The 56038-nt window shown below is 63.6% G+C and carries 52 protein-coding genes, 1 tRNA gene and 1 pseudogene (2 of these 54 only partly in view); 29 read left to right on the forward strand and 25 right to left on the reverse strand.

From position 1 onward, the window contains the following. Positions 1-422, forward strand: the final stretch of a protein-coding gene (locus FJ938_RS15965; RefSeq protein ID WP_140695262.1) for a glycosyltransferase. It extends 1153 nt beyond the left edge of the window; the window shows 422 of its 1575 coding nt (coding positions 1154-1575); its start codon lies beyond the left edge, outside the window; the stop codon is at positions 420-422. Positions 423-464: 42 nt separating this feature from the next. On the opposite strand, the gene FJ938_RS15970 is transcribed toward FJ938_RS15965, so the two are convergent. Further along, positions 465-1040: a DUF1349 domain-containing protein gene (locus tag FJ938_RS15970; RefSeq protein ID WP_140606791.1), complete on the reverse strand. Its 576-nt coding sequence runs from the start codon at positions 1038-1040 to the stop codon at positions 465-467. A 54-nt stretch (positions 1041-1094) separates the two neighbouring features. After that, positions 1095-2534 carry an aldehyde dehydrogenase family protein gene (locus FJ938_RS15975; RefSeq protein ID WP_140695265.1) on the reverse strand — a complete coding sequence of 480 codons (1440 nt, stop codon included), beginning with the start codon at positions 2532-2534 and terminating at the stop codon, positions 1095-1097. 275 nt (positions 2535-2809) lie between these two features. Between FJ938_RS15975 and FJ938_RS15980 the strand changes: the two genes are divergently transcribed. The 6 genes and pseudogenes from FJ938_RS15980 to FJ938_RS16005 all read left to right on the forward strand — a co-directional run bounded on the left by FJ938_RS15980 (position 2810) and on the right by FJ938_RS16005 (position 8948). Next, positions 2810-3469, forward strand: a complete 660-nt coding sequence (locus FJ938_RS15980; protein ID WP_181165463.1) for a TetR/AcrR family transcriptional regulator — start codon at positions 2810-2812, stop codon at positions 3467-3469. Between the two features lie 156 nt (positions 3470-3625). Then, on the forward strand, positions 3626-3925 hold the full coding sequence (locus tag FJ938_RS15985) for a glycine cleavage T C-terminal barrel domain-containing protein (protein ID WP_246673355.1): 300 nt from the start codon (positions 3626-3628) through the stop codon (positions 3923-3925). Positions 3926-4007: 82 nt separating this feature from the next. Then, positions 4008-5261 carry a sarcosine oxidase subunit beta gene (locus tag FJ938_RS15990; protein ID WP_140695267.1) on the forward strand — a complete coding sequence of 418 codons (1254 nt, stop codon included), beginning with the start codon at positions 4008-4010 and terminating at the stop codon, positions 5259-5261. Positions 5262-5280: 19 nt separating this feature from the next. Further along, positions 5281-5546: pseudogene (locus FJ938_RS15995) on the forward strand (sarcosine oxidase subunit delta). Then, positions 5543-8422, forward strand: a complete 2880-nt coding sequence (locus tag FJ938_RS16000; RefSeq protein ID WP_140695269.1) for a sarcosine oxidase subunit alpha family protein — start codon at positions 5543-5545, stop codon at positions 8420-8422. The pseudogene FJ938_RS15995 and the gene FJ938_RS16000 overlap by 4 nt, the downstream one beginning before the upstream one ends. After that, entirely contained in the window at positions 8415-8948 is a 534-nt protein-coding gene (locus FJ938_RS16005) for a hypothetical protein (protein ID WP_140695271.1), read from the forward strand. Before FJ938_RS16000 ends, FJ938_RS16005 begins: the two co-directional genes overlap by 8 nt. Positions 8949-8964: 16 nt before the next feature. Here the strand turns inward: FJ938_RS16005 and FJ938_RS16010 are convergent, their stop codons facing one another. Beyond that, complete coding sequence (locus tag FJ938_RS16010) at positions 8965-9450, reverse strand: hypothetical protein (protein ID WP_140695273.1); 486 nt, start codon at positions 9448-9450, stop codon at positions 8965-8967. A 229-nt stretch (positions 9451-9679) separates the two neighbouring features. Here FJ938_RS16010 and FJ938_RS16015 point away from each other — a divergent pair, with 229 nt between their 5' ends. The 4 genes from FJ938_RS16015 (at position 9680) to FJ938_RS16035 (ending at position 12098) form a co-directional block, all read left to right on the forward strand. After that, positions 9680-10354 carry a GntR family transcriptional regulator gene (locus FJ938_RS16015; protein WP_140606783.1) on the forward strand — a complete coding sequence of 225 codons (675 nt, stop codon included), beginning with the start codon at positions 9680-9682 and terminating at the stop codon, positions 10352-10354. Between the two features lie 478 nt (positions 10355-10832). Further along, positions 10833-11570, forward strand: coding sequence for a Crp/Fnr family transcriptional regulator (locus tag FJ938_RS16025; protein WP_140695276.1), 738 nt, complete (start codon positions 10833-10835; stop codon positions 11568-11570). A 47-nt stretch (positions 11571-11617) separates the two neighbouring features. Then, positions 11618-11863, forward strand: a complete 246-nt coding sequence (locus FJ938_RS16030; protein ID WP_140606781.1) for a hypothetical protein — start codon at positions 11618-11620, stop codon at positions 11861-11863. Positions 11864-11900: 37 nt separating this feature from the next. Further along, complete coding sequence (locus FJ938_RS16035) at positions 11901-12098, forward strand: hypothetical protein (protein ID WP_246671402.1); 198 nt, start codon at positions 11901-11903, stop codon at positions 12096-12098. 203 nt (positions 12099-12301) lie between these two features. Here FJ938_RS16035 and FJ938_RS16040 read toward each other — a convergent pair. Both FJ938_RS16040 and FJ938_RS16045 read right to left on the reverse strand, forming a co-directional pair. Next, a tRNA-Ala gene (locus FJ938_RS16040) sits at positions 12302-12377 on the reverse strand. Positions 12378-12550: 173 nt separating this feature from the next. Next, complete coding sequence (locus FJ938_RS16045) at positions 12551-12937, reverse strand: TIGR02300 family protein (RefSeq protein ID WP_140606779.1); 387 nt, start codon at positions 12935-12937, stop codon at positions 12551-12553. 206 nt (positions 12938-13143) lie between these two features. On the opposite strand from FJ938_RS16045, the gene aroA reads away from it, so the two are divergent. From aroA to rpsA, 3 genes are all read left to right on the forward strand, one after another. Beyond that, positions 13144-14502 (forward strand): 3-phosphoshikimate 1-carboxyvinyltransferase, encoded by a 1359-nt coding sequence (gene aroA / locus FJ938_RS16050; protein WP_140695278.1) that lies wholly within the window; start codon positions 13144-13146, stop codon positions 14500-14502. Positions 14503-14773: 271 nt separating this feature from the next. Then, positions 14774-15424 carry a (d)CMP kinase gene (gene cmk, locus FJ938_RS16060; protein ID WP_140695374.1) on the forward strand — a complete coding sequence of 217 codons (651 nt, stop codon included), beginning with the start codon at positions 14774-14776 and terminating at the stop codon, positions 15422-15424. A 205-nt stretch (positions 15425-15629) separates the two neighbouring features. After that, on the forward strand, positions 15630-17327 hold the full coding sequence (gene rpsA, locus FJ938_RS16065; RefSeq protein WP_140606777.1) for a 30S ribosomal protein S1: 1698 nt from the start codon (positions 15630-15632) through the stop codon (positions 17325-17327). Positions 17328-17433: 106 nt separating this feature from the next. Here rpsA and FJ938_RS16070 read toward each other — a convergent pair whose 3' ends face one another. From FJ938_RS16070 to FJ938_RS16090, 5 genes are all read right to left on the reverse strand, one after another. Continuing rightward, complete coding sequence (locus tag FJ938_RS16070; protein ID WP_140695280.1) at positions 17434-18141, reverse strand: SDR family NAD(P)-dependent oxidoreductase; 708 nt, start codon at positions 18139-18141, stop codon at positions 17434-17436. Between the two features lie 129 nt (positions 18142-18270). Next, the gene (locus FJ938_RS16075; protein WP_181169117.1) at positions 18271-19068 is read right to left on the reverse strand and encodes a capsular polysaccharide synthesis protein; all 798 of its coding nucleotides are present in this window, start codon (positions 19066-19068) and stop codon (positions 18271-18273) included. 229 nt (positions 19069-19297) lie between these two features. Beyond that, a complete protein-coding gene (locus FJ938_RS16080; protein ID WP_140695284.1) occupies positions 19298-20878 on the reverse strand; it encodes a 5-guanidino-2-oxopentanoate decarboxylase in 1581 nt (526 codons plus the stop codon). Further along, entirely contained in the window at positions 20875-21549 is a 675-nt protein-coding gene (locus FJ938_RS16085) for a TetR family transcriptional regulator C-terminal domain-containing protein (protein ID WP_140695287.1), read from the reverse strand. The genes FJ938_RS16080 and FJ938_RS16085 overlap by 4 nt, the downstream gene beginning before the upstream one ends. Next, the gene (locus tag FJ938_RS16090) at positions 21519-22391 is read right to left on the reverse strand and encodes a dimethylarginine dimethylaminohydrolase family protein (RefSeq protein ID WP_140695289.1); all 873 of its coding nucleotides are present in this window, start codon (positions 22389-22391) and stop codon (positions 21519-21521) included. Before FJ938_RS16090 ends, FJ938_RS16085 begins: the two co-directional genes overlap by 31 nt. A 210-nt stretch (positions 22392-22601) precedes the next feature. Here FJ938_RS16090 and FJ938_RS16095 point away from each other — a divergent pair, with 210 nt between their 5' ends. From FJ938_RS16095 to FJ938_RS16120, 6 genes are all read left to right on the forward strand, one after another. Beyond that, complete coding sequence (locus FJ938_RS16095) at positions 22602-23417, forward strand: ABC transporter ATP-binding protein (protein ID WP_140695291.1); 816 nt, start codon at positions 22602-22604, stop codon at positions 23415-23417. Between the two features lie 55 nt (positions 23418-23472). Next, positions 23473-24270 (forward strand): transporter substrate-binding domain-containing protein, encoded by a 798-nt coding sequence (locus FJ938_RS16100; RefSeq protein ID WP_140695293.1) that lies wholly within the window; start codon positions 23473-23475, stop codon positions 24268-24270. 201 nt (positions 24271-24471) lie between these two features. Then, the gene (locus tag FJ938_RS16105; protein ID WP_140606851.1) at positions 24472-25137 is read left to right on the forward strand and encodes an ABC transporter permease; all 666 of its coding nucleotides are present in this window, start codon (positions 24472-24474) and stop codon (positions 25135-25137) included. Then, positions 25137-25946, forward strand: a complete 810-nt coding sequence (locus FJ938_RS16110; protein ID WP_140695295.1) for an ABC transporter permease — start codon at positions 25137-25139, stop codon at positions 25944-25946. The genes FJ938_RS16105 and FJ938_RS16110 overlap by 1 nt, the downstream gene beginning before the upstream one ends. 91 nt (positions 25947-26037) lie before the next feature. Beyond that, positions 26038-27039, forward strand: a complete 1002-nt coding sequence (locus FJ938_RS16115) for an Ldh family oxidoreductase (protein WP_140695297.1) — start codon at positions 26038-26040, stop codon at positions 27037-27039. A 351-nt stretch (positions 27040-27390) separates the two neighbouring features. Beyond that, positions 27391-28368, forward strand: a complete 978-nt coding sequence (locus FJ938_RS16120) for a complex I NDUFA9 subunit family protein (RefSeq protein WP_140695299.1) — start codon at positions 27391-27393, stop codon at positions 28366-28368. A 34-nt stretch (positions 28369-28402) separates the two neighbouring features. Here the strand turns inward: FJ938_RS16120 and FJ938_RS16125 are convergent, their stop codons facing one another. After that, entirely contained in the window at positions 28403-29776 is a 1374-nt protein-coding gene (locus FJ938_RS16125; RefSeq protein WP_140695302.1) for a cytochrome P450, read from the reverse strand. Between the two features lie 213 nt (positions 29777-29989). On the opposite strand from FJ938_RS16125, the gene FJ938_RS16130 reads away from it, so the two are divergent. The 3 genes from FJ938_RS16130 (at position 29990) to FJ938_RS16140 (ending at position 34432) form a co-directional block, all read left to right on the forward strand. Then, the gene (locus tag FJ938_RS16130) at positions 29990-30559 is read left to right on the forward strand and encodes an NADPH-dependent FMN reductase (protein ID WP_140695305.1); all 570 of its coding nucleotides are present in this window, start codon (positions 29990-29992) and stop codon (positions 30557-30559) included. 253 nt (positions 30560-30812) lie between these two features. Further along, positions 30813-33284 (forward strand): DNA topoisomerase (ATP-hydrolyzing) subunit B, encoded by a 2472-nt coding sequence (gene gyrB, locus FJ938_RS16135; protein ID WP_140695308.1) that lies wholly within the window; start codon positions 30813-30815, stop codon positions 33282-33284. A 230-nt stretch (positions 33285-33514) separates the two neighbouring features. After that, positions 33515-34432, forward strand: coding sequence for a hypothetical protein (locus FJ938_RS16140; RefSeq protein WP_140695311.1), 918 nt, complete (start codon positions 33515-33517; stop codon positions 34430-34432). 90 nt (positions 34433-34522) lie between these two features. Here the strand turns inward: FJ938_RS16140 and FJ938_RS16145 are convergent, their stop codons facing one another. The 4 genes from FJ938_RS16145 to FJ938_RS16160 form a co-directional block, all read right to left on the reverse strand. Next, on the reverse strand, positions 34523-35920 hold the full coding sequence (locus FJ938_RS16145) for an NAD(P)(+) transhydrogenase (Re/Si-specific) subunit beta (RefSeq protein ID WP_140695314.1): 1398 nt from the start codon (positions 35918-35920) through the stop codon (positions 34523-34525). 1 nt (position 35921) lies between these two features. Further along, on the reverse strand, positions 35922-36350 hold the full coding sequence (locus FJ938_RS16150) for a proton-translocating transhydrogenase family protein (RefSeq protein ID WP_171026131.1): 429 nt from the start codon (positions 36348-36350) through the stop codon (positions 35922-35924). Continuing rightward, positions 36347-37630 carry a Re/Si-specific NAD(P)(+) transhydrogenase subunit alpha gene (locus FJ938_RS16155; RefSeq protein WP_140695317.1) on the reverse strand — a complete coding sequence of 428 codons (1284 nt, stop codon included), beginning with the start codon at positions 37628-37630 and terminating at the stop codon, positions 36347-36349. Before FJ938_RS16155 ends, FJ938_RS16150 begins: the two co-directional genes overlap by 4 nt. Positions 37631-37716: 86 nt before the next feature. Further along, the gene (locus FJ938_RS16160; RefSeq protein WP_140606760.1) at positions 37717-37941 is read right to left on the reverse strand and encodes an aa3-type cytochrome c oxidase subunit IV; all 225 of its coding nucleotides are present in this window, start codon (positions 37939-37941) and stop codon (positions 37717-37719) included. A gap of 263 nt (positions 37942-38204) precedes the next feature. Between FJ938_RS16160 and FJ938_RS16165 the strand changes: the two genes are divergently transcribed. Further along, positions 38205-39020, forward strand: a complete 816-nt coding sequence (locus FJ938_RS16165; RefSeq protein ID WP_140606759.1) for an alpha/beta hydrolase — start codon at positions 38205-38207, stop codon at positions 39018-39020. Positions 39021-39029: 9 nt separating this feature from the next. On the opposite strand, the gene FJ938_RS16170 is transcribed toward FJ938_RS16165, so the two are convergent. The 6 genes from FJ938_RS16170 to FJ938_RS16195 form a co-directional block, all read right to left on the reverse strand. Beyond that, positions 39030-39179, reverse strand: a complete 150-nt coding sequence (locus tag FJ938_RS16170; protein ID WP_140606758.1) for a DUF3096 domain-containing protein — start codon at positions 39177-39179, stop codon at positions 39030-39032. Positions 39180-39336: 157 nt separating this feature from the next. Beyond that, entirely contained in the window at positions 39337-40092 is a 756-nt protein-coding gene (locus tag FJ938_RS16175; protein WP_319022895.1) for a hypothetical protein, read from the reverse strand. Positions 40093-40253: 161 nt separating this feature from the next. Beyond that, positions 40254-42569 (reverse strand): EAL domain-containing protein, encoded by a 2316-nt coding sequence (locus FJ938_RS16180; RefSeq protein ID WP_140695322.1) that lies wholly within the window; start codon positions 42567-42569, stop codon positions 40254-40256. 91 nt (positions 42570-42660) lie between these two features. After that, positions 42661-46140 (reverse strand): indolepyruvate ferredoxin oxidoreductase family protein, encoded by a 3480-nt coding sequence (locus FJ938_RS16185; protein ID WP_140695324.1) that lies wholly within the window; start codon positions 46138-46140, stop codon positions 42661-42663. A 217-nt stretch (positions 46141-46357) separates the two neighbouring features. Then, the gene (locus tag FJ938_RS16190; RefSeq protein WP_140695327.1) at positions 46358-46891 is read right to left on the reverse strand and encodes a hypothetical protein; all 534 of its coding nucleotides are present in this window, start codon (positions 46889-46891) and stop codon (positions 46358-46360) included. Next, positions 46884-47495: a CGNR zinc finger domain-containing protein gene (locus tag FJ938_RS16195; RefSeq protein ID WP_140695330.1), complete on the reverse strand. Its 612-nt coding sequence runs from the start codon at positions 47493-47495 to the stop codon at positions 46884-46886. The genes FJ938_RS16190 and FJ938_RS16195 overlap by 8 nt, the downstream gene beginning before the upstream one ends. Positions 47496-47702: 207 nt before the next feature. On the opposite strand from FJ938_RS16195, the gene FJ938_RS16200 reads away from it, so the two are divergent. The 4 genes from FJ938_RS16200 (at position 47703) to FJ938_RS16215 (ending at position 52219) form a co-directional block, all read left to right on the forward strand. After that, the gene (locus FJ938_RS16200; RefSeq protein ID WP_140695332.1) at positions 47703-48608 is read left to right on the forward strand and encodes a branched-chain amino acid ABC transporter permease; all 906 of its coding nucleotides are present in this window, start codon (positions 47703-47705) and stop codon (positions 48606-48608) included. Between the two features lie 179 nt (positions 48609-48787). Next, positions 48788-49390 carry a TRAP transporter small permease subunit gene (locus FJ938_RS16205; RefSeq protein WP_140606751.1) on the forward strand — a complete coding sequence of 201 codons (603 nt, stop codon included), beginning with the start codon at positions 48788-48790 and terminating at the stop codon, positions 49388-49390. Beyond that, on the forward strand, positions 49387-51180 hold the full coding sequence (locus FJ938_RS16210) for a TRAP transporter large permease subunit (protein ID WP_181165461.1): 1794 nt from the start codon (positions 49387-49389) through the stop codon (positions 51178-51180). The genes FJ938_RS16205 and FJ938_RS16210 overlap by 4 nt, the downstream gene beginning before the upstream one ends. 13 nt (positions 51181-51193) lie before the next feature. After that, a complete protein-coding gene (locus tag FJ938_RS16215) occupies positions 51194-52219 on the forward strand; it encodes a zinc-dependent alcohol dehydrogenase family protein (RefSeq protein ID WP_140695335.1) in 1026 nt (341 codons plus the stop codon). Positions 52220-52325: 106 nt separating this feature from the next. Here FJ938_RS16215 and FJ938_RS16220 read toward each other — a convergent pair whose 3' ends face one another. Continuing rightward, positions 52326-53435 carry a TRAP transporter substrate-binding protein gene (locus tag FJ938_RS16220; protein WP_140695338.1) on the reverse strand — a complete coding sequence of 370 codons (1110 nt, stop codon included), beginning with the start codon at positions 53433-53435 and terminating at the stop codon, positions 52326-52328. A 263-nt stretch (positions 53436-53698) separates the two neighbouring features. Here FJ938_RS16220 and FJ938_RS16225 point away from each other — a divergent pair, with 263 nt between their 5' ends. Then, positions 53699-54472, forward strand: coding sequence for a gamma-glutamyl-gamma-aminobutyrate hydrolase family protein (locus tag FJ938_RS16225; RefSeq protein ID WP_140695341.1), 774 nt, complete (start codon positions 53699-53701; stop codon positions 54470-54472). On the opposite strand, the gene FJ938_RS16230 is transcribed toward FJ938_RS16225, so the two are convergent. From FJ938_RS16230 to FJ938_RS16240, 3 genes are all read right to left on the reverse strand, one after another. Continuing rightward, positions 54473-54745: a hypothetical protein gene (locus tag FJ938_RS16230; RefSeq protein ID WP_246673358.1), complete on the reverse strand. Its 273-nt coding sequence runs from the start codon at positions 54743-54745 to the stop codon at positions 54473-54475. 245 nt (positions 54746-54990) lie between these two features. Then, positions 54991-55578, reverse strand: a complete 588-nt coding sequence (locus FJ938_RS16235) for a hypothetical protein (RefSeq protein WP_140695344.1) — start codon at positions 55576-55578, stop codon at positions 54991-54993. 16 nt (positions 55579-55594) lie between these two features. After that, positions 55595-56038, reverse strand: the end of a protein-coding gene (locus FJ938_RS16240; protein WP_140695347.1) for a 2-hydroxyacid dehydrogenase. Its footprint extends 540 nt past the window's final position; 444 of the gene's 984 nt are visible here — the last part of the coding sequence; its start codon lies off the right edge, out of view — the gene reads right to left on this strand; it ends in the stop codon at positions 55595-55597.

Raw genomic sequence — 56038 nt, forward strand, 5'->3', positions numbered from 1 at the left:
TCTGGCGCTTCCCCGGCGATGTACTGAACCGGCTGATCGCTACTGGCCATCGTATCGCGATGCCCAATTGCGTGAAGATCGCCGGCGGCGGCAGCTTCGATCTCAACAGCTTCGTCATAAGACGCCAGACCAAGGACTATCCTTACTATCGCGAGATACGCGGCGGACTGCACCAACCGCCCGCGCAAACGCCCAACCGCTATCATCTCAGCGATGTCAGGCATTTCGACATCATCGGCCTCGATGCGGTCGGCGGAACCATGCTCCTGGTCGACGCCGCCTTGCATCGCGGCGGCCTTCGCTTCCCCGAAATTCCCTACCGCGACCTGATCGAGACCGAAGCCTTCGGCATGCTCGCCAATGATCTTGGCGTCAGGCCGGTCGGCCTGCCGAAACTGGAAATCCTACACGTCCCGTGGTGATGCGTCGGCCTGCCGTGGCTTCCACCTGAGATGCTCCAGGCATCAGTCGTGCAATTCCCGCGAAATCGGCGGGCCGACCGAAAATCCGGAGAATGTCACCTCGAAACCCTCGCGCTGCGGTGAACAGCACATCATGCCGACATCGACCGTTTTCGAGACCGGGAAATAGGCAAGCCGCACCGGCTTCCAGTGGCCGTCCGAAGCGTCGAGATACTGGACGCGGATCGCTTCGCCATGGCGGGTCAGGCGGATCCTGACGCCGTTCGGGCCGGCGGGAATGGCCACCAGCGACCAATCCGATGTGTCGTTGGTGACGACAACCGAGAAATAGGCGAGACCGTCGGTGTATTCGATGCCGGCCTTGATCCAGTGCGTCTCGCTCAGCCGGATCATCAGTCCGGCCTGGTCGTAAAGCACCTTGTAATCGCCTTTGACGGTGACCTCGGCGGTGAAATCGCCCTCGACCGGCCGATACAGGAAGTGGCCGTTGTCGCGCCAGAACCCATAAAAGGTCTCACGCCAGAAGTCGGTCTCCTTGCCGGAGCGCACGCTGACGGCATCGCCGTCGATGACGTGGTGCGGCGGCGGGTTGAGCCAGATCAGGTCCTGCAATGTCATTGCCTCGTGCCGATTCCCTAGTGAACGCCCGCCAGCCCGATGGCCGGCGTCCAGTCAACCCGCAAAGGTATAGGCGGTCTTCACCATGGTGTAGAATTCCATCGCGTAGCGGCCCTGTTCGCGCGGACCATAGCTCGAGCCCTTGCGGCCGCCGAAGGGAACGTGGAAGTCTACTCCCGCCGTCGGCAGGTTGACCATCACCATGCCGGCTTCCGAATTGCGCTTGAAGTGGGTGGCGTGCTTGAGGCTCGATGTGCAGATGCCTGAGGTCAGCCCGAAGGGCGTGTCGTTGGCGACTGCCAACGCCTCGTCATAGTCCTTGACCCTGATGACGCTGGCGACAGGCCCGAAAATTTCCTCGCGCGAGCTGCGCATGGCGTTGGTGGCGTCTGTCAACAGTGCCGGCCGCAGATAGAAACCCGGCGTCTTGCGGTCGAGCCGTTCGCCGCCGAAGGCGAGCGTGGCGCCTTCCCTGACGCCGATGGCGATATAATCCTCGTCCTGCTTCAGCTGCGTGGCGTCGACGACCGGACCGATCTGGGTCTGCGCGTCGAGCGCATCGCCGACAACCAGTCCATCCATCCGCTCCTTCAGCGCATCGACGAAACGGTCATGGATGGAATCGGTCACGATCAGCCTGGACGAGGCCGTGCAGCGCTGGCCGGTCGAGAAGAAGGCGCCGTTGAGGGCACAGTCGACGGCAACCGCAAGATCGGCATCGTCCAGCACCACCAGCGGGTTCTTGCCGCCCATTTCGAGCTGGAACTTGCGCATGTGCTCGACGCTTGCCGCGGCGACGCGCTTGCCGGTGCCGACCGAACCGGTGAAGGTGATGGCGTTGACATCGGGGCTGTCGAGCATCGCCTGGCCGACCACCGAGCCCTTGCCCATGACGAGGTTGAGCACGCCCCTGGGCAGGCCGGCGCGATGCAGGATGTCGACGATCGACCAGGCGCTCTCGGGCACGAGTTCGGCCGGCTTGAAGACGATGGTGTTGCCATGGGCCAGCGCCGGAGCGATCTTCCAGGCCGGAATGGCGATGGGGAAATTCCACGGCGTGATGATGCCGACCACGCCGACCGCCTCGCGCGTGATCTCGACGCCGACACCCGGCCGCACGCTCGGCACCATCTCTCCGGAGAGACGCAATGTTTCGCCGGCAAAGAAATCGAATATCTGGGCGGCGCGGATGGTCTCGCCAATGCCTTCTGCCAGCGTCTTGCCTTCCTCGCGCGCCAGGTTGCGGCCGATTTCGTCCTTGAATGCCATGATTTCATCGGACGCCTTCTTCAGCACCGCATGGCGCGCCAGCGGGCCGGAGCGGGACCATGCGGGAAAGGCCGCCTTGGCCGCCGCGATCGCCTGGGCCGTCTGTTCCACGTCCGCCGAGGCGTATTCGCCGACGACATCGCCGGTATCCGAGGGGTTGATGTTGCGGGACCCGGCGTCGCCGACCCATTCGCCATCGATGAGGTTCTTTCGAAACTGAGCCATGTCCTCGTCTTTCCTGCTGGTTGGCCGCGTGGCGGCATCTTTCTGACTTGATATTTGCCAGACAATTGCCCTGCGGGAAAGCACGTACTGGCCGGGCCGCCGCGACAAAAGCCCCGGGCCTGCCATAGCGTCAATAGCATGGCGGCGGCAGCGCCCCATGGACAGCCAGCCCGGTTAAGATCCCCGCAGCCGTCACGTCAGCTCAATCGAAACGCCCTGTACAGCGATGTACATAGCCTTGATTTGCCTGATCCGGCATGTCATGCGTCATACCGATGGCAGCCATCGAAACGACGATTCAGCGCGCCGGCGTCACCGGCAACATCAAGGCCACTCGTGACGACTGGCTGAAGCTGGCGCTTGAAACGTTGATCTCGGATGGCGTCGAACGCGTCCGCGTGCAGACGCTCGGGCAGCAGCTTGATGTCTCGCGCTCCAGCTTCTACTGGTATTTCAAGAGCCGGCAGGACCTGCTCGACCAATTGCTGGACTATTGGCGGCAGACCAACACCCGATTCATCGTCGAACGCGCCGGGCGGCCATCCGCCACCGTCATCCGCGGGGTGATGAGCATTTTCGAATGCTGGGTGGACGAAAAGCTGTTCGATCCCCGGCTCGATTTCGCGATCAGGGCCTGGGCGCGCCGCTCCCCCGCCACAAGGCGCGCGCTCGACCAGGCCGATGAAGAACGCGTCAATGCCATACGCGACATGTTCATGCGCCATGGCTATGAAGAAGAAGACGCGTTCGTGCGTGCCCGTGTGCTCTATTTCATGCAGATCGGCTATTACTCGCTCGAACTCGACGAGCCGATGAGCAGCCGCCTGACGCATGTCGCGTCCTATCTGCGCAGCTTCACCGGCCAGGAACCGACCGCCGAGGATGTCGAGGACTTTTCGCGTTATGTCGAGAAGACACTTTCCGGCAAACGGTAGACGGGGCACCGGCTGCCTGACTCGGCAGCTTTCTCGGCAACAGGCTTGCTCCATATCCACACACCAGCCTCCTCCGGCCCGGTTCTCGCGATGCACTGGACACATGTGTACAACAAAGATAGGGTGCATCGCCACAACCGGGTGGAGCGCGACAGGATGAAATCGGAGGCTGCCCTGAAAAAGAACCAGGCCGGCGCGAGGCGAAGGCTGGTGACGCTCGAAATCGACGCCGAGGATGCGGATGCCAGCGGCTACGAGCTGGTCTGGAACAAGGGCAAGCTTGCCGGCTTCGTCACCTCCGGCGGCTACGGCCACACCGTCGGCAAGAGCCTCGCCATGGCGCTTGTCGACCGCGACGCGGCCGATGCCGATACGCAGTTGACAACCCACATCGTCGGCATCGAAAGAGATGCGCTTCGTCGCCTTACGATCCTCTCGCAAGGCGATGCGGCGTGACCGATCGAACCGGTGACGTCCATAGAGAAGACCATACAAAGATCCACGCCCCCTTCCCCAAATCAGGCCTGGCCGGCACGCCATGACCAGACGCTATTCCGCTCTGTCGCTGTTCAAGGAAGGCCTGGCCGGCCAGACCGGCTGGAAGCAGGCGTGGCGCTCGCCCGAGCCGAAGCCGTCCTACGACGCGATCGTCATCGGCGGCGGCGGCCATGGGCTGGCGACAGCCTACTATTTGGCCAAGAACCACGGCATCGCCAGGGTGGCGGTCCTTGAAAAAGGCTGGATCGGCGGCGGCAACACCGGCCGCAACACCACAGTGGTGCGCTCCAACTATTATTACCCGGAGAGCGTCGAACTCTACGGGCTGGCGCACAGGCTCTACGAAGGCCTGTCGAAGGATTTGAACTACAACGTCATGCTGTCGCAGCGCGGCATGGTCAATCTCTGCCACTCGACAGTCGAAATGGAGATGGGCGCGCGCACCGTCAATGCCATGCAGATCAACGGCATCGATGCGGAGCTGTTTTCGCCCGAGGATGTACGGCGCGTGGCGCCGATCTACAATTTCTCACCGGACGCGCGCTTTCCGGTGTTCGGCGGCATCTGGCAGCGCCGCGCCGGAACGGCGCGCCACGACGCGGTCGCCTGGGGTTATGCGCGGGCGGCGAGCCGGCTCGGCGTCGACATCATCCAGAATTGCGAAATCAGCGATTTCATCATCGAGGGTGGGCGCTGCCGTGGCGTGCAGACGACGCGTGGCACGATCCGCGCCGAGCGCATCGGCATGGCGGTGGCCGGCCATTCCTCGGTGCTGGCGGCCAAGGCCGGCTTCCGGCTGCCGATCAATTCCTACGCGCTGCAGGCCTGTGTTTCCGAGCCGGTGAAACCGATCCTCGACACGGTTGTGCTGTCGCCCGGCACCGGCGTCTATGTCAGCCAGTCGGACAAGGGCGAGATCGTCATTGGCGGCGGACTTGACCGCATCCCCTCCTATGCGCAGCGCGGCAATCTGCCGACGCTGGAAACCGTCGTTGCCGGCCTGTTGGAAATGTTCCCGATCTTCGGCCAGTTGAAGCTGATGCGGCAATGGGCGGGCATTGTCGACGTGGTGCCGGACTCCTCGCCGATCATCGGTGAATCGCCGCTGCCCAATCTATTCCTGAATTGCGGCTGGGGCACGGGCGGCTTCAAGGCCATTCCCGCTGGCGGCACTCTGCTGGCAAACTTGCTGGCAACGGGCAGGCACAACGACATCAGCCGTCCGTTCGACCTCGATCGCTTTGCCAGCGGGCGGCTGATCGATGAAGCGGCCGGCTCCGGCATCGCGCACTAAGACAGGACCAGAGGCAATCATGCAGCTCTTCCCTTGCCCGTTCTGCGGTCCGCGCGACGAGACGGAATTCCACTTTGGCGGCGATGCCGGCAATGTCCGGCCTGACGGGGCCGATCTGCCGGTCGAGCGCTGGGCAAACTATCTCTATCTCAGGAGCAACCCGAAGGTGCGGCGCGCGAAATCTGGGTGCACATGAGTTGCGGCGAGTTCTTCGTCATGGAACGTGACACGGTCACGCACGAGGTGCTGTCCTCGACCGCTCTTGGCGGGGAGCACGCGGCATGACCGCCTCGCGTCTCACCATCGGTGGCAGCGCGATCGACCGATCGCGCCCAATCCGATTCAGCTTCGACGGCACAAGCGTTGAGGGCTTTGCCGGCGACACCATCGCCTCGGCGCTGCTGGCCAATGATATCGCGGTCGTCGGCCGCAGCTTCAAATACCACCGGCCACGCGGCATCTGGGGCGCCGGCGTCGAGGAGCCGAACGCGCTGGTGGATGTCGGCGGCCCCCGGACCACGCCGAACACGCGCGCCACGACCGAGCCGGCATATGACGGGCTGGTGGCAAAAAGCGTCAACGCGACGCCCAGTGCGCTCGCCGACCGCAACGCCTTCCTCGACCGCTGCTCGCGCTTCATTCCAGCGGCGTTCTATTACAAGACCTTCATGTGGCCGGACTGGCACATGTTCGAGCCGCGCATCCGCGCCATGGCTGGGCTGGGCGAAGTGGACAAGGGCTGGACCTCGCCGGGCTCGGCCGACCAGATCAACCATCATTGCGACGTTCTGGTGGTGGGCGCGGGACCGGCTGGACTGGCGGCGGCGAAACTGGCGGCAGGCGCCGGCTTCTCGGTCATGCTGGTTGACGACCAGCAGAAGCCGGGCGGATCGCTCGGCCACCGCGCCGGCGAGATTGACGGCAAGCCGGCTGCCATCTGGATCGACGAGACGATTGCCGAGCTTGCCGCCGGCGGCCACCTGATCCTGCCTTCAACCACCGCCTTCGGCATCTACGACCACAATCTGGTCGGGCTGAACCAGCGTCATTTCGACGGCCGGCGCGACACGCTGTGGCGGGTCCGGCCGCGCCGGATCGTGCTGGCGACGGGTGCCATCGAGCGGCCGCTGCCCTTCGCCAACAACGACCTGCCGGGCATCCTGTCGGCGGATGCGGCGCTCGCCTATCTCAGGCGCCATGCCGTGCTGGCCGGCAGGCGCATCGTCGTCGCCACCAACAATGACAGCGCCTATGAAGTGGCGGAGGCGTCCGCCGAGGCCGGCGCCGAAGTCACGCTGGTCGACATCAGGCGTGACGGCATGCCAGCCACCAAGGTGCGGCTGGTCAAGGGGCGATCGCTTGCCGCCGCCAACGGCAAGCTGCGCGTCGAGGGCGTGACGCTGGACGACGGCACCAGGCTCGACGCCGATTGCGTGCTGGTGTCGAGCGGCTGGACACCGACCATCCACCTCTTCGGCCAGGCCAAGGGCAAGCTTTCCTGGAGCGAGGCGCGCGCCGCGTTCCTGCCGGGCGATCCGGTCGAGGGCATTTCCGTCGCCGGCGCCGCGGCCGGCGCGGTCTCCTTGTCGGAGGTGTTCGCAGGCTCGCAGAACGCTGTTGCATCGCTCGGCCAAACGAACGCGGAGATGCCGCGCAGCACCGGACCGGAGGCGACTGGCGGCATCGTTGCCGCCTGGCCGGTGCCCGGGTCGAAGGGGCGCATCTGGATCGACTATCAGAACGATGTGACGGTAAAGGACGTCGAACTGGCGGCGCGCGAAAATTTCGTCTCGGTCGAGCATCTGAAGCGCTACACCACGCTCGGCATGGCGACCGACCAGGGCAAGACCTCCAACCTGCCTGGCCTGGCGCTGATGGCAGGCATCACTGGCCGCACGGTGCGGGAGGTCGGCACCACCACCTATCGCCCGCCGTTCACGCCGGTGCCGCTGGCGAGCTTCGCCGGTGCGCGCGGGGGCGAGTTGATGGCGCCGGTGCGTCGGCTGCCGCTGGAAAACATCCATCGCGCCGATGGCGCCGTGTTCCAGGAATATGGCGGCTGGCTGCGGCCTGCCCACTATGGCGGTCGCGATGCCGATGCGGACCGTACGATCCAGGACGAGGCGCGGCGTGCGCGCCAGTCGGTCGCGCTTTTCGACGGTTCGACGCTCGGCAAGATCGAGGTGATCGGACCGCAGGCGGCCGAATTCGTCGATTTCCTCTACTACAACACCATGTCGACGCTGAAGCCCGGCCGTTGCCGCTACGGCTTCATGCTGTCGGAGAACGGCGTGGTGTTCGATGACGGCGTGCTGGTGCGGCTGGATGAGCATCGCTTCGTCGTGTCGTGCTCGTCCTCGCATGTCGCGGCTGTGCACGCGCGGCTGGAGGAATGGCGCCAAGACCGCTTTGGCCGCGACGCCATCTATATTCACAACGCCACAGCAGAAATGGCAACGCTGACCGTCTCCGGTCCGAACGCCCGCAAGCTGCTCGAAAAACTGGATTTTGGCCTCTCGCTCGACGATGCAGACCTGCCGCATATGGCGATGGGCCATGGCAGCTATGGCGGCGACGAGGTCCGCATCGCGCGCGTGAGCTTTACCGGCGACAGGAGCTATGAAATCTCGATCCGCGCGGACCGCGCCGAGACCCTATGGACCCGTCTGCGCGAATCCGGCCAGCCGTTCGATGCCGCTATCATCGGCCTCGAAGCGCTAATGATCCTGCGTGCGGAGAAAGGCTTCATCGTCATCGGCAAGGACACTGACGGGACCACACTGCCGCATGATCTCGGCGTGGAGGGTCCCCGCGCCAAACGCCAGACCGAATTTGTCGGCCGCCGCTCGCTGTCCACCGACGAGGCTTCACGCGACAACCGGCTGCAGCTTGTCGGCCTGACGGTGCCGCAAGGCGATGCGCCGCTGCCAACCGGCGCGCATGGCATCAAGCGGAGCGACGGCAGGCTGCGCAGCCAGGGCTTTGTCACCTCAAGCTACCAGAGCCCGACGCTTGGCCGGCCGGTCGCGCTTGGCCTGATCGAGCGTGGTGCTGCCCGCCATGGCGAGACGATCGAAATCCAGCATCTCGGCAAGGTCAGCACGGCGACCATTGCCGCCCCTTGCGCTTTCGACCCGGCAGGAGACCGGCTGCATGCGTGATCTCGCGGAAAAATGGTCCGTCGCGCCGGACTGGCAGAGCGCCACGATCGAAGTGCCGGGGCTCAAGATAAGCCCGATCACCGGACTGCACCAACGGCTGGTCAGCGGCGACCTTGCCGCATGGGCCGAGCTCTCAGGGTTCGATGGAACGGCCGCCGGTGCATTCGGCCTGACAGAGGGCATACGCTATTCGGTCCGACTGGCGCGCGACCGCCTGCTCGTCGTATCAAGCAACCCGCTCGCCATCCCCGCAGGTTGGCACGGCGAAGGTCTCGCGGTGACGACGATCAGCGCCGGCTTGCAGGTGTTCGAGGTCGAGGGCCCGGCTCTCGATGCCTTCATCGCACGCGGGACGACGCTCGATCCTCGCCAGCCAAGCGCCAGTGCGGCACTTTCCTTCGCCGGCGTCAGCGCTATCGTGTACCGCCATGAGAACAGGTTGCGCATCCATGTCGACCGTGGCCTTGCAGCCTATCTCTGGACATGGATGGAGCAGGCCGCCGGCCACATCGCGGCCGGAAATTAGCCAGCGGCGATCGCGCTCATAGCGTGAAGGACCAGAACAGGCAGGCGAGCGTCGCGGCCGCGAAGACGACGAAGAACAGGCTGCGCAACAGCACGTTGCGGCGCAGCTCGTTCATGACGAAGTGGCAGCCGACAATCGCCACGGCGAACAGGAACCGCCAGTTCAGCAATGCCAGCAGGGCGCTGCCCTGGCCGAAGGCCCATCGGGCGAGAAGGCCACCGACGATGGTGGCGAGCAGCACGATCACGGTCCAGAAGATCGCGTCGGCGGCGTGGGTGAGAACGATGCTCGCCGCCCTGATCGGCAGGATCATCATCAGCAGCGCGCTGAAGAAATAGACCGCGGCAAGCGGGATGAACGTTCCCGCATCGGCGATGCCGTCGAGCCGTTTCACGCCGGTCACCCCGTAGGGATAGCCATGCCGGGCCACGGCCAGGCTCAGCGCCATGAGCAAGGCGGTCAGCACGGCGGCGAGTGCGAAGGTCGTGAGGGCTTTGCTCATGGGGTTCCTGTCGCGGACGAATCAGACAGGAACTGATGTAGCCGACGGTCGTAAATTGCGCGTAAGCGAAGTCGTGCTGAGCGGACCAACCCTGGCGCAAAGGGCGTCGCGGCCAGGCTGCACTGCAGCGATCCTGCCCGCGGAGCGGTTGGAGCGCGCATTGAATGCATTCCTATCTCCATTCTAATATAATCCGATCATTTCCGGTGAACGAAGCTACGGATTTGCCATGGACCTGGACCCTTCGACGCTCAATCGGGCTCTGCCGCTCCGCGATCAGATCTATCAGAAGATCCGCAACCTGATCGTCGTCGGACAGATGAAGCCCGGGGAGGTGATCAATGAGGTGGCGATCGCCGAGGCCCTCGGAGTCTCACGCACGCCGGTGCGGGAAGCCGTCAAGCGCATCAGCGACGAGGGCCTCGTCAAGATCCTGGCACAGACGGGCACCTATGTCGCGCCGATCAGCCGCGCCGACCTGGAAGAGGCCTATGTCATCCGCCGGGCGCTGGAGATGGAAAGCGCCAGGCGCGCGGCGGTGAAGCTCACGCCGGCAGCCGCCGAACTGCTGGAGGACAATATGGCGGCGCACAAGCTCGCAATATCGCGCGGCCGCTACGCCACCGCGATCCAGCTCGACGACGTCTTTCACCGCACCATCGCCGAGATCTGCGGCCTGCCGATGATCTGGCGGGCCGTCGACATCTCCAAGGCGCAGATGGACCGCGGCCGCTATCTCGCCATTCCCAAACCCGGCTATGGCGAACAGACGATCGAGCAGCACGAAGCCATTCTCGATGCGCTGAAACGACATGATGCCGAGGGCGCCGCGCAGGCAATGGAACACCATCTGGAGACGTCGTTTCGCAACACGCTCGAAGTCGCCGCCGAGCTTCTCGGCTGACGCTCGTCCTCGATCGCAAGCGGACATGACCAGCATATGCGAAGAATGGTATCGGCCTGAAGGCCGAAGCGATCGCGCAAATACAAGCGTCCATGCCGAAGCCTGGCCGAAGTGCTCACCGTCGTCAGCCGCGCCAACATCCGCTGCTGTCAATCGTCCTGCGCGAGCCGGAAAGCCTTCTCTTCGCCTGTTGGGAGTATCACGGCGATGATTTCGCCCGGGATACCGCGGGGATGGGCCAATCGGCGGCCATGCGCTCAAGCCGCCGCACGGGCGTGCGTTTCCGGCGGCATGGCGAAGGAACCGAAGCTTGTGATCCAATCGCCTCCCGCGGAGAGACACCGTTGTGCGCCGGCGCACCGCCACAAGTGTTTGCCAGTGGGGCCTCCAAGGCCTATGCTGCCGCATCGGCCGCCAGTCATTCGGATGCCGCCGACAGTGAGAGGGTATTTGCTCTTGCCCGGAACGGGGAAAGAGCATGTCCCAATCCCAGATACGCAATTATGTTTTGAGAACCTTGGCGCCTGAGGATTTTGCGACGATCCTGCCGTCGATACGTCAGGTTGAACTGGGCCTCAAAAGCCCGCTGGAAACCGCTTATCAGCCGATCCAGCACGTGTATTTCCCCGAGACAGGTATCGCGTCGGTCGTCGCCACCATGTTCGGAAGGCGCCAGGGCGAGGTTGGCATTGTCGGCCACGATGGCATGACCGGGGTTACGGTCGTTCTCGGCCAGGACCGGTCTCCCAACGACACCTATATCCAGGTCGCCGGCAATGGCTGGTGCCTGCCGGTTGAAAGTCTTCGCGCGCTTCTTGCGAGCAGCCAGAGCTTTCGCGAGTCCCTGCTTCGCTATGCCAACGCATTCCTTGTCCAGGCAACCCGAACAGCGGTGGTCAACGGCCACTCGAAGATAGAGGAGCGATTGGCCCGCTGGTTGCTCATGGTGCATGACCGCTGTGAAGGAAACAAGATCTACCTGACGCACGAGTTTCTGGCGACCATGCTCGGCGCGCGGAGGCCGGGCGTTACCACGGCCCTGCAAATGCTTGAATATCGGGGACTGGTTCACGCCAAGCGCGGCGAGATTACGATTGTCGACCGCGTCGGCTTGATAAAACTTACACACGGAGCCTATGGCGAGGAGGAACAGCGCCAGTTCGCCGGTCGCCTGCCTGATTTGTCCGCAATCGGACATACACTTGCAGATAGCTGAATGTTGTCCGTAAATCGCGTTGGCTCCGGCTCAGGGAGGAACTCTGGATGACCAATACGTTCCACACCATCACGGTTGAAAAGGCGGCCGAGGCCTACGTGCTTTCAAGAGGCAGGGCGCGGTTCCTGTCCATTGCCCAGGCGATCCGAGCCATCCGAACACTGATGCCGGCGTGCAAGGCCACGGACAGAGAGTTGGAAGACCTGCTCGCGGCTGCATGCATCGTTCACGACGTGCCCGTCGCCTTCGACGCGACACCAGCCGATAGCGCAGTATCGCGGCTCCACTCATAGGCCGCAGATGCCCGCACTTGCGCAGACGACGGCTCCAGTGGACATTCGCCAAGAGGTTGTCCGCTACCTGATCGACAATGTCGACAAACCGAGCGTCTCGGTATTCGAGGTTATTCATGCCGTGAGGAAGAGGTTTCCGCTGTGTGAGCTCACGGATTGGGAACTTGGCGACCACATAGCACGAAGTGCGATCGACGCGGGGTTTGCTGTCGAGTTCGGCGCGGACGCTGCCTGATGGCGCAAACTTAGCCGCCGCAATTTGCTGAATGGGGGCCCCATCGGGAGCGCGCAACCGAAACCAACAGACGTTACCGCGAAGCCGGAGAGATCACGCCGGACGAGGCATGAAATTCTCCCCAACGTGCGCCACCACTGTAGACCACATTTCCGTGTAAGAGCTTGAGATCAGCGGGTTTTCTTGAAAACCCCGGGAGGGACTGGTGGAGCCAATCGGAATCGAACCGACGACCTCTTGAATGCCATTCAAGCGCTCTCCCAACTGAGCTATGGCCCCACATCCGGCAGTCAACCGGCACCGTTTCCGGTGAAGAGATCCGGCGCGGGTTGGAACACCGCGCCGTTAGTGCAGGCGGCTTCTAACCCCGCCTTTCGTCAATATCAAGCCTTTATAGACGGCTTTTTGTTCACAGGCTGAGAAAGCGTGCAAACACCTGCATCGCTGGCCGATCAGACCTCGTCGTCGTCGTCGCCGACGCCGATCATGTCGGCAACGTCGTCGTCCTCTTCCTCTTCGTCGGCAAGGAATGTGTCATCCTCGTCGTCGCCCAGGTCGACATCCTCGTCATCGCCGAGATCCGGCAGGTCGTCGCCCTTGACGTCATCGTCGGCCTCTTCGAGCGAGACGACTTCGACGCCTTCCTCGTCCTCGGCGTCCACTTCCTTCTCGGCCACTTCCTCTTCCTCCTCGAGGGCAGCGACCTTGCCTTCCTCGAAATAGGACCGGGGGTAGGTCTTGCCCGTATAGGGCGAGACGATCGGGTCCTTGTTCAGGTCGTAGAATTTTCGGCCCGTTTCAGGGTCGATACGTTTTGTGCCAAGTTCGGTTTTTGCCACGGCAAGCCTCGTGAATAAAAGAGTGGTCCCCTTAACCACAGTTTGCGGCGCTGTCAAAGCCAAAAGCCGGCGTCACAAAACCATGCATTGAAGGGCCTAGCGCCAAGTGATGCCCATGGGGATGACCATTCCGCCCCGCCATGATACGAGACCGCCGCAACAAATGAAAAGCGCCGGCACGCCGGCATTCCGTCCAGGGAAATTCCATGTCTCACGCCGTCGCTGCCAAGCCGGCCACCGCCCGCAAATCATCCGCCCTTTCCGGCACGGCGCGCGTGCCGGGCGACAAGTCGATCTCGCACCGTTCCTTCATGTTCGGGGGCCTCGCCTCCGGCGAAACCCGCATCACCGGCCTGCTGGAGGGCGAGGACGTCATGCGCACCGGCGCGGCCATGAAGGCGATGGGCGCGCATATAGAAAGGCGCGGCACCGAATGGGTGATCCGCGGCACGGGCAACGGCGCGCTGCTGCAGCCGGAAGGGCCGCTCGATTTCGGCAATGCCGGCACCGGCTCGCGGCTGACCATGGGCCTCGTCGGCACCTACGACATGGAAACGACCTTCATCGGCGACGCCTCGCTGTCGGGCCGGCCGATGGGCCGCGTGCTCGAGCCGTTGCGCCAGATGGGCGTGCAGGTGCTGAAGGCGACACCGGGCGACCGCATGCCGATCACGCTGCACGGGCCGAAACATGCAGCCCCCATCACCTACCGCGTGCCGATGGCCTCGGCGCAGGTGAAGTCGGCGGTGCTGCTCGCCGGCCTCAACACGCCGGGTATCACCACCGTCATCGAACCGGTGATGACGCGCGACCATACTGAAAAGATGCTGAAGGGATTTGGCGCCAACCTGTCGGTCGAGACCGACGAACGCGGCGTGCGCCACATCTTCATCGAAGGCCAGGGCAAGCTCACCGGCCAGACGATCGCCGTGCCGGGCGACCCGTCCTCGGCCGGCTTTCCACTGGTGGCCGCACTGATCGTGCCGGGCTCCGACATCGTGATCGAGAACGTGCTGATGAACCCGACCCGCACCGGATTGCTTCTAACGCTGCAGGAAATGGGCGGCCAGATCGACATCCTAAACCCGCGCAATGCCGGCGGCGAGGATGTCGCCGACCTGCGCGTGCGTTACTCGGAGCTGAGGGGCATCACCGTGCCGCCCGAGCGAGCACCGTCGATGATCGACGAATATCCGGTGCTGGCCGTTGCCGCGAGCTTCGCCGACGGCGAGACGCTGATGCAAGGGCTGGAAGAATTAAGGGTAAAGGAATCGGACCGGCTCTCGGCCGTGGCCAACGGGCTGAAGCTCAACGGCGTCGACTGCACAGAGGGCGAGGCTTCGCTCGCCGTGCGCGGCAGACCGGGCGGCAGGGGGTTGGGTGGCCATCCCAACGGCAAGGATACGACCGTGCAGACCCATCTCGATCACCGCATCGCCATGAGCTTTCTGGTGATGGGACTGGCGACGGACAAGCCTGTCACCATCGACGATGCCAATATGATTGCAACGAGCTTTCCGGAGTTCATGGGGCTGATGAAGGGGCTAGGCGCGGAGATCGGGTGACAGTGGCAATCGCAAACCTTGGAGATTGGCCGGCGACATCCCGTGCTTCGTCATCCTGGGGCGAAGCAAGGAGCGCAGCGACGCGGCGCAGACCCCAGGATCCATGCCATGACCTCAGGGCGCCGCAACGGTGCAAAATTCTGATCCGCAGCGTTCTTTGGCTGAAGTCACGGCATGGATCCCAGGGTCTTCGCTCCGCTTCGCGTTCGCTACGCCCTAGGATGACGAAGTCGCGGGGGCCTGTTTCCATGCATAAGGCGTCTGCATGCCAATGACACAAATCTTCACCATCGCCATCGACGGACCAGCCGGCGCCGGCAAGGGCACCCTCGCCCGGCGGCTGGCCGACCACTACCGGCTGAACCTGCTCGACACCGGCCTGACCTATCGCGCCGTCGCCCATGCGCTGCTGCAGGTCGGTTTGCCGCTCGACAATGTCTCGGCGGCGGAAACCGCGGCGCGCCAGGTCGACCTGGCAAAGCTCGACCGTGCGGTGCTGTCGGCGCATGCGGTCGGCGAGGCGGCCTCGAAGGTCGCGGTTTTCCCGACCGTGCGGCGCATTCTGGTCGAAAAGCAGCGCGAATTCGCCAAGACGCCGCCGGGCGCGGTGCTTGACGGCCGCGACATCGGCACCGTGGTGTGCCCCGACGCCGACATCAAACTCTATGTGACGGCGAGTGCCGAGGTGCGGGCACAGCGCCGGCTGGCCGAGATCGAAAGCATCGGCGGCACGGCCAATTTCGCCGAGATCCTCGCCGACATCGAACGCCGTGACGAGCGCGACATGGGCCGCGCCGACTCGCCATTGAAGCCGGCAGCCGACGCGCACTTGCTTGATACCAGCGAAATGGCTATAGAAGCCGCGTTTCTCGCGGCCATGGCTGTCATAGACGACGTGCTGGCCAAGAGAGACAAGGCCTGATCCGGGTTTTCTCCCCTGCGTCCGTTGCCGGAAGCAAAGAAAATACCCATATCAGGCACGAACCAGCCTGCCAGCATTCTTCATGCGCCGGAATTGCCGCTTGAAAGCGGCCCAGGGCTTTTGAGCCCGGAACGCCGGCAGGCCAACGCAACGCTAACCCACGGCGCCCGTCCCGCTCGAGATACGGGACACTCCAGGAGAAACAATGTCAGCTGCAAACCCCACTCGCGACGATTTCGCGAGCCTGCTCGAAGAATCATTCACCACCGGCCACTCCGGCGAAGGTCAGGTCGTCAAGGGCACGATCACCGCGATCGAAAAGGACATGGCCATCATCGACGTCGGCCTCAAGGTCGAAGGCCGCGTGCCGCTGAAGGAATTCGGCGTCAAGGGCAAGGACACCACCCTCAAGGTCGGTGACACCGTCGAAGTCTATGTCGAGCGCATCGAGAACGCGCTTGGCGAAGCGATGCTGTCGCGTGAGAAGGCCCGCCGCGAAGAGAGCTGGGTCCGTCTCGAAGAGAAGTTCACCAAGGGCGAGCGCGTCGAAGGCGTCATCTTCAACCAGGTCAAGGGCGGCTTCACCGTCGACCTCGACGGCGCCGTGGCCTTCCTGCCGCGCAGCCAGGTCGATATCCGCCCGATCCGCGACGTCTCCCCGCTGATGCACAACCCGCAGCCCTTCGAGATCCTCAAGATGGATCGCCGTCGCGGCAACATCGTGGTGTCGCGCCGTACCGTGCTCGAGGAAAGCCGCGCCGAACAGCGTTCGGAAATCGTGCAGAACCTCGAAGAAGGCCAGGTTGTCGAAGGCGTCGTCAAGAACATCACCGATTACGGTGCGTTCGTCGACCTCGGCGGCATCGACGGCCTGTTGCATGTCACCGACATGGCATGGCGCCGCGTCAACCATCCGACCGAAATCCTCAACATCGGTCAGACGGTCAAGGTGCAGATCATCCGCATCAACCAGGAAACCCACCGCATCTCGCTCGGCATGAAGCAGCTCGAGAGCGATCCGTGGTCCGAGATCGGCACCAAGTTCCCGATCGGCAAGAAGATCAAGGGCACCGTCACCAACATCACCGACTACGGCGCGTTCGTCGAGCTGGAGCCGGGCATCGAGGGCCTTATCCACGTTTCGGAAATGTCGTGGACCAAGAAGAACGTGCATCCCGGCAAGATCCTGTCGACGACCCAGGAAGTCGACGTGGTGGTGCTCGAGGTCGATCCGGCCAAGCGCCGCATCTCGCTCGGCCTCAAGCAGACGCTCGAGAACCCGTGGGAAGCCTTCGCACGCAACCATCCGGTTGGCAGCCAGGTCGAGGGCGAGGTCAAGAACAAGACCGAGTTCGGGCTGTTCATCGGCCTGGAAGGCGACGTGGACGGCATGGTGCATCTCTCCGATCTCGACTGGACCCGTCCGGGCGAGCAGGTCATCGAAGAGTACAATCGCGGCGACATGGTCAAGGCGCAGGTGCTCGACGTCGATATCGACAAGGAGCGCATCTCGCTCGGCATCAAGCAGCTGGCCCGCGACACGGTCGGCGAAGCGGCGACTTCGGGCGAACTGCGCAAGAACGCCGTTGTCACCTGCGAAGTCATCGGCGTCAAGGATGGCGGCCTGGAAGTGCGGCTGGTCGACAGCGGCATCGAGACCTTCATCAAGCGCTCGGACCTCAGCCGCGACCGCGACGAGCAGCGCCCCGAGCGCTTCACCGTCGGCCAGAAGGTCGATGCCCGCGTCATCGCCTTCGACAAGAAGACCCGCAAGCTGCAGGTCTCGATCAAGGCGCTGGAAATCGCCGAGGAGAAGGAAGCGGTCGCCCAGTACGGCTCGACCGACTCCGGCGCTTCGCTGGGTGATATCCTGGGTGCCGCGCTGAAGAAGCAGGGCAACTAAGGCCTTCGCGAAGCGAAGTCCTTCGCTTAGTCCAGAATGACAAAACCCCGCCGGAGCGATCCGGCGGGGTTTTTCTTTGGCAAAAACCGGTTCGGCCGACGCGGAGCTACGCCCGGCGGTAGAGCGGCACCAACGTTCCGCTCATCGCCTGGTTGGCCGGAGAGGCGAGGTAGGCGATAGCTTCAGCGGCCGCTTCGAGGCTGACCCATTTGGTGAAATCGGCATCCGGCATGTCGGCACGGTTTGCCGGTGTGTCGAGCGTCGAGGGCGCCACGGCATTGACCAGTATGCCCTTGTGCTTCAATTCCTCGGCCATCGCCACGGTCATCGCGGCAACCGCCGCCTTGCTGGCGGTGTAGGCGACCATGCCCGCGCCCCGGCGAGGCTCCAATGCCGCCCGCGCGGCGACATTGACGATGCGGCCGGCCATGCCTGACGCCAGCATCGAACGCACCGCCGCCCGGCTGCACAGGAAGGTGGTGCGAGCATTGGTGTCCATCATCTCGGCGAAGGAGGCGGATTCGATCTTTTCCACCGGCGCCATCGCGAAGCCGCCCGCCAGATGGACAGATGCCCACAGGGCCGGCACCTGGCTGTAGAACGCCTCGACCTTGGCGGAATCCGAGAGGTCGACATTGTGCGCCAGCTTGACGTTATGATGCGTGGTGAAGGGGAAGTGCGAAGGCGCCGCTGCATGCGCGTTCGGCACGTGGCAGATCGCGCCCTGTTCCAGCAGCCTGCCAACCACCGCACCTCCAAGCGCGCCGGTCCCGCCGGTCACGACGATATGCCTGCCTTCAAGTGTTTCCGTCATCCTGGACCGCTCCTGTCATTTTCTTGTAATTATGTCGCTTGTTTTGCCGCGCCGACGCGAAGCGTCGCGCCTTTCGGGCGATCACTCAATTGATATCTCGACATGGCAGCCGTCGCGTCTTTGCATGCGTCAGGACGCCGGCCAGCCCGAAACGATCGCGTCCCACAGCAGATGCTCACCGACGGCTGGGCGCTGCTCGTGATGCGTGAGCTTGTGCAGCCAGAAACCATCGAAAAGCCCGCGATGCCTGGCCTCCTCGAACGGCTCGAAGAGCCGCCATTGCAATTCGTGCCGCCGGTCCGCGCCGACCTGCGGCATGCGCAGGAAGTCGCGCCGCAACGGGCGGTGCAGCAGGAGCGAGGCCTCGAAGTGGTACGGGAACATGAAGTAGTCGTGCAGGGCGTCGTACTTCCGCCAGTAGTCGGCGAGGCCGTGCAGCACCGTCTCGACCAGCGGGTGCCCCTTGCGGGCATGAATGAACCAGGTTTCCACAAGCCGCGGATGGCGATTGGTCTCGCGCAGAATGTAGAAATCCTCGCGCTCGATTTCGGGCGGCACCGGCTGCCGAAGCAGGACGGTGGCATCGAGCCATGTTCCTCCGTGCCGGGAGAGCAGGCTCAGGCGAATGAAATTGGAGAAATGCTGGCTGTTCATCAGCCCGTGCCGCCGCTTGTCCCAGACATGGCCGGGCAAATCGATATGGGCTTCCACGGTCTTGTCGTCGAGCACGACAAGGTCGCGCGAACCCTTGGGGCGCGCGACCGAGCGCAGGCATGCCCTGACCAGTGGCGGGGCATGGTCGGCGCCTTGCGCCCAGTATTGCCAGATCGGACCGAGGCCGCCCGTCGGCGTGCTGGCGGAGGACCAATGCGAATGGTCGACCGCCACACGCCGGGCGCGCCGCTTCTTCTTTCGCGCGAGCGTCATGCAAAGCTTCGCCGCGGTCTTCCTCACGGGCCAAGGCAGCTCAGGCGAGGATGCCGCCCCACGCAATGGTGCGAGATGAGGAAATGTCAGCGGATCGCGAAAGGACGCCTGTTCCTTGAAAAATGACATGGCCGGCCGATGGTTGAGACACGCCTTTAGAGCGGTTCAGCGTTTGTTAGAATCGCTGACCCGCTCCAGCTCTCTGTTTCTACGCTGACGCAGCCAATACTCAGTCGACCGAGATTTCGATGACGCGCGGCAGTCCCGTTGCCCGGGCGTGCTTCAGCGCCTGCGGCAAGGCGTCGATATTTCCCAGCCGTTCGGCACCGATGCCATAGGCCTCGGCCAGCTTGCAGAAATCCGGCGGCGCCGGCGACACGCCGACGGGTTCCACGCCGACATCGAGCATCGAGGTCTCGATCTCACGATAGCCTCTGTTGTTCCAGACCACGAAGATGACCGGCGCCTGGGCGTCGAGCGCCGCACCAAGTTCGGGCAGCGTGAACTGGAACCCGCCGTCGCCAGTCAGGCAGACAATTGGCGCATCGGGCATGGCAAGGGCTGCGCCGATCGCGGCCGGTGGGCCATAACCAAGCGCGCCGAAGCCGGTGGCGGCGTTGAACCAGCCGCCCGGGCGATCGTGATCGTAGTAGAGGTTGGCGGCATAGATCGGCTGCGTCGAGTCGCCGACGACGATCGCGCCCGGCAAGGCGTCACGGATCATTTCCACGGCATGCACCTGCGCCACATAGGCGGGGCTCAGCTCGGCAAAAGCCGCCTTCCGTGCCTCGGCTGCGCGCCCCTCGCCGTCCGGCGCGGCAGTATGAGCGGCGCCGATCGCGGTGAGCAGGGCCTCGATCGCCTCGGCACAATCAGCCTGGATGGCGACCGTCACCAGACGGCGCGCAAGCTGGTCGGCGCCGATGTCGATGCGGATCAGATTGGAAGGCAGCACAAAGCCGCCATCGCCATAGCCGTCATAATCGGTCGGGCCGAACTCCGTGCCGGCGGCAATCACCAGATCGGCCTCGGCCATCAGTGCACGAACCGCCTTCAGGCTGGGACTTGCCGGCACGCAGAGCGGATGGCGGTGCAGCAGGCCACGCGCATTCGTGGTCTCCACCACCGGCGCGCCCAGTCTTTCGGCCAGGCGTTGCAGCGCCGCCTCGGCCCGCTTGGCGCCGCCGCCGGCCAGGATCAGCGGGCGGCGCGCGGCGGCGATGAGTTTGGCCGCGCTGGCAATTGCCTCGCCGTCCGGAGCAGGCGGCGCCGCATTGCTCAGCAGTGCAGCGATGTCGTCCGCCGGCTTGACCATGACATCGGTCGGGATCTCGATATGCACCGGGCCTGGTCGCGACGATGAAAACAGGGCGAAGGCCTGGGCCAACGCGCCCGGCAATTCGCTGGCCTCGGTGACGCGCTGCGACAAAAGCGCCACCTTCTCCATCATGCCGCGCTGATCTGGCAGTTCGTGCAGGAAGCCAAGCCCCTTGCCCAGCGTCGGCATGGCATTGACACCCGAGATGACCAGCATCGGCACCGAATCGGCGCGCGCCTGGCCCATGGCGGTAAGGGTGTTGGTCAAGCCCGGGCCGGTGATGACGAAGGCGACACCCGGCCTGCCGCTGGCGCGGGCATAGCCGTCGGCCATGAAGCCGGCGCCCTGTTCGTGGCGCGGCGTGACATGGCGGATTTTCGAGCGCGCCAGCCCACGGTAGAGCTCGACCGTGTGGACGCCTGGAATGCCGAAGACCGTGTCGACGCCATGGGCTTCAAGCAGCGTGATGAGGGCTTCGCCGAGTGTGGTCATTGGTTTTCTTCCCTTTCCGGCGCGAGGCCGAGCTCGGCCTCGATAGATTTGATGCCGATCGTCGCCAATTCGCCAGGCGAGAACATTTCGCCAGCCAGGCAGCCTTCCACCCAGAGCCCGTCGATGATCGCGTTAATCGCAATGGCGTGATGGCGCAGTTGGCTTGCGTCCGGCTCGCGCTGTTCGGCGGCGAGCACCTCGGCCACGACGGCTTCCACCTCGTTGCGAAAGCCAAGGTAACCTTCGCGGTGGGCGCGAGCCAGGCTCGGGTCCGAGCCGGCGCGGCCGATGAAGGTTGCCCAGAGCGAAAACACCCGCGCATCGATGATTGGCGCATTGAGGTTGGCTGTGACGAAAGCCGCAAGGCGTTTACGCGGCGAGGCATCTTCCATGACCAACGCCGCTTTCGCCTGCTCGGTCATGCGGCCCATCAGCGCTGCATAGGCTTCCTGCAGCAATTCTTCCTTACCGGGGAAATAGTGCCGGATCAGCCCGGCGGTGACGCCGGCGCGCAATGCGATGGTGCGCAAGGTGGCGCCCTCCAAGCCGTGTTCCGCCACGCTATTCAGGGTCGCTTCGATCAAATCCTGCCGCCGTCGCTCCTCACCCTCGCGACGGAACTTGCGGCGGGACGGCGCATTCATTGGCGCAGGATCGGCCGCGTCAGGCATGTCGGCCCGCCTTCGCAGGCGATGCAGAGTGCATCCGCCTCGAAGATTTCTACGGTGCAGCCGGCTGCCTCCATGGCGGCTTTGGTCTTGGGAAAGCCTGCAACGGCAATGACCTTGTGCGGGCTGGTCGGCAGCACGTTCAGGCTGAGGCCGTTGGAGGCGGCAAACTCTCCGGCATCACCCTCGACCAGCCGGATGCCGCGCGCCTTCAGCATTTGATAGAAGGCGGCCGGCAAAAGCGGTGAATAGACCAGTGCGAGATCGTCGGCCAGCGGGCTGATCACCGACATCAGATGCAGGCACACCTCTTCCCCTTGCCACAGCGGCAGGTCAAAGCCGTAGACTGAAATGCCCAGCGGCGTCAGCAGGTTGGAAACCTGCTGGATGCCTTCCTGGTTGGAGCGAGCACCGCGCCCGATCGCCAGCGTGCGGGCATCCACCCATACACAATCACCGCCTTCGACCTGGCCGGGAGCCTCGACGCGGCCGAGGATCGGAATGCCCAGTCTTCCGTAGGTTTCCTCATGCAGCGAGGGCTCGCTGGCGCGCAAGGGCTTGCCCATGGACAGAATAAGCGCGCCGCGGTCGGTCATCAGCGATGGGTCGTGCGTGAACACCGAATCCGAAAGGCCATCGGCCTTGTCCTCGATCCATTCGATTTCAGCGCCGGAAGCCGCCACCAGTTCAGCAAGGACGACGTGCTGCAATGCCGCTTTTGCCGGATTGAATCCCGGGCCATAGTGCCAGGCAGCCCCGTCGGCGTTGCGCATGGCGTTGGCTGCCGACCGCATCAGAACGCGTCGCAGCGGCGCCGCCATGGACTGTGATCCGAAAGCGTTCATCGAAGCCCTTTTAGCTGAAAAAAATCGAGAAAATTTCATGGAGCGCTATTTATACACTTGCACAACAAGCTCGCAAGTGCCGTAATGAGCGGGATTGACGGGCTCGCGCTGTTGGGTCCATGCTGAGGTCTAGAGCGGGGCAGTACAGCGTATGTTGATTAGCCGGATAGACGTTCGACAAATTGTCGTCGACCAGATGAAGGTCACCCGGTGAGCGCGGTGAGAGCTGCCGCAATCTCATCCGGCGAGGTGCTTGATGGCGCCGCTGAAGCTATCCATGTCGAGAACCTGCACAAGAAGTTCGGTGAACTGCATGTGCTCAAGGGCGTGTCGCTGTCGGCACGCGACGGCGAGGTGATCGCCATCATCGGCGGTTCCGGCTCGGGCAAATCGACGCTGCTGCGCTGCATCAACTGCCTGGAAAACCCGACCAGCGGCATCATTCGCGTCAATGGCGAGCAGATCAAGCTGAAGGCGGACAGCCATGGCCACACCGTTCCGGCCGACCGCAAGCAGATCGAGCGCATCCGCTCCAAGCTCGGCATGGTGTTCCAGAACTTCAATCTGTGGAGCCACATGACGCTGATCGAGAACGTCATCGAGGTTCCGGTGCATGTGCTGGGGGTCAAGCGAGACGAAGCGATCTCACAGGCCGAAAAACTGCTGGCGCGCGTCGGGCTCGCCGAAAAGCGCGACGTCTATCCGGCCTATCTGTCGGGCGGCCAGCAGCAGCGCGCCGCGATCGCCCGCGCTCTGGCCATCAATCCGCGCGTCATGCTGTTCGACGAGCCGACCTCGGCGCTCGACCCGGAACTGGTCGGCGAGGTGCTGAAGGTGATCGGCGACCTGGCGCGCGAAGGCCGCACCATGGTGCTGGTCACCCACGAGATGAAGTTCGCCCGCGAGGTCGCGACCCATGTCGTCTACCTCTACAACGGGCTGGTCGAGGAAGAAGGCCCGCCGGAGCAGATCTTCGGCGCGCCGAAATCCGAAAGGCTCAAGCAGTTCATCCGCAACATCGGCTAGGAAAAGCCGGGACGGAAGAAAACCGGGAACCAACAACAAACTGGGAGTTGTGAAAATGAAGACTGTTCTGAAGACATTCGCCGCGGCGCTGCTGCTCGGCGTCGCCGCCATGGGCGTGGCCAAGGCCGATCCGGTCAAGATCGGCGTCGCCGCAGAGCCCTATCCGCCCTTCACCTCGCCGGATGCCTCGGGCAAATGGGTGGGCTGGGAGATCGACTTCATCGACGCCGTATGCGCAGAGGAGAAGCTTGACTGTGTCATCACGCCGGTCGCCTGGGACGGCATCATCCCGGCGCTGACCACCAAGAAGATCGACCTCATCGTCTCCTCGATGTCGATCACCGACGAACGCAAGAAGACGATCGACTTCTCGGACAAGTATTACAACACGCCGACGGCGATCATCGGACCGAAGGAGCAGAAATTCGGCGCCACGCCGGACGACCTCAAGGGCAAGGTGCTCGGCGTTCAGGTGTCGACCGTGCACGCCGTCTACGCCAAGAAACACTTCGGCGGCACGGCTTCCGAGATCAAGGAATACCAGACCCAGGACGAAGCCAACAATGACCTTGCCGCGGGCCGCCTCGACGCGGTGCAGGCCGATTCCATCGCGCTCGGCGAATTCCTCAAATCCGACCAGGGCAAGGCCTGCTGCGACCTGAAGGGCATGGTGGCTCCGGACGATGAAGTGCTCGGACCGGGCGTCGGCGCCGGCGTGCGCAAGGAAGACACCGACCTGAAGGAAAAGATCAACGCCGGCATCAAGGCGATCCGCAGCAACGGCAAGTATGACGAAATCTCGAAAAAATATTTCAATTTCGACATTTACGGCGGCTCGCCACAGTCGAACTAAAGACCCTCGCACGGGCCGGAGGGCATGACCGAAGAGTCATGCCCTCCGCCCTACTTTTCCCACGCATACCGTCGGCCGCTGGCGCCGACGGATAGAGCCAGCACTCCGGGGGCGAAGCTGATCGACGCGTTTCTTCCGGCCTCGGCGGCCGGTATCATCGAACTCCTCTCGCCCGCGCCCGTCGGCTGGGGCGGAACACTCATGCTCGGGCTGCTGCATTCGCTCGAGATCGCCGTCGGCGCCACTTGCGTTGGACTTTTGATCGGCATCTGTGGCGCGTATGGCAAGCTCTATGGCGGCCCGGTGGTGCGCGATCTGCTGGCCGTCTATACGACCATCGTGCGCGCCGTGCCCGAACTGGTGCTGATCCTGCTGCTCTACTACGCCGGCACCGACCTGATAAACCAGGTGCTGACGGCGATGGGCTATCAGCGGATAGACATCAGCGGACTGGTGGCCGGCATCGCCGTGCTCGGCTTCGTCCAGGGCGCCTATTCGACCGAGGTGATGCGCGGCGCCATCCTCGCCATTCCGCAGGGCCAGATCGAAGCCGCGCGCGCCTACGGCATGTCTCCCGGTCTTCTGCTGCGGCGCATCACACTGCCGGCGATGCTGCCTTTCGCCATACCCGGCCTTGCCAATCTGTGGCTGATCGCCACCAAGGACACCGCTCTGCTGGCCGTCGTCGGCTTCTTCGAGCTGACACTGGCGACGCGGCAGGCGGCGGGCGTGACCAAGGCCTATCTGATATTCTATCTCGCGGCAGGTGTGCTCTATCTGGCGGTATCGCTGTTCTCGAACCTGATGCTTGGCCGCCTCGAGGCCTGGTCGAGGCGTGGCATGCCTTCGGTCAAGGACGCGCGTTGATGGCCAGCGAAGCAACCGTCATCAACATGGTGGCGCGCACATCGCTGTGGCTGCAGCCGCATCGCATCGTGCTGATCCTGGTCGCGCTGGGGCTGGTGCTGTCGGCTGTCTTCTTCATGCGCTGGGACTGGTTGCCGCAATATTATGAGATGGGCTTGATCGGCATCTGGCGCTCGCTGTGGATCCTGGCCGTTACCTGCGCGCTCGGCTTCCTGATCGCCGTACCGGTCGGGTTGGCGCAGGCCGCCGGCTCGCTCTGGTTCTCGGCACCCGCCAAGGTCTTCTGCACCATCATTCGTGGCACGCCGCTGCTTCTGCAATTGTGGCTGCTCTACTACGGGTTGGGCTCGCTGTTTCCGCAATATCCGTGGATTCGCGAGTCCTGGATGTGGCCTTATCTCAGGCAGGCATGGCCCTATGGCGTGCTGGCGTTGACGCTGTCCTTTGCCGGTTACGAGGGCGAAGTGATGCGCGGTGCCTTTGCCGGGGTGCCCAAGGGCCAGTTGGAAGCCGCCCGCGCGTTCGGCATGAGCCGCTGGAAGATCTTCCGGCGCATCTGGCTGCCGCAGGCCTTCTACAGGGCGCTGCCGACTCTGACCGGCGAAACCGTGCTGCAGTTGAAGTCGACGCCGCTGGTTGCGACCATCAGCGTGATCGACATATTCGCCGTCTCGTCGAAGGTGCGGCAGGACACCTACCTCACCTATGAACCCTTGCTTCTCCTGGCGTTGATCTACATGACGATCACCGGCATCCTCGTCTTCACCTTCGGCAGGATCGAAGCGCGGATTCCGAACAAGATCGGCTAGGTTTAGTGAGTATTCAGTAGTCAGGAGTGGCAGCTGGCCACTTCTATCCTTATCACCACTGACTACTCACCACTCACCAGAGGCAACGACGATGCAACTCAGTCTCGACCAGGCAACAGGATTGTGCCGGATGGCGGCGCTCGGCGCCGGCGCCAACGAAGAAGCCGCGCAATCGCTCGCGGCGTCCATCGTCGCTGCCGAGGCGGAAGGACTTGCAAGCGTCGGCCTGACGCATTTCATCGATTATCTCGAAGCGATCGAGGCCGGCCGCATCGACGGCAATGCCGATCCGGTCATCACCAGGCCGGCGCTGGCCGTTTATCTCTCCGACGCGCGTGGCGGATTGGCGCATACGGGCTTCGACCGCACGATCGACGATCTTGCCAAGGCGGCACGACTGTTCGGTGTCGCCATCTTTTCGCAGAAGAACGCCTATACATGCGGCGCGCTCGGCTACTTCACCGGCCGGCTGGCCGCACAGGGACTGGTATCGTTCGCGGCCACCAACGGCCCGGCCGTGCTTGCTGGTTCGGGTTCGGTCAAGCCGGTCTATTGCACCAATCCGATGTCGTTTGCCGCGCCCGCGGCCGATGGCGCGCCGCTGGTCATCGACCAGTCGTCGAGCGCCACCGCCTTCGTCAACATCCGCAAGGCGGCCGAAGACGGCAAGAAAATCCCTGAAGGCTGGGCGCTGGACGCCAGCGGCAACCCGACCACCGATCCGGCCGCCGCCATGAAGGGCGCCATGCTGGCCTTTGGCGGCCAGCGCGGCGCCAACATCGCGCTGATGGTCGAAGTGCTGGCGGCAGGCCTGTCGGGCGCCAACTGGTCGCTCGACGCGCCATGGTTCAGCGGCGGCCCGGACAGTCCCGGAACCGGCCTGTTCGTGCTTGCCGTCGAGCCGAAGCTGCTCGATCCGGATTTCGAACAGCGGATGAAGGGCCAGCTCGACCGTCTTCGCCGCCGCTACGGCGTGCATGTGCCGGGGCGGGCCCGGGCCGAAGCGGCCGAGAAGGCACAGGCACGCGGCATCACCGCGCCCAAGACGGTGATACAGCGCATTTCCGAATTCGCCGAGCGCTACTCGGCCTGAAATCGACGAATTTCCGCGCCTCGGTGAACCTTTCTATCCGTTGTGACCACAGATGTCTGTCCGGGTCGGGTTTGCCCGGTCGGTGCCTTCAGGTCGAATGTCTCCAGGGCTGGGGCCGGCGTGCTTGCTTCACGCCGTCTTGATGCCGTCTCAGGTCAGGCCGCCTCGTTGGACCCTGTTTTCGGCGCGAACGTCACCCGGAAAACCCCGCTTCGGCGGGGTTTTCTGCGTTCCTGGAATTGCTCGAAAAACAAGGGGGACAGCGACGACGCGTCGCCCTTTGCCTTTGGCGCAAAACGGACTATGAAACGGCTTCAGCCAAGCCATCTGGAAAGTGCGCCGGAGCCCGCCATGACAGAAATCCTGCAGACCCCAAAGCTCGTCGTCGTCTTCGGCGGGTCAGGTTTTGTCGGCCGCCATGTCGTGCGGGCGCTGGCCAAGCACGGCTATCGTATCCGGGTCGCCTGCCGGCGGCCCGATCTTGCCGGCCACCTACAGCCGCTCGGCAATGTCGGCCAGATCCAGCCGGTGCAGGCCAATGTGCGCGTGCGCTGGTCGGTCGACCGCGCCGTGCAAGGTGCCGACCATGTCGTCAACCTCGTCGCCATCCTGCATGAAAGCGGCCGCCAGAAATTCTCCGCCGTGCATGAGTTCGGCGCCCGCGCCATTGCCGAGGCCGCGCGCTCCGTCGGCGCCGGGTTCACCCATATTTCGGCGCTTGGCGCCGATGCGAACTCCGAATCGAACTACGCGCGCACCAAGGCACTTGGCGAGAAGGCCGTGCTGGAGACGATCAACGACGCCGTGATCTTCCGGCCGTCGATCAATTTCGGGCCGGAAGACAGTTTCTTCAACCGCTTTGCCGGCATGGCGCGCTATTCGCCGGTGCTGCCGCTGATCGGCGGCGGCCGGACCAAGTTCCAGCCGGTCTATGTCGGCGACGTCGCCGAAGCGGTGGCGCGCTCGGTCGACGGCAAGGTCGATGGTGGCCATATCTACGAGCTTGGCGGCCCCAATGTGCTCACCTTCAAGGAATGCATGCAGGAGCTGCTCACCGTGATCGAGCGCAGACGCCTGCTGATGCCCGTGCCGTGGTGGGTGGCCAACATCCAGGCTTCGATCCTCGGCCTCTTGCCTAATCCGCTGCTGACCAAGGACCAGGTGATGCAGTTGCGCGAGCACAACGTCGTTTCGGAAGCCGCGGCCAGGGCCAACCGGACATTGGTGGGGCTTGGCATCCAGCCGCAATCGATCGCGACGATCCTGCCGAGTTATCTCTGGCGCTTCCGCGCCGCCGGCCAGTTCCAGCAACGCAGGCCCGCCGTATAATTCCGGAGAGGTCCTACCTCTCAATGACGGCCTCTCAATGACGGCGAGGCGTCACCTGCATCGGCAGCCCGCCTTGCGGTTGCGTCGTCAGTTTCTGCACCGGCCAGGGCTTGGTCTCGGCCGTGGTATCGAAGCGGAAGCGTGACAAGAGGATGGCGAGCGCGATGATCGCCTCCTGCATGGCGAAACTGGCGCCGATGCAGACGCGCGGCCCCGCGCCAAACGGCAGATACTGGAAGCGATCGATCTTTTCACGGTTTCCCGGGTGGAAACGCTCGGGCAGGAAGGCATCGGGCCGGTCCCAAAGCTTCCTGTGACGATGGACGACCCAGGGCATGACCAGCACGGCCGCATGTTTGGGGATGTAAAGCTCCTTCCACATCTCCGGCACGATCGGCTCGCGGTTGATGGAAGGCGCCGGCGGATAGAGCCTGAGCGCCTCGTCGAAGGCGGCGCGTGTCAACGGCATGGCATCGAGCCACTTCGTCGGATCGGATTCGCGCGCCAGCATCTGGTCGATCTCCTGCTCGACCCGGTCGCGTTCCCATGGCGATTCGGCGAGGCAATAAAGCGTCCAGCCAAGCGCGCGCGCGGTCGTCTCATGGCCGGCGCCGATGAAGGTGATGATGTTGTCCTCGACTTCCGAGCGCGTCAGCCCCTCCGGGCCCTCGGCCTTGAGCAGCAGAGTCAGGAAATCCTGCGGCGCGGCATCGGGATCGCGCCTGACCTTCTCTTCGCGCATCTTGACCGTGTCGGTGACGATCTTGCGGAAATAGGCCATGGTCTTGCGGCCGCGGATGCGGGTCAGCCGGGGCAGCCAGTCGGGCGCGCGCAGCAGGTCGAGGGGGTCGACGCGTCCCATGGTCTCGAACAGGCGGTCGATCTCATTGGCAAAACTGCCCGGCTCTCCTGATATCTCGCCGGAGAACAGCGTCTCGGCCAGGATGTCATAGGTGAGCAGCGTCATGTCATGGGCGATATCGGACGTGCCGCCCGCTTCGTAGCGCGTGACGAACTCCAGCGTGCGCTTGAGCATCGGCTGAGCGAAGCCGAAGATGTGGCGTGGCGTGAACACGGGCGCCATCGCCTTGCGCGACCGCCTCCAGACCTCGCCCTCGGTGGTCAGCAGGCCATCACGCAGGATCGGCCGCAGGATCTTCTGGCGCACCGTGGCCATCCTGTAGTTCTTGGCATTGTCGACCAGCACGTGGCGGATGAGACCGGGATCGTTGGCAATGACCAGCGGTCCGCCGACGCCGTTCACCGAAATCCACGGTTCGTTGTAGGTCGGCTCGCCCCACAGTTCGAGCGGATTGCGGTAGACGATGCGGATCATCTCCAGCGTCGAAGGCGGCGACGTGCGCGGCTTCGGCGCGGGAGGAACGAAGGGGGCCGGCTGAGTGTCCATGAAAGGGCTCCGCTATCGCCGTTAATGTAGTGACTGGCAATCCGGGCGTCCATGTGACTGAACGGTGGACCGAACCACGACGGCAGGAGACGCGAAGGCAGACTGTCCATTCATCCGATCGTGACCATTCCGGCAACGGTCTGACCTTGTCCGCCTGAACGCTCTGCCGTAGGGACAGTCACCAACAGATACCACCAAGCTAAGGAGCCCGCCTTGAAGCACCAGTTGAACATCGTCATCGGCAGCACGCGACCCGGTCGCGCCGGCCCGGTTTTTGCCGAGTGGCTGGAGGCATTCGCGCGCGAGCACGGGAAATTCGCGCCGGTTCTGACCGACATTGCCGCGTTCAAATTGCCGGTGCTGGATGAGCCGCATCATCCGAGGCTTGGCAACTACCAGAACGACCACACCAAGGCCTGGTCGAAGGCGATCGACGCCGCCGACGCCTTTGTCTTCGTCGCGCCGGAATACAATTATTTCGCGGCACCCGCGATCGTCAACGCGATCGACTACCTGGCGCGTGAATGGAAATACAAGCCTGCCGCCATTTTCAGCTATGGCGGCGTCTCCGGCGGCCTGCGCGCGGCGCAGGCCCTGAAGCCGCTGCTGACGTCGGTTGGCATCATGCCCATCCCGGAAGGCGTCGCGCTGCCGATGTACCAGAAACTGCTTGATGAGGACGGCGCCTTCAACGCCAGTGAACAGGTGGCTGGCGGCACCAGGACGATGCTGGACGAGCTGCTGCGCTGGAGCGAGGCGCTGAAACCGATGCGCGCTGGCTGACCTGACGCTGGATCCCGACCGGGCCGGGCGGCGTGCGCCGCGCTACAAGTTCACGATCACGTTTCTCAGGGACCGTGTGGCCAGGCGAAATAGAGCCCGGCGGGAGCCGGTCCCGCACGGCCGGCCCATCCCGGGGAAATGCCCGCAAACCTTGGAAAAACCGCCTTTAGCGCCTATATCTAAGCTATATCAGACGCGCGATTCGGGGGCAGTTTTTCCCGTTGCACTAGCGGCCTCTAGACAACAGGTTTTCATGAGCGACCAGACTGAGAACGCCAACGGCGCTGCAGCCGAATACGGCGCCGATTCCATCAAGGTTTTGAAGGGCTTGGACGCCGTCCGCAAACGTCCCGGCATGTATATTGGCGACACCGACGACGGTTCGGGCCTGCACCACATGGTTTATGAGGTGGTGGACAACGCCATCGACGAGGCGCTGGCCGGCCATGCCGACCTGGTTTCGGTAACGCTCAATCCCGACGGTTCGGTCACCGTGATCGACAATGGCCGCGGCATTCCCACCGATATCCACCCCAGCGAGGGCATTTCGGCGGCCGAAGTGATCATGACGCAGCTGCATGCCGGCGGTAAATTCGACCAGAATTCCTACAAGGTGTCGGGCGGCCTGCACGGCGTCGGCGTCTCGGTGGTCAACGCGCTGTCGGCCTGGCTGAAGCTCAGAATCCGCCGCAACGGCCAGATCTATGAGATGAGCTTCACACACGGCAATGCCGACGCGCCGCTGAAGGCGACCGGCAGCTACGAACAGGACAAGCGCCCTGGCACCAATGAGGGCCGCAGCGGCAGCGAGATCACGTTCTTTCCGTCGGCCGAGACCTTCACGATGGTCGAGTTCGACTTCGGCACGCTGGAGCATCGGCTGCGCGAGCTCGCCTTCCTCAATTCGGGCGTGCGCATCGTTCTGACCGATGCCCGCCATGCCGACATCGTGCGCCATGAACTGCATTATGATGGTGGCCTTGAGGAATTCGTCAAATATCTCGACCGGGTCAAGAAACCGCTGATCGAGAAGCCGATCGCCATCCGGGCCGAGCGCGACGGCATCACCGTCGAAGTGGCGATGTGGTGGAACGACAGCTACCACGAAAACGTGCTGGCCTTCACCAACAACATCCCACAGCGCGACGGCGGCACCCATCTCGCCGGCTTCCGCGGCGCGCTGACGCGTCAGATCACCGGCTATGGCGAATCCTCGGGCCTGACCAAGAAGGAAAAGGTCTCGCTGATCGGCGATGATTGCCGCGAAGGCCTGACGGCCGTGCTGTCGGTCAAGGTTCCCGATCCGAAATTCTCCTCGCAGACCAAGGACAAGCTGGTTTCCTCGGAAGTCCGCCCAGTGGTCGAAGGACTGGTCAACGAGGCGCTGGGCACCTGGCTGGAGGAGCATCCGACCGAGGGTAAGGTGGTGGTCGAGAAGGTGATCCAGGCCGCGGCGGCGCGCGAAGCCGCGCGCAAGGCCCGCGACATCACCCGCAAGACCTCGCTGGGCGTCACCTCCCTGCCCGGCAAGCTGGCCGACTGCCAGGAGCGCGACCCCGCAAAATCGGAAATCTTCATCGTCGAGGGTGACTCGGCGGGCGGCTCGGCCAAGGGCGGCCGCTCGCGCCAGAACCAGGCCATCCTGCCCCTGCGCGGCAAGATCCTCAATGTCGAGCGCGCGCGCTTCGATCGTATGCTGAGCTCCGACATGATCGGCACGCTGATCACCGCGCTCGGTACCTCGATCGGCAAGGACGAGTTCAACGCCGACAAGCTGCGCTATCACAAGATCATCCTGATGACCGACGCCGACGTCGACGGCGCCCATATCAGGACCTTGCTGCTCACCTTCTTCTTCCGGCAGATGCCGGAGCTGATCGAGCGCGGCCATCTCTACATCGCCCAACCGCCGCTCTACAAAGTGACGCGCGGGAAGAGCTCGCAATACATCAAGAATGAGAGCGCCTTCGAGGAATTCCTGATCGATTCAGGCCTGGAGGAAGCCTCGCTTACGCTCGGCTCGGCCGAGGTGCGGACCGGGCAGGATCTGCACGGTGCCGTCGACGACGCGCTGGCAGTGCGCCAGCTCATCAACGGCCTGCACACGCGCTACAACCGCAACGTCGTCGAGCAGGCGGCGATCGCCGGCGGCCTCAACCCCGAAATCTTCAATGACCTTGCCCGCGCCAACGCCATGGCGGAGCGGATCGCACAACGTCTCGACATCATCGCCGAGGACACGGAGCGCGGCTGGACCGGCCGCATGTCGACCTCCAATGAGGGCAGCGGCGGCTATGTGTTCGAACGCACGGTGCGCAGCGTCAAGGAATACGCCCATCTCGACATGGCGCTGATCAATTCGGCCGACGCCCGCCAGCTCGACCGCTACGCGCAGCGTCTCAGCGAAGTCTATGGGACGCCGCCGGTGCTGCGCCGCAAGGATGTCGCCGAAACCGTTTCGGGGCCGCTGGCGCTGCTCAACGCGGTCTTTGCGACAGGCCGCAAGGGACTGACCATGCAGCGCTACAAGGGTCTCGGCGAGATGAATGCCGAGCAGCTCTGGGAGACCACGCTCGACCCGAATGTTCGCTCGCTGCTGCAGGTCAAGGTCAGCGACGCGACGGACGCCGACAGCCTGTTCTCGCGCCTGATGGGCGACGAAGTCGAGCCTAGACGTGAATTCATCCAGGACAACGCGCTGTCGGTGGCCAACCTGGATATCTAGAACCCATCCTTGTCTTTTAAGATCGGCGCACCAGGTGCGCCGATCCTCTCTCGGACGCCAACCAAACATTTCATAAGCCACTGGAACGGAAGACCATCCGGGACATTGTGACACCATCGATCACGATTTCTCAGGAGGCATTCATGGGTCGCGGCATTCTGCTCTGGTTGCTTGGGGTTCCTATCCCGATCATCATCCTCATCATGCTGTTCGCGCGATAGGGGGCCGTCATGCAGTCCACCCTGTCGGCTGTCGATGTTCCCGTTTCAACCGAATCCTCCGCCTCGGCGATCAGCTGGGGTCCGATCATCGCCGGTGCTTTCGCGGCATCGACGTTGAGCTTCATGTTGATGCTGCTCGGCTCCGGGCTGGGGCTGACCATGGTTTCGCCTTGGTCTGGCTCAGGCGCCTCGATCACCACTTTCGCGGTCTCGAGCGCAATCTGGCTGGTCGTGGTGCAATGGCTGTCATCGGGTGTCGGCGGCTATCTCGCGGGACGGATGCGCACCAAATGGGTCGATATCCACACGGACGAGGTGTTCTTTCGTGACACCGCACACGGATTCCTGGCCTGGGCACTGGCAACGCTGCTCGTCGTCGGGGTGCTCGGCTCGGCGCTGACATCGATACTGGGCTCGGGCGTGCAGGCAGCGTCGACGGTGGTATCGGGTGCCGCGATGGGTGCATCGGCCGGCGCCGCCGGCAATGCCGGCTCGGCATCCGCCGACAATGCGACCTCCTATTTCGTGGATTCGCTGTTCCGCCCGGCCGATCCGAGCAAGCTCGCCGCCACCAATCCGCAAAACGACGCGGCCGCCGCATCGCAGGCGTCGCGCATCCTGATCGCCAGCGCCGCGGCGGGCGAAATTTCGGCCGACGACAAAACCTACCTGTCGCAGCTGGTCGCGGCCCGCACCGGCCTGTCCGAGGCCGACGCCAAGGCAAGGGTCGATGCGATCCTGGCGAAGGCCCAGGACGCCAAGGTCAAGGCCAAGCAGGCGGCGGACACCGCCAGGAAGGCAAGTGCCACCTTCGCGCTTCTGGGAGCGTTGTCGCTGGTTGTCGGCGCCTTCATCGCCAGCGCTGCGGCGGCTTTGGGCGGCAGGCAGCGCGACGAAGAGGAAGCGGTTTTCCTGACCAGCCGCTGAGCATCCATTCTCAACCTAGACAAGAGAAAAGCCCGGCGTCGAGCCGGGCTTTTCTTGGATATGGTTGTGGCTCTCGCCGTTCGCCTGAGATCAGTGATCCATGGCCTTGACGATCTCTTCTGTCATCTTCTTGGCGTCGCCGAGCAGCATCATGGTGCCGTCCTTGTAGAACAGCGTGTTGTCGATGCCGGCATAGCCGGAGCCGAGCGAGCGCTTGACGAACAGACAGGTGCGCGCCTTGTCGACATCAAGGATCGGCATGCCGTAGATGGGCGACGACTTGTCGTCGCGCGCGGACGGGTTGGTGACGTCGTTGGCGCCGATGACATAGGCGACGTCAGCCTGCGCGAATTCGGAGTTGATATCCTCCAATTCGAACACCTCGTCGTAAGGCACGTTGGCCTCGGCGAGCAGCACGTTCATGTGGCCGGGCATGCGGCCGGCGACCGGGTGGATGGCGTATTTGACGTCGACGCCATTGGCCTTGAGCTTGTCGGCCATTTCACGCAGCGCGTGCTGCGCCTGTGCGACCGCCATGCCGTAGCCGGGCACGATGATCACCTTCTGCGCGTTCATCATCAGGTAGGCGGCGTCGTCGGCCGAACCCTGCTTGACCGTGCGCTCGATGCCGTCGTCAGCTGCCGCCGCCGTCTCGCCGCCGAAGCCGCCGAGGATGACCGAGATAAAGGACCGGTTCATGCCCTTGCACATGATGTAGGACAGGATCGCGCCGGACGAACCGACCAGCGCACCGGTGATGATCAGCGCCAGATTGCCCAGCGTAAAGCCGAGCGCCGCAGCGGCCCAGCCCGAGTAAGAATTCAGCATCGACACGACGACGGGCATGTCGGCGCCGCCGATCGGGATGATCAGCAGCACGCCCAGTACCAGCGAGGCGGCGACGATCAGCCAGAAGACCAGCTTCGATTCCGTGGTGACCAGAAGCACGATCAGCACGATCAGCGCAACGCCGAGTGCGGCGTTGATGAAATGGCGGCCGCCGATCATGATCGGCTTGCCGGACATGCGGCCATCGAGCTTGAGGAAGGCGATGACCGAGCCCGTGAAGGTGATGGCGCCGATCGCTACACCCAGGCTCATCTCGACCAGCGCCTGGGCATGGATGTCGCCCGCGGTGCCGATGCCGAAGCTTTCCGGTGCATAAATCGCCGCGGCCGCCACCATGACGGCGGCGAGGCCGACGAGCGAGTGGAAGGCGGCGACCAGCTGCGGCATCGAGGTCATGGCGATGCGGCGCGCGGTAACGGCGCCGACGCCGCCGCCAATGGCGAGGCCGAGCACGATGAGGCCAAAACGGCCGGCGGAAGGGGTTGCCAGCGCCAGCGTGGTGGCGATGGCGATGCCCATGCCGATCATGCCGTAGAGGTTGCCCTGGCGGCTGGTGGTCGGGTGCGACAAGCCGCGCAGCGCCAGAATGAACAGGATGCCTGAGACCAGATAGAGGAAGGAAGCGAGATTGACGGTCACGTCACTTGTCCTTCTTCTTGTACATGGCCAGCATGCGCTGGGTGACGAGGAAGCCGCCGAAGATGTTGACCGAGACCAGCATCAGCGCGACGAAGCCGAAACCGGCGGCAACGCCGGAAGCGGCGATGCCGACAGCAAGCAGCGCGCCGACGACGATGACCGACGAGATGGCATTGGTGACAGCCATCAGCGGCGTGTGCAGCGCCGGCGTCACCGACCAGACGACGTAGTAGCCGACGAAGATCGCCAGCACGAAGATGGCGAAGCGGAAGACGAAGGGGTCGATGGCGCCGCCGGAGAGTGCGTGCGCGGCATTACCCGCCGCATCGGCGCCGCCTGGAGCGTTTGCCAGGTTCTGCACCGCCAGTCGGACGGCAGCACTTGCCTGATCGAGCTGGTCGAGGGCTTTTTGCAGGGTCTGATCCATCACGCTGTGCCTTTCGACTTGGGCGACTTGGATGCGGGCGACTTGGACGCGGTGGTTTTCCCGGGTGCGGACTTTTTCGGCGATGCCGAAGCGTCGGCGACCATGGTCGTGGCGGGGATCGCGGCCGGCTCGACATAAGGCTGCTGGTCGGCCTTGGCGAAGGCCGGATGGACCACCTTGCCGCCGTCGGTCAGCATCGTTGCCTTGACCAGTTCATCGTCGCGTTTGATGGCGAGCGTCTTGCTCGTCTTGTCGACAAGCGTCTCGAGGAAGGCGAACAGGTTCCTGGCATAGAGCAGCGAGGCGGAGGCGGCGACGCGGCCGGGCACATTGAGGTGGCCGACGATCTTGACCCCGTTGGCCGTGGTCACCACCTTGCCGGCTTCGGCGCCCTCGACATTGCCGCCGCGCTCGACGGCGAGATCGACGAGCACCGAGCCCGGCTTCATCGAGGCGACCATCGCCGCCGACACCAGCTTCGGCGCCGGCCGGCCGGGGATAAGCGCGGTGGTGATGACGATGTCCTGCTTGGCGATGTGCTCGGCGGTGAGCGCGGCCTGCTTGGCCTGGTATTCCTTGGACATTTCCTTGGCATAGCCGCCGGCGGTTTCGGCGGCCTTGAACTCGTCGTCCTCGACGGCCAGGAATTTTGCGCCGAGCGATGCGACCTGTTCCTTGGCGGCGGGGCGCACGTCGGTGGCGGTGACGACCGCACCGAGGCGGCGCGCGGTGGCGATCGCCTGCAGGCCGGCGACGCCGACGCCCATGATGAAGACTTTCGCCGCCGGCACCGTGCCTGCCGCCGTCATCATCATCGGCAAGGCGCGATCATATTCCGAGGCGCCGTCGATCACCGCCTGGTAGCCGGCAAGATTGGCCTGCGAGGACAAAACGTCCATCGATTGCGCCCGGGTGATGCGCGGCATGAACTCCATCGAGAAGGCGGTGACGCCGGCCCTGGCCAGGGCGGCGACAGCGGCATCATTGCCGTAGGGATCCATGATGGCGATGACGGCGGAGCCGGATTTGTAGCTCTTCAGCTCGGCATCCGTCGGCCGGCGAACCTTCAGCACGACATCGGCCCTGGCGACATCCTCGGCCTTGCCGACGCCAGCCCCTGCCTTGGCAAACTCTTCGTCGGGGATGCGCGACCTGGTACCGGCGCCGGTTTCGACAATCACATCGAAGCCCAGCCCCGCCAGCCGTTTCACCGTATCGGGCGAGGCCGCGACACGCGGCTCGTTCGCATCGAGCTCACGAGGGATGAAAACCGTCTGTCCCACCGCATGATCCTTTCGGCTGGAACCTGTCTGCGCAAACTGTCGGCCGGAGCGTCCGGCGACGTCAAGGCAAGAGGGTTTTGGAAAGTCTACCGCAGAATGAAGGCGCCGACGGCCATGATCAGGATGAACAGGATGGTCGCCGAGAAGAAGCCGCCCGCGAAGAAGCCGAAAGCCATCGCGATGAGAAGGCCAAGGCAGAAAAGCGATCCGTATTTGGCCAGCATGAGAAAGCCCGCATAGGTACGGTCATGCTCGGCATAGTCCATCTTCGCGCCCAGCTCTACAGGACCGGTCGGCGTATGATCAGCCATAGGAATACCCCTTCGAAGACATCTTTCAGGCACATAGCGAAAAGCCGGGCGGAGAGCAATGGCGCTATTGCCGCATTGGGGCCGATAACTGCCTCAAGGGAAAGTTGAAGATTGCCGGCCGATCCCTTGCCTGGGCGCTCTGCCGTCACCGGCCGTCGGCATCATGTGTGAATCCCGTTGAACCAGCTGTGAGAATTTGGCGGTTTTTGAGGGCGTCGCGATGGATTATCGTCGCCGGATGAACACTCCCAGGTTGAAGCGCCATGATCACCCCCAGACAGACACTTGACTGGAACGGCGCGACCATCGCGTGGGGGACTGCCGGCTCTGGTCCTCCGATCGTGCTCATGCATGGTACGCCGTTCTCCTCGCATGTCTGGCATCGCGTCGCACCGGAACTGGCGCGCGACCATACGCTGTATTTCTATGATCTTCCCGGATATGGGCGATCCGAGAAACGGGAAGGCCAGGATGTTTCGCTGGGCATCCAGAACAAGGCGCTGACGGCGATGCTGGCCTTCTGGAGGCTCGACCGGCCCAAAATCGTCGCCCATGATTTCGGCGGCGCCACGGCGTTGCGCGCACATCTGATCGACGGCTGCGACTATGACAGATTGCTGCTGATCGATCCGGTGGCGGTGCGGCCTTGGGGCTCGTCCTTTGTCCAGCATGTCCGGCAGCATGAGGCTGCCTTCGCCGGAGCGCCGGACTACATACAGGTGGCGATCCTGAAAGCGTATGTTTTGGGCGCCGCGGCCAGGCCTTTGTCGGACCTTGACCTGGAACCCTACATCGCACCGTGGAGAGGCCCGATTGGCCAGCCGGCCTTCTATCGTCAGATCGCGCAGATGGACCAGCGCTTCACCGACGAGGTCGAACCGCTTTACCAGAACGTCCGCTGCCCGGTGAGCTTGCTGTGGGGAGAGGAAGACCACTGGATATCACCGGACAGCGGCGCGAAACTCGCGGCCATGCTGCCGGATTGCACCTTGACGCTTGTTCCAGGTTCCGGCCATCTCATGCAGGAAGACGCACCGGAGGCGATCATCGGCGCAGCCCTGCGCTTCTTCGCCGGCTGACAGCTTGCTTCAGCTGGCAAGGTGCGGGAAGAGCCCGAGCAGTCCAACGACGATCAGGTAGAGCGCGACGATGTAGTTCAACAGCCGTGGCATGATGAGGATCAGCACGCCGGCGATCAGCGAGATAAGCGGCGTGAGCGCGAGCTGGGAAATATGCATGTCCTGGTCCTTTCCTGAGGCGATGGCCACCAACTTGCGGTGGTGCCGCAACCTACAACGCTATCAGGCCTGGAAAGCTCCATCGTGATCCACGCTGGCCAAAAAGCGGCCCGGCCGAGCCGCCGGCATGCGGGAGGCAAGCGGCCTGAAGATCGCGTCAGGCTGCTTCGAAATACTTGGCGGTGGGCAAGATGGTGAGCGGCGCCAATTCGCCTCTCTTGGGACGTTGGAACAACATGCGTTGCTCGAATGCCGTGGAGTTGAAGAATGGAAAGCGGTCCAGCGTCGCCTGCATGTTCTCGGAGCATTTCGATTGGAACAGATGCACGGGCACGGTAAGTCCGGGATAATTTCGCGGAGGCACCGCCTGCTCCGATCGGAAGATGCGATGATAGAAGGCCGAATGCTCTTCCTTGATCGCCGTCAGGCAATAGGTCGGCTTGAAATGGCTGCAAGCAACCACCGCCAGCCTGAGGGTGACATACGGCAGCACGCGCAGACTGCTGGACCACTCGAGATCGGCAGCGAACCGGCTCGGGTCGACGAAAGTCTCGCCAGCCGCCAGGCGCCGCGCCAGCACATCGCCGAAGACATCGGTGCTGGGTGAGACAGGACATCTTGCGCTGGCGTAGTGGATTCTGATGGTGCTGACGAGTGCGCCATCGAAGAAAACGCCAAAGCGATAGGAATTGGGCAGGTCGTCGAAGTCGTCTTTCACCATGCGGGAGGCATCCGGCTTCACCATGCCGGCGTGAATATAGGAGTTGTAGCGAAGCCTGTAGATCGCCTCAAGATCCTCGGCGCCATCGCAAAGGCGATACTCCACATGCTCCAGCACATCCATGATGTGATCTGAGAAGACCGAGGGGCGATTCTTGTCCCTGCCCGTAGCCGCCGCAACGGGTTTATCCAACAACTTGTTTTCCATTTTGTCCTCGCACTGCCGCACAACGACAATAGCGAAGCACAGCGGAAACCAGAAGCAAAATTCCGAGCGTTTTCGTTTACCCTAAATTAACGTTAACAAATGGTAAATTGCACATACGAGGAGAAGCAGGGCTCGATGGCTGGATTTCAGGTGGCGGCGCGCTTTGCAGCCGGCTGCAATTCCGCAGCGAAGGGCCAGGTCGCATTGGACATGGCTTCGATGCCCGACGCGCTGAGCGCCGCGCCGAACAGGAAGCCTTGGACAAGATCCGGCTTCACCGAATGCAGCAGGATTTTGAGCTGCTCGAACGTCTCCACGCCTTCGATGGTGACGGTGAGACCCAGGATACGGGTCAGGTTGACGACGCCCTTCAACAGCTCGAGCGACCGTGGATTCTGGGTGACGTCCATCACGAACGACCGGTCGATCTTGATCTTGTCGAGCGGCAGCTTGTGGAGGTAGCTCAGGCTTGAATAGCCGGTGCCGAAATCGTCGAGGGCGATGCGCACGCCGAGGTGTTTCAGTTCCTCGATATATTGGCGCGTCAGGGACTTGTCGTCGAGCAGGGCGGTTTCGGTGACTTCGATTTCGAGCCGGCCGGCGGCGAGCCCGGAAGAGTCAAGCGCATCGCGCACCTTGCGGATGATGTCGCCGTTGCGGAAATCCCTGGCGGAAAGATTGACCGAGACGCTGGTCTGGTCGGGCCACTTGGCGCATTCGGCGCAGGCCGCCTGGAGTACGAAGGTGCTGATCTCGGAGATGATGCCCATCTCCTCGGCCAGCGGAATGAAGACGCTAGGCGAAATCGGCCCGAGATCGGGATGGTCCCAGCGGCACAGCGCCTCGCAGCTGGCGATGCGCATGGTGTTCATCGCCACGATCGGCTGATAGACGACCCGCAGGCCCTTGCCTTCCACGGCGGTGCGCAAATCCGCCTTCATCAGCTGACGGTTGCGGAACGCGGCATCCATGGCGGCCTCGAACAGCCGCCAGCCGTTCTTGCCGAGCTCCTTGGCCTTGTAAAGCGCCAGGTCCGCCTTAACGATCATGGCGTCGACATCGGTCTCCTCGACTTTGGACAGCACCGCGCCGGCACTGGCCTGGATCCGCAACCCATGGCCCGCGACGTCGACCTCGCCCTGCAGGTCGGCGAAAATCTGGTCGAGCAGGCTGGCCAGGTGGCTTTCGTCCTCGATACGGTCGAAGAACATCATGAATTCGTCACCGCCGAAACGGCTGACGGTGATGCCGCGCCCGGCGATGGCCGCGAGCCGCTCGGCGACGGCATAGATCAGGCCATCGCCGACGGGATGGCCGAGGGTGTCGTTGACGCTCTTGAAATCGTCAAGGTCGACCACGGCCAGGCCGCACAGGCGATCACGCTCGCCGGAAGCCATCGATTCGCCGACCAGCTCATGGAAATAGGCGCGGTTTGGCAGGCCGGTGAGGTTGTCGTAGCGCGCCATGAAACGGATCTTGTCCTCCGCCTCGACACGCGCCGTGACGTCTTCAAAAGTGATGACGCCCAATTCCTGGTTGCCTTCGCGGGCAGAGAATTCAAAGTGCTGACCGTTGGAAAAGGAAACCAGCACCTTGCGGTCGCGGCCCTCGCGCAGCGCACGCGTCAGCTGCGCCTCGACATAGCGGCAGTCCTTCGGCGCCAGCATGCCGCCGGCAACGCCGCGCAGCAGCAGTGAATGAATCGACCGTCCCAGCAGTTGGTCCGGCGATTTGAGCGACATCAGACGGGCAGCCTCGGCATTGCCGACGACGACCTTGCCGTCGGGCCCGAGCATGACCAGGCCATGCGACATGGTGTTGAGGGCGCGGTTGAAGCGCTGTGCGATCTGCCTCGCCTGCTTGTGCCCGACGACGGCCGAAAACAGCACGTTGCGGACATGGTCGGCGCTGCCCTTGATGATGAACATGAAGGGTATGATCAGCAGGCCAAGCACGACGTAGGGGATGTCGAACCTCAGAATGAGGGCCGCGGCGATCGGCCCGACGAAGGTGACCGCGAAGATCATGACCATGCGAGGCGAGCCGTAATTTCGGCCGACCACAGTCACCAGGGAGGCCAGCGTTACCGAAAGCGCCCCGATCTCGGCATAGGAGTCCGAGTAGACATAGATGGAAATGAAGCAAAAGAACCCCAGCAACAGCCCTTGAAGGCTGCCCTTCAGGATGTATTCGCGCTCCCACTTCGTTGCATCGGCGGCGTCGCGCATCTCGCCGCCCGAGCGATGGAACCGCCGCAGGCTGAAGTAGCGCCAGACGCCGATGCCGAGCAGCGCGCCGGCCAGAGCCAGGAAAATAGGCTGGCCGTTGCGCCAGTAGACCATGAGGCTGATTACAGCGTGGCAAAGCGCGCCGATGACCAGCATATGCGCGTTGTCGAACAACGAGCGCACAAACTGGATATAAACATCCACTGGGATGTTATCGGTTTTTGTTTTGCCCATTACTGGCGCCCAATGAGCCCCAGCCTTGGCATAGTCCCATTAAAAAACCTTTAGCCTGGGCTGAAACGCCTGATTTTAGGCGCTTTTTGGATCATTCGGCGGCCTGAAGCTCGGGCCTTGCCGGCGCCGCCGCCAAGCGTTCGAGCAGCCTTTGACGCTCGCCTGCGGCCCTTTCGGCACTGGCTTGCCGGACATGGCCGTAGCCACGGATGAACGCGGGGATCGAAACGAGGGCGACCGCCGCCTCGGCCTTGCCCGGCGCCAGCGACCTGGCGACCAATTCCAGGTCGGCCTCATATTGAGCCAGCAATTGCCGTTCCATGCGCCGTTCGCCGGTGTACCCGAACGGGTCGAAAGCGGTGCCACGCAGCCCCTTCATCGCCGCAAGCAGGCGAAAACCCTTCATCATCCACGGGCCGAAGCTCGATTTCCTCGGTTTGCCGTCATTGCCGCGCCGTCCCATGATGGGTGGCGTGAGATGGAATTCGAGTTTCTCGTAGCTCTGGAACTGCTTTCCAAGCTCGGCGGCGAAGGAGCCGTCGGTATAGAGCCGCGCCACCTCGTATTCGTCCTTGATCGCCATCAGCTTGAACAGACTTTTGGCAGCCGCCGCGGTCACAACGGTCGAACCCGGTATGGCCTTCGTTTCGGCCGCCCGCAGTGCCGAAATCCTGTCGGCATAACGCTTGCCGTAGGCGGCGTTCTGATACCCGGTCAGGAAGGTGACACGGCGGGCAATGATCTCGTCCAGCGTCTCGGCAATCGCAGCTGCCTGCGTCACCTTGCCGGGCTTGGTGATGAGACCGCGCACAAAATCCGGCTGGTGTGCGGCGCGGCGGCCCCAGCGGAAGGCGGCGATGTTCATCGCCACCGCTTCGCCGTTCAATTCGATAGCCTTTTCAATGGCTTCCGCCGACAACGGCAGGCCGCCATGCTGAAAGGCAAAGCCAAGCATGAACATGTTGGCGCCGAGCGAATTGCCGAATAGGGTGGTGGCGGTGCGGGTGGCGTCGAAGAAATGCGCCTTCTCGTCGCCGGCGGCGGCACGGATCGCCTTCTTCAGCCGTTCGACCGGCAAGGAGAAATCGGCCGACCGGGCAAACTCGCCAGGCATGATCTCGGCGGTGTTGGCGAGGAAGATCGTATGTCCCTCGCGGACAGCGGTCAGCACTTTCTTGGCGCCCGACACGACGAGGTCGCAGCCAAGCACGAGATCGGCCTTGCCGGCGGAGACGCGGATGGCATGGATGTCGTCCGGCGTGCGGGCGATGCGGACATGGGTGAACACCGAGCCACCCTTCTGGGCGAGGCCGGCCATGTCGATCATGCCGCAGCCCTTGTCCTCGAGATGGGCCGCCATGCCGAGCACGGCACCCACGGTGACGACGCCGGTGCCGCCGACACCGTCGATGATCGCCGCCCAGCCCTCAGCGCCCAGCGGGAATTCGGCGGGCATGGGCACGCCGTCGAGCGGATCGGTCTTGCCGGCCAATCCTTCGGCCTTGCGGATCTTGGCGCCGTGCACGGTGACGAAGGACGGGCAGAAGCCGTTGATGCAAGAGAAATCCTTGTTGCAGCTCGACTGGTCGATCTTGCGCTTGCGGCCGAATTCGGTCTCGACCGGCTGGATGGAGACGCAGTTCGACTGCACGCCGCAATCGCCGCAGCCTTCACAGACCAATTCGTTGATGAAGACGCGCTTGTCGGGGTCAGGAAAGGTGCCGCGCTTGCGGCGGCGGCGCTTTTCGGCGGCACAGGTCTGGTCGTAGAGCAGGATCGATACGCCCTTGACGCCGCGCAGCTCGCGCTGGACTAGATCAAGGTCGTCGCGGTGGTGAATGGTGGCACCAGCCGGGAATTCGGCCTTGCCGGCATATTTGTCGGGCTCGTCGGTGACGATGGCGATGCGGTCGACGCCTTCGGCCCGCACCTGCCTGGCGATCATGTCCACCGTCAGACCGCCCTCATGCGGCTGGCCGCCGGTCATGGCGACAGCGTCGTTATAGAGGATCTTGTAGGTGATGTTGGCTTCGCTCGACAGTGCAAAGCGGATCGCCAGCGTACCGGAATGGTTGTAGGTGCCGTCGCCGAGGTTCTGGAAGATGTGGTCACGCTTGGAGAACGGTGCCTGACCGACCCATTGCGCGCCCTCTCCGCCCATGGCCGTGAAGCCCAGGGTGTTGCGGTCCATCCACAGCGCCATGAAATGGCAGCCGATGCCGGCGGCGGCGATCGAGCCGTCCGGCACCTTGGTCGAGGAATTGTGCGGACAGCCGGAACAGAAGAAGGGCGTGCGCGAACCGATATCGCTGGCGTCCGCCAGCATCGCCTGGAACTGTCGCAGCTTCGCCACCCGCGCCGAGATCTCTTCGGACGCACCGATGGTTTTGACGATCCTCTCGCCAAGGGCAATCGCGATCTCGTTGGGGTCGAGCGCGCCCTTGGCCGGGAACAGCCAGTCGCCGCGCTCGTCTTTCTTGCCGACGATAACCGGCTGCGAGGCGGTGCCGTAGAGGCCTTCGCGCAGTTGCACCTCGATCAGCGAGCGCTTCTCCTCAACGACGATGATGGTGTCGAGGCCGCGTGCAAACTCCGCAATATGATGCAGGTCCAGCGGCCAGGGGCAGCCGACCTTGAACAGCCGCACGCCGATGCGGTTGGCGGCCGCCTCGTCGATTCCGATATCCTCCAGCGCCTGGCGGACATCGAGATAGCTCTTGCCCAGCGTGATGATGCCGAGCTTCGGGTTGCGGCCACCCGAATAGACGATGCGGTTCAACCCGTTGGCATGGATGAAGGCGGAGGCGGCTGCGCGCTTGTATTCGTGCAGCCGCTCCTCCTGGCCGAGCATGTCGATTTCGTGGCGGATGTTGAGGCCGCCCGGCGGCATGTCGAACTCCGGCACGACGATGTTCAACCGCTCGAGCGAAGCATCGACAGAGGCCGTCGATTCGATGTTGTCCTTGACGCATTTGATCGCCGCCCAGGTGCCGGCGAAACGCGACATGGCAAAGCCATAGAGGCCGTAATCGATCATCTCCTGGACCCCAGCCGGATTGAGGATCGGCACCATAGCGTCGACGAACAGGAATTCGGTGGCATGCGCATTGGTCGAGGATTCGGCCATATGGTCGTCGCCCATGAGCGCGAGCACGCCGCCATGCTTCGACGAACCAGCGAGATTGGCGTGGCGGAACACGTCGCCTGAACGATCGACGCCCGGCCCCTTGCCGTACCAGACCGAAAAGACACCATCATGGGTGCCCTCGCCCAGCAATTCCGTCTGCTGCGATCCCCAGCACGCGGTGGCGGCAAGCTCTTCGTTGAGGCCGGGCTGGAAGACGATATCGGCCCCGGCAAGTTGCTTCTTCGCCTTCCACAGCTGCATGTCGAGGCCGCCGAGCGGCGAACCGCGATAGCCGGAAACGAAACCGGCGGTGTTGAGACCAGCGCGGCGGTCGCGCTCACGCTGCATCAGGAGCAAGCGGATGACCGCCTGCGCGCCGGACAGGAAGATGCGCTCCTTCCCGAGGTCGAACTTGTCGTCGAGCGCGACATCATGCAGCGTCATCAGGCATTTCCTCTGCGAAGGCCGCGCGGGGCAGCAGCCAACGTCGGGATCGGATGACGCATCCTTTCTCCCCTTGCAAGGCAGGTCAAACAAAATCGAAGAGGCCAGGCAACGCGCAACAAACGGTCCGCCAGGCGCTGGGCCGCGCACGAAACCCCGCCCTGGCAAGGCCACGGCGCACGAAAATTTCAGATAAAATCGATGTCGTCAGAGGATATCAGCCGGCTTTCGAGCAATCCGGCTTCGGCTCACCCGGCAGTTTGCCGTCGGGATGGCCGGCAAGGTCGGGATTGGCCGTATAGAGCTGGTCGATGACCAGCGGCCGGTCGGGCAGGATCGACTGGTCTTCCGTCGACGTCAGCGTGGTGTCGATCTTCTGCAGGACCGTCCCGTCGGCACTCCTGATGGTGATGGCGATGGCATAGGGCTTGTTCTTGACGATGCAGGTCAGCGCCGGGCTCTCCAGGCTGACCTTGTCGAGCTTCGGCCAGACCTTCTGCTCGACCACGAAAGGCGCCCCGCCGGCGGGATTCTGGAAGCTGGCAACCGCCACCTGCCCCTCGCTCATCGGCTGCAGGGGCCGCAGCGTCACCATATAGGTGGCCCTGGCGAGACGGTAGTTGAAGATGAATATCTTGCCGGAAACCTCGAACAGCTTGCCCTCGCCGCCGGTATCGCGACAGGCGCCGAGCGCAACGGCGGCAATCAGCATGGCACCGGCACCGATCGCACGAGAGAATCCTCTAGGCATCCTTGACCTCACTGGCCGCCATGCGGCGGCGGCGATAGTGACGACTTGCCTTCTGGCGGTTGCCGCACACCGCCATGTCGCACCAGAGGCGGCTGGAATTGCGGCTTCTGTCGACGAACAGCCAGGTGCAGTTGGGACAAATCCTGAGCCTCGCGACCGTGTCGTCACGCAGCAGCGAAAGCGCTGAAACCGCCAGCGCCGCCTCGAAGGCGATCGGTGTCGCGGGACTCCCGAAGGGCCTTCCCGGCGCACCGATCTCGGTGTGGCTGCCGGCCAGCCCCTCGGCACAGGCCTGCAGGAATTCGGGCAGGTCGGCCGTAGCGACCGCGCCCTTCGACACCGCGCCGCGAAACAGCCGGTCGGTCGCCTCGCGGATCGACAGCACGACGGGCGCGACTGCGACCGGCGAGGACACCGCCAGCCGCCTGCCGCCAAGCTCGGCGGCGCGAAAGCCGCTGGCCGCGTCGGCAAAGCGCGTGATTTCGGCGGAATCTTCGAAGCGATCGAAGGTGCGCCGCGGATCGCCACGCAGCACGACGGTGTTCGCCGTGTCGAGCGCAAGCAGGCCGCCCGTGAAGCGGTGTGGGGTCCAGGCAACTGTCATAGTCCAAAAATCTAACTGATAAATCGCATTTGACAAGTTAGTTTCAGCGATGCAAACCTCTCCGGCGTGCATGGTATCGTCGTTTTTGTCTTGAGCACGTCGTCCCAAACCGCTTCGCACTTTTGGGCGACATGCGCCTGTCGTCAAGCATGTCGTTGTCCCAAAAACCGCTTCGCACTTTTGGGCGACATGCTTTGAGGGTTTTGCATGCTCTATTTCTTCCAGCAGGTGCTGAACGGGCTGCATTCAGGCGCGCTCTATGCATTGCTGGCCTTCGGCTACGTGCTGACCAACGGCATCCTGCACCGCACCAACCTCGCCTATGGCGCGCTGTTCGCCTTCTGCGGCCAGGCCATGATCCTGACCGTCGCCTTCGGCTACCAGGTGCTATGGCTGACGGTGTTGGCGTCGGTGCTGCTCGGCATCCTCGCCGCGTTCCTCTATGCCGCGCTCATCAGCCATGTGCTGTCGCGGAGCGTCTTCGAACCGTTGGCCGACCGCTCGCCCAATGCCATCGTGGTGACCACGCTCGGTATCCTGCTCGTCCTGTCTGAAGCGAGCCGCATCGCAGCCGACACGCATGATCTGTGGCTGCCGCCATTGTTGGCCCAGCCCATCGTTTTCGCCGAAGGCTCCGGCTTCAAAGCGACGCTGACGCTGATCCAGACGCTCGACTGCGCGGTGGTCCTGGCGGCGGTCGCACTCGCCACCTGGGCGTTTGCCCGCTCCAACTTCGGACGATCCTGGCGCGCTGTCTCCGACGATCCAAGGGCTGCCGCCATGTGCGGCATCGACGTGCGCGGCGTATTCCGGCGCGCCGTCCTGTTTGGCGGTTTCTGCGCCGCGCTGGCCGGTGTCATGGCCAGTCTCTACTATGGCAATGTCGGCTTTGGCTCCGGCCTCATCTATGGCCTGAAAATCCTCTTTGTGACAGCGGTCGGCGGTTATCTGTCGCCGCCACGGGCCGCGCTCGGCGCAGCCGTCTTCGGCATGGCCGAATCGCTATGGGCTGGCTATTTCCCGGTCGAATGGCGCGATCCCTGGATGTACCTGTTCCTGGTGGCCATGCTGATCCTGGTCGGCGCCGGCCGGGACGCCGGCAAGGCCGTCTGATCCCATCAGACTTTGGTTGCATGACGTCCCGTCAGGCTACGGTTTTCCACCATGCCGTATGGATCGACATGGCGCATCCTCGCTCCTCGTGTTGACCAACCGGACCACGCACTGCATACCGTTGGTCCAGGGGGCGCGACGAAGGGGAATCGCGCGTCACCACCATCAGGGAGGAAGGCATGGCAGGGCTTCTTGCTCTATCCAGGACGATCGACCGTATCAACGAGTTCATCGGCCGGTGGATTTCATGGCTGATCCTGCTGGCGATCCTGGTCAGCGCCGCCAATGCCGTCATCCGCAAGGTGTTCGACACCTCGTCCAACGCCTGGCTGGAGCTGCAATGGTACCTGTTCGGCGCCGCCTTCATGCTGGCCGCCGCCTATACGCTGAAGCAGAACGAGCATATCCGCATCGACATCGTCTACGGCCTGTTCCCGCGGCGCGTACAGCACTGGATCGATCTCTTTGGCCACGTCTTCTTCCTGATGCCGTTCGTGACGCTGATGGTGTTCTATTTCGTGCCTTACGTATCGCTGTCGTTCCACAGCGGCGAAATGTCGACCAATGCCGGCGGGCTGATCGTCTGGCCGGCGAAAGCGATCCTGCTTGCCGGCTTCTTCCTGCTGGCGCTGCAGGGCGTTTCCGAGATCATCAAGAAGATCGCCATCATGCGCGGGGCCATGGAGGATCCCAATCCCTTCATATCGGCGCATGAACAGGCGGAACTCGAAGCCAAGGCGCTCGTGGAAGAGACCAAGGCGCTTGGCGAGGTGCGCTCGTGATGGAGTTCATCGCCCAGAACATGGCCCCGATCATGTTCGCCTCGCTGATCCTGTTCATGCTGGTCGGCTATCCCGTTGCCTTTTCGCTCGCCGCAAATGGCCTGCTGTTCTTCTTCATCGGCGTGCTTTTGACGCCCTATTCGGGCGGTGCGATCAACCTCGCCTGGCCGCTGCTCTATGCGCTTCCGGACAATTTCTACGGCAGCCGGGTGATGTCGAACGACACGCTGCTGGCCATCCCGTTCTTCACCTTCATGGGCATCGTGCTCGAACGATCCGGCATGGCCGAGGACCTGCTCGACACGATCGGCCAGCTGTTCGGACCGATCCGGGGCGGCCTCGCCTACGCCGTGATCTTCGTCGGTGCGTTGCTGGCCGCGACCACCGGCGTGGTGGCGGCATCCGTCATCGCCATGGGGCTGATCTCGCTGCCGATCATGCTGCGCTATGGGTACGACCGCCGGGTAGCATCCGGTGTCATCGCGGCATCGGGCACGCTTGCCCAGATCATCCCGCCATCGCTGGTGCTGATCGTGCTCGCCGACCAGCTCGGCCGCTCGGTCGGCGACATGTATGCCGGCGCGCTGATCCCAGGCCTCGTGCTGACGGGCCTCTACACCAGCTACATCCTGGTCATGTCGATCATCCGGCCAAAGTCGATGCCGGCCCTGCCGCTCGAGGCACGGACACTCGGCCATGGCGTGGTGTCGCTGGCGGTCGCGCTGATGGCAGCCGTGGCGATCGCCTACGCGGCCTACCGCTATCTGGTACCGGCGCATGGCGACAACGCGGACATCCTCGGCGCGGCCATCGGCGTCATCTTCATCTACGTCGTCGCGGTCCTCGATCGCAGCATGAAGATCGGCATGATGTCGCGGCTGGCGCAGCAGGTCGTCATTGTGCTCATTCCGCCGCTTGCCCTGATCTTCCTGGTGCTCGGCACCATCTTCCTCGGCATCGCCACGCCGACGGAGGGCGGTGCCATGGGCGCGGTCGGAGCGCTGGCAATGGCAGCGGCCAAGGGCCGGCTGTCGCTGGACGTGATCAAGCAAGCGCTTGCCTCGACGACCCGGCTGTCATCCTTCGTGCTGTTCATCCTGATCGGGGCGCGCGTGTTCTCGCTGACCTTCTACGGTGTCAACGGCCAGATCTGGGTCGAGCATCTGCTGACCTCGCTGCCGGGCGGCGAAGTCGGCTTTCTGATCGGCGTCAACATCCTGGTCTTCTTCCTCGCCTTCTTCCTCGATTTCTTCGAACTGGCCTTCATCATCGTGCCGCTGCTGGCGCCGGCAGCCGACAAGCTCGGCATCGATCTGATCTGGTTCGGCGTGCTTCTGGGCGTCAACATGCAGACCAGTTTCATGCATCCGCCGTTCGGCTTCGCGCTGTTCTACCTGCGCTCGGTGGCAGCGCGCGTGCCCTATCTCGACCGTCTCACGGGCAAGCAGATCGCGCCGGTGACGACCGGACAGATCTATTGGGGAGCCGTGCCGTTCGTCTGCATCCAGGTGATCATGATCGGACTGACCATTGCCTTCCCGCAAATGGTGATGCGCTACAAGGGCTCGGCGGTCGATCCGGGCGTGATCGACTACAAGGTACCGGAAGCGCCCGGCCTGTCGCCACTCGGCTCGCCGCCGGCGGGCGGCACGGCGCCAGCCAATGGCGGTACGGCGCCGGCCACGCCCGCGGCACCCGACTTGTCACAGCCGCCGAGTTTCGGTGACACGCCGCCAGCCAAGCCGGCCGCTCCGGCGCCGGACCTTTCGCAGCCGCCGAGCTTCAACTGATGGGGGCGACGCCATGAAAGCAGTGCGACTGGAGGGGGTGGGCAGCATCTCGCTGCGCGAGATCGCCAAGCCCGTTCCGGGACCGGACGAGCTTCTGGTGCGGATCGAGGCCTGCGGCGTCTGCGGCACCGACAGGCATCTGTTTCATGGCGAATTTCCCTGCCGACCGCCTGTAACGCCCGGGCATGAATTTTCGGGCATCATCGAGGCGATCGGCCCTGCCGTCTCCGGTTTCGCCGTCGGCGACCGCGTCACCGGCGATCCCAACATCGCCTGCGGTCGATGCCCGCATTGCCATGCCGGCCGGGTCAATCTCTGCCGCAATCTCAATGCCATCGGTATCCACCGCGACGGCGGTTTCGCCGACTATGTCGTGCTGCCGCAGAAACAGGCGTTTGTCCTGCCCGCCGGTTTGCCGCCGACACATGGCGCATTCTGCGAGCCGCTTGGCTGCTGCCTGCACGGCGTCGACCTTGCCGAGATCAAGCCGGGCAGTTCGGTGGTTGTGCTCGGCGGCGGCGTGATCGGCCTGCTCACCGTGCAACTGGCGCGGCTGGCAGGCGCCACGACGATCATCCTGTCGACAAGGCAGGCCTCGCGGCGCGCGCTTGCCGAGAGGCTCGGCGCAACGGCGACGGTCGATCCCGCCGCCGCCGATGTCATCGATGCCATTGCCGGGCCGACGGGGCTGATGCCAGGCGGCGCCGACGTGGTGTTCGAATGCGCCGGCGTGCGCGACACCGTGGAGCAGTCGATGCGGGTCGCGAGAGCCGGCGGCACGGTCGTCATTGTCGGTGTGACGCCGCAAGGCATGAAGGCGCAATTCGAGCCCTTCGACCTCCTGTTCCGGGAACTGAAGGTGGTGGGCTCGTTCCTCAATCCCTACACGCACCGCCGTGCCGCCGAGCTTATCGCGTCAGGCGCGATCGAGATCGACCTGCTGATTTCCAGGCAGGTCACCCTTGGAGAGGCCCCGGCGGTGATTGCCAATCCGCCCGCGCCGGGCGAGGTCAAGGTGCTGGTGGTGCCGGGCCACTAGCTCTTCCGTGCAGGGCAATTGTCTCGATCAGGGTTGGCGCCGCCCCTCATCCCCCTGCCGGGACCTTCTCCCCGTATAGTGACGGGGAGAAGGGGCTGGTCGCGACCTACAGCTTGCCGTTGCGTTGCTGCACCATCATGAACGTGTCGTAATTGTATTCCGCTACCTGCGCCCAGAGATAGTGCTCCTTGCGGAAGCCCTTGATCGATTCCCAGATCTTCTTGAACGGCGCGTTCGAGGCCTCCATTTCGGCATAGACCTCGTTCGCCTTCTCGAAACAGGCGGACATGATGTCCTGACTGAACGGACGCAGCTTCGCGCCGCCAGCCACCAGCCGCTTCACCGCCGGCGGATTCACATAATCGTATTTCTGCAGCATGTTGGCGTCGGCGGCCTGCGCGGCGGTGCGCAGCAGCGATTTGTAAGTCGGCGAAAGTTCTTCGTATTTCGCCTTGTTGAACATCAGGTGGACGGTCGGGCCGCCTTCCCACCAGCCGGGATAATAGTAATAGGGCGCGACCTTGTAGAAACCGAGCTTCTCGTCGTCATAGGGACCGACCCATTCGGCGGCGTCGATGGTGCCTTTTTCCAGCGCCGGGTAGATATCGCCGCCAGCGATCTGCTGCGGCACGACGCCGAGTTTCTGCACCACCTTGCCGGCAAAGCCGCCAATGCGCATCTTGAGACCTGACAGGTCGGCGACGGTGTTGATCTCCTTGCGGAACCAGCCGCCCATCTGCACGCCGGTGTTGCCGCCCGGCAGGCCGAACAGGCCTTGCGTGGCGAGAAATTCGTTGAACAGGTCGATGCCGCCGCCATGGTAATGCCAGGCGTTCATGCCGCGCGCGTTGAGCGAGAAGGGGACCGCCGCGCCCAGCGCCCAGGTCGGATCCTTGCCCCAATAGTAATATGCCACCGTGTGGCAGGCCTCGACCGTGCCGGCCGTGGTGGCGTCGGCGGCCTGCAAGCCGGGTACGAGTTCGCCGGCGGCGAAGACCTGGATCTGGAAATTGCCATCCGTGGCTTCCGACAGCATCTTGGAAAACACCTCGGCGCCGCCATAGATGGTGTCGAGCGACTTCGGGAACGACGACGCAAGCCGCCATGTCACCTTGGGATTGGACTGGGCTATAGCCGGTGCCGCCAGAGTTGCCGCCGCCGCGGCGGCGCCGACACCGGTCACGCCGGCCTTGCGAATGAACGAACGACGATCCATGAAGTCCTCCCTTTTGGATCAACAGACCGATGCCGAGGACAAGCTTCGTATCCGGATCGGTCGGGACGAGACAATACACGGGCAAGAAGTCGAGTCCAGCATAGCGGAGGGATTTGACAGCGCAGGCGCGCGACCTTGCCACTATAGTCTAACGGGCTGTCTGCTGGCCTATCCGACACGCTGAAACTTGGCATGGAAAAAAGCCAGGGGATCGCCTATTTTGAGGGCAGGACATCCCTTGCCAGATGGAAAACAGACCCAAAATGCATCAGCCGCTCGTCGCCATATCGACCGACGTCCGCCAGTTCGACAACTACACCTGGCATGCCGCCCCGCAGCAATACCTGGAAGCCGCAATCGTGGGTGCGGGCGTGTTTCCCTTGCTGGTGCCGTCGTTCGGCGACAGGCTCGACTTCGATGAACTCCTGTCATCGGTCGATGGTGTGATGGTCACTGGCTCGAAATCCAACGTCCACCCCTCGCTCTACGGCGGCGACCCCAGTGAAGCCAACGGCCCCTACGACCCGGCCCGCGACGCCACCACGCTGCCGCTGATCCGCAGGGCGATCGAGCGTGGCGTGCCGCTGCTTGCCATCTGCCGTGGCATCCAGGAGATGAATGTGGCGCTGGGCGGCACGCTGGCGACCGAGATCCAGGAGCGCGAGGGTTCGCTCGACCACCGCGCACCGGTGAGCGACAATCAGGACGAGCGCTTCGGCATCCGCCAGAAGGTGACGATCAAGCCCGGAAGCTGCCTGGCCGGCGTGTTCGGGGAGGGCGACATCATGGTCAATTCGGTGCACCGCCAGGCCGTCGACCGACTCGGCCCGAAGCTGCAGCTTGAAGCCGTCGCCGCCGACGGCACGGTCGAGGCGGTTTCGGTCAGGGATGCCCGCGCCTTCGCGGTCGGTGTCCAGTGGCACCCGGAATATTGGGTCAAATCGGACAGCATCTCGGCCAAGATCTTCCGCGCTTTCGGCGATGCGGTGCGCCTGCACGCCACAGCAAAATCCGGTGCACGGGCCGCTGCGGAATAATCAGTCTTCAGTCTTCCGATCGCCCGCCAGCGACAGCAAAGGTGCGGTCGGGGCGTAGGATTCATAGCCGCCGCCATCGGCCACGGCGAAGGTCACGATCGGATCGATGCCGTTGGCGCTGAAGGCGACCGTTCCGTCCTGTCCTTCGCGCCAAAATTTTGCCTGTTCGATGCCTGGCAAGAGCCGCCGGCAATTGGGCGCCAGCGTCAACAGCGACAGGCCGTCCGAGAACCGGGGCGCCGCGCGTGACCGCGCAGGCCCCTTCGTCGCCATTGGCGACCAGCCTAAGTGTTGCCGGGCGCCGGGGCGTCTTCGGCGACGCTTGCCCCATTGCCGCCGTGAAACAGCTGGACGCCGCCAAACAGCGCGGCGACCGCAATCAGTGCGGAAAGCACTTTCATCCTTTCTTCACCCTGCGAACTTCTGGATTCAGAATAATTTCAAAGAGTTAAGCCGGCGTAAACAAATACGGCGGTGCGACAGATCGCAAATGTCGAAGGTTACCGAAAAACGCCAGCCTATTTCGACGCGGCCGGCAAGTAGCGATCCGAGAGGAGCTTGAACAGCCATTCACGTTCGACATCGGTGGCACCTGACGCAAGTTCAATCCTCTGTGCACCAGCGTCGACTGTTAGCCGGTTGCAGGTGTCGCCCTCGCGAAGTCTCAACGACTTGAGCTGCGTCCGGTCGATCCTAAGTTCGGTCCGCTTCGGAAACAGAGAGGACCCTGCCGGGAAAGATCTCGAGTTCGGCATCTTGAAGGGCGCTATGCCCGGATCATAGACAAGTCCAGCAAGCTCGAGCTTTATGGTTTCAGGTATCGATCGCTGGAAAACGCGGCGAATAGTCAGGACCGCAAAGAGGCCTCCTACCGTCCAGGCACAAAGCCAGAAAACGAGAAATCCCGTTCCACCTCCCGCCGGCGTTGTCATGATCTGGTGGGCGGCGGAAATCTCCCCGAAAGCCCAGCCGCCAAGCCAGAATAGAATGAACACGCCTGCCATATAGGTAGTGGCAGGCGGTCTTGGGTATGGAATTGAAACAAGCTGCTCCCGACCATTGGTCGCGACTGAGATCGTCGAGTTTTCGGGAGGCCTTACAGCCATCGGGTTTGCCTTTTGGCTAGCTGCGAGGCTTCACGTTGGCCGTCTCTGGCACCGGTGTCAGCGGCCGGCGGTCGCTGAACCAGGACACCAGATTGTCGACGCAAAGATCCGCCATCGCGCGGCGCGTATGCTCCGAGGCGGAACCGACATGCGGCAACAGCGAGGTATTCGGCGCGTCAAGTAGCGCCCTGGGCACGTTCGGTTCGTCGGCGAAGACATCGAGCCCGGCGGCGGCGATGGTGCCGCCGGCAAGAGCCGCCGCCAGCGCCGTCTCGTCGACCGTGCTGCCGCGTCCGATGTTCACGAAGACACCATTGGCGCCGAGCGCCGACAGGATTTCGGCGTTGACCGCCTTCTGTGTCGAGGCACTGCCGGGCGCCACCGAGATCAGCGTGTCGACCGCCTCGGCGAGCCCCTTCAGCGTCGGATGATACTGGTAGGGAAGACCTTCGACACGACG

Origin of the sequence: Mesorhizobium sp. B2-4-14 (assembly GCF_006442155.1) — a bacterium.
Lineage (GTDB): Bacteria > Pseudomonadota > Alphaproteobacteria > Rhizobiales > Rhizobiaceae > Mesorhizobium.

What these genes read in the sequence shown, in the direction of transcription:
- FJ938_RS15970 (WP_140606791.1), bottom strand. Translation starts at nt 1,040, where the DNA reads ATGACATTGCAGGACCTGATCTGGCTCAACCCGCCGCCGCACCACGTC.
- FJ938_RS15975 (WP_140695265.1), bottom strand. Translation starts at nt 2,534, where the DNA reads ATGGCTCAGTTTCGAAAGAACCTCATCGATGGCGAATGGGTCGGCGAC.
- FJ938_RS15980 (WP_181165463.1), top strand. Translation starts at nt 2,810, where the DNA reads ATGGCAGCCATCGAAACGACGATTCAGCGCGCCGGCGTCACCGGCAAC.
- FJ938_RS15985 (WP_246673355.1), top strand. Translation starts at nt 3,626, where the DNA reads ATGAAATCGGAGGCTGCCCTGAAAAAGAACCAGGCCGGCGCGAGGCGA.
- FJ938_RS15990 (WP_140695267.1), top strand. Translation starts at nt 4,008, where the DNA reads ATGACCAGACGCTATTCCGCTCTGTCGCTGTTCAAGGAAGGCCTGGCC.
- FJ938_RS16000 (WP_140695269.1), top strand. Translation starts at nt 5,543, where the DNA reads ATGACCGCCTCGCGTCTCACCATCGGTGGCAGCGCGATCGACCGATCG.
- FJ938_RS16005 (WP_140695271.1), top strand. Translation starts at nt 8,415, where the DNA reads ATGCGTGATCTCGCGGAAAAATGGTCCGTCGCGCCGGACTGGCAGAGC.
- FJ938_RS16010 (WP_140695273.1), bottom strand. Translation starts at nt 9,450, where the DNA reads ATGAGCAAAGCCCTCACGACCTTCGCACTCGCCGCCGTGCTGACCGCC.
- FJ938_RS16015 (WP_140606783.1), top strand. Translation starts at nt 9,680, where the DNA reads ATGGACCTGGACCCTTCGACGCTCAATCGGGCTCTGCCGCTCCGCGAT.
- FJ938_RS16025 (WP_140695276.1), top strand. Translation starts at nt 10,833, where the DNA reads ATGTCCCAATCCCAGATACGCAATTATGTTTTGAGAACCTTGGCGCCT.
- FJ938_RS16030 (WP_140606781.1), top strand. Translation starts at nt 11,618, where the DNA reads ATGACCAATACGTTCCACACCATCACGGTTGAAAAGGCGGCCGAGGCC.
- aroA (WP_140695278.1), top strand. Translation starts at nt 13,144, where the DNA reads ATGTCTCACGCCGTCGCTGCCAAGCCGGCCACCGCCCGCAAATCATCC.
- cmk (WP_140695374.1), top strand. Translation starts at nt 14,774, where the DNA reads ATGACACAAATCTTCACCATCGCCATCGACGGACCAGCCGGCGCCGGC.
- rpsA (WP_140606777.1), top strand. Translation starts at nt 15,630, where the DNA reads ATGTCAGCTGCAAACCCCACTCGCGACGATTTCGCGAGCCTGCTCGAA.
- FJ938_RS16070 (WP_140695280.1), bottom strand. Translation starts at nt 18,141, where the DNA reads ATGACGGAAACACTTGAAGGCAGGCATATCGTCGTGACCGGCGGGACC.
- FJ938_RS16075 (WP_181169117.1), bottom strand. Translation starts at nt 19,068, where the DNA reads ATGACGCTCGCGCGAAAGAAGAAGCGGCGCGCCCGGCGTGTGGCGGTC.
- FJ938_RS16080 (WP_140695284.1), bottom strand. Translation starts at nt 20,878, where the DNA reads ATGACCACACTCGGCGAAGCCCTCATCACGCTGCTTGAAGCCCATGGC.
- FJ938_RS16085 (WP_140695287.1), bottom strand. Translation starts at nt 21,549, where the DNA reads ATGCCTGACGCGGCCGATCCTGCGCCAATGAATGCGCCGTCCCGCCGC.
- FJ938_RS16090 (WP_140695289.1), bottom strand. Translation starts at nt 22,391, where the DNA reads ATGAACGCTTTCGGATCACAGTCCATGGCGGCGCCGCTGCGACGCGTT.
- FJ938_RS16100 (WP_140695293.1), top strand. Translation starts at nt 23,473, where the DNA reads ATGAAGACTGTTCTGAAGACATTCGCCGCGGCGCTGCTGCTCGGCGTC.
- FJ938_RS16105 (WP_140606851.1), top strand. Translation starts at nt 24,472, where the DNA reads ATGCTCGGGCTGCTGCATTCGCTCGAGATCGCCGTCGGCGCCACTTGC.
- FJ938_RS16110 (WP_140695295.1), top strand. Translation starts at nt 25,137, where the DNA reads ATGGCCAGCGAAGCAACCGTCATCAACATGGTGGCGCGCACATCGCTG.
- FJ938_RS16115 (WP_140695297.1), top strand. Translation starts at nt 26,038, where the DNA reads ATGCAACTCAGTCTCGACCAGGCAACAGGATTGTGCCGGATGGCGGCG.
- FJ938_RS16120 (WP_140695299.1), top strand. Translation starts at nt 27,391, where the DNA reads ATGACAGAAATCCTGCAGACCCCAAAGCTCGTCGTCGTCTTCGGCGGG.
- FJ938_RS16125 (WP_140695302.1), bottom strand. Translation starts at nt 29,776, where the DNA reads ATGGACACTCAGCCGGCCCCCTTCGTTCCTCCCGCGCCGAAGCCGCGC.
- gyrB (WP_140695308.1), top strand. Translation starts at nt 30,813, where the DNA reads ATGAGCGACCAGACTGAGAACGCCAACGGCGCTGCAGCCGAATACGGC.
- FJ938_RS16140 (WP_140695311.1), top strand. Translation starts at nt 33,515, where the DNA reads ATGCAGTCCACCCTGTCGGCTGTCGATGTTCCCGTTTCAACCGAATCC.
- FJ938_RS16160 (WP_140606760.1), bottom strand. Translation starts at nt 37,941, where the DNA reads ATGGCTGATCATACGCCGACCGGTCCTGTAGAGCTGGGCGCGAAGATG.
- FJ938_RS16165 (WP_140606759.1), top strand. Translation starts at nt 38,205, where the DNA reads ATGATCACCCCCAGACAGACACTTGACTGGAACGGCGCGACCATCGCG.
- FJ938_RS16170 (WP_140606758.1), bottom strand. Translation starts at nt 39,179, where the DNA reads ATGCATATTTCCCAGCTCGCGCTCACGCCGCTTATCTCGCTGATCGCC.
- FJ938_RS16180 (WP_140695322.1), bottom strand. Translation starts at nt 42,569, where the DNA reads ATGGGCAAAACAAAAACCGATAACATCCCAGTGGATGTTTATATCCAG.
- FJ938_RS16185 (WP_140695324.1), bottom strand. Translation starts at nt 46,140, where the DNA reads ATGACGCTGCATGATGTCGCGCTCGACGACAAGTTCGACCTCGGGAAG.
- FJ938_RS16190 (WP_140695327.1), bottom strand. Translation starts at nt 46,891, where the DNA reads ATGCCTAGAGGATTCTCTCGTGCGATCGGTGCCGGTGCCATGCTGATT.
- FJ938_RS16195 (WP_140695330.1), bottom strand. Translation starts at nt 47,495, where the DNA reads ATGACAGTTGCCTGGACCCCACACCGCTTCACGGGCGGCCTGCTTGCG.
- FJ938_RS16200 (WP_140695332.1), top strand. Translation starts at nt 47,703, where the DNA reads ATGCTCTATTTCTTCCAGCAGGTGCTGAACGGGCTGCATTCAGGCGCG.
- FJ938_RS16205 (WP_140606751.1), top strand. Translation starts at nt 48,788, where the DNA reads ATGGCAGGGCTTCTTGCTCTATCCAGGACGATCGACCGTATCAACGAG.
- FJ938_RS16215 (WP_140695335.1), top strand. Translation starts at nt 51,194, where the DNA reads ATGAAAGCAGTGCGACTGGAGGGGGTGGGCAGCATCTCGCTGCGCGAG.
- FJ938_RS16220 (WP_140695338.1), bottom strand. Translation starts at nt 53,435, where the DNA reads ATGGATCGTCGTTCGTTCATTCGCAAGGCCGGCGTGACCGGTGTCGGC.
- FJ938_RS16225 (WP_140695341.1), top strand. Translation starts at nt 53,699, where the DNA reads ATGCATCAGCCGCTCGTCGCCATATCGACCGACGTCCGCCAGTTCGAC.
- FJ938_RS16230 (WP_246673358.1), bottom strand. Translation starts at nt 54,745, where the DNA reads ATGGCGACGAAGGGGCCTGCGCGGTCACGCGCGGCGCCCCGGTTCTCG.
- FJ938_RS16235 (WP_140695344.1), bottom strand. Translation starts at nt 55,578, where the DNA reads ATGGCTGTAAGGCCTCCCGAAAACTCGACGATCTCAGTCGCGACCAAT.